The organism is Lacrimispora sphenoides JCM 1415 (assembly GCF_900105615.1).
GTDB lineage: Bacteria > Bacillota > Clostridia > Lachnospirales > Lachnospiraceae > Lacrimispora > Lacrimispora sphenoides.
Map to the genome: position 1 here is coordinate 4,114,558 of NZ_LT630003.1, position 57,671 is coordinate 4,172,228.

Annotated in this window: 47 protein-coding genes, 2 pseudogenes and 1 riboswitch (1 of these 50 running past the window's edge); of the genes and pseudogenes, 11 read left to right on the forward strand and 38 right to left on the reverse strand. The window is 45.5% G+C overall.

Annotated features, from left to right (window positions below; all coding sequences use genetic code 11):
• Positions 1-20 precede the first annotated feature (20 nt).
• From BMX69_RS18675 to pth, 5 genes are all read right to left on the reverse strand, one after another.
• Positions 21-164, reverse strand: coding sequence for a hypothetical protein (locus tag BMX69_RS18675; RefSeq protein WP_054790440.1), 144 nt, complete (start codon positions 162-164; stop codon positions 21-23).
• A 43-nt stretch (positions 165-207) separates the two neighbouring features.
• Positions 208-756, reverse strand: coding sequence for a stage V sporulation protein T (spoVT, locus tag BMX69_RS18680; RefSeq protein ID WP_054790439.1), 549 nt, complete (start codon positions 754-756; stop codon positions 208-210).
• Between the two features lie 190 nt (positions 757-946).
• Complete coding sequence (locus tag BMX69_RS18685) at positions 947-1,132, reverse strand: hypothetical protein (RefSeq protein WP_025230368.1); 186 nt, start codon at positions 1,130-1,132, stop codon at positions 947-949.
• A gap of 131 nt (positions 1,133-1,263) precedes the next feature.
• On the reverse strand, positions 1,264-4,812 hold the full coding sequence (gene mfd, locus BMX69_RS18690) for a transcription-repair coupling factor (RefSeq protein WP_100043194.1): 3,549 nt from the start codon (positions 4,810-4,812) through the stop codon (positions 1,264-1,266).
• A gap of 9 nt (positions 4,813-4,821) precedes the next feature.
• Positions 4,822-5,388 (reverse strand): aminoacyl-tRNA hydrolase, encoded by a 567-nt coding sequence (pth, locus tag BMX69_RS18695; RefSeq protein WP_100043195.1) that lies wholly within the window; start codon positions 5,386-5,388, stop codon positions 4,822-4,824.
• A gap of 219 nt (positions 5,389-5,607) precedes the next feature.
• Between pth and BMX69_RS24955 the strand changes: the two genes are divergently transcribed.
• From BMX69_RS24955 to BMX69_RS18705, 3 genes and pseudogenes are all read left to right on the forward strand, one after another.
• Positions 5,608-5,733 carry a hypothetical protein gene (locus BMX69_RS24955; protein WP_278280693.1) on the forward strand — a complete coding sequence of 42 codons (126 nt, stop codon included), beginning with the start codon at positions 5,608-5,610 and terminating at the stop codon, positions 5,731-5,733.
• Positions 5,709-6,179: pseudogene (locus BMX69_RS18700) on the forward strand (DUF4091 domain-containing protein); the annotation flags it as partial. The gene BMX69_RS24955 and the pseudogene BMX69_RS18700, both read left to right, overlap by 25 nt.
• A gap of 51 nt (positions 6,180-6,230) precedes the next feature.
• A riboswitch (purine riboswitch) is annotated at positions 6,231-6,326 on the forward strand.
• 11 nt (positions 6,327-6,337) lie between these two features.
• On the forward strand, positions 6,338-7,747 hold the full coding sequence (locus BMX69_RS18705) for an NAD(P)/FAD-dependent oxidoreductase (protein ID WP_100043196.1): 1,410 nt from the start codon (positions 6,338-6,340) through the stop codon (positions 7,745-7,747).
• Between the two features lie 87 nt (positions 7,748-7,834).
• On the opposite strand, the gene BMX69_RS18710 is transcribed toward BMX69_RS18705, so the two are convergent.
• The 8 genes from BMX69_RS18710 to BMX69_RS18745 form a co-directional block, all read right to left on the reverse strand.
• Entirely contained in the window at positions 7,835-8,632 is a 798-nt protein-coding gene (locus tag BMX69_RS18710; RefSeq protein ID WP_100043197.1) for a Cof-type HAD-IIB family hydrolase, read from the reverse strand.
• The gene (locus BMX69_RS18715; protein WP_100043198.1) at positions 8,629-9,213 is read right to left on the reverse strand and encodes a xanthine phosphoribosyltransferase; all 585 of its coding nucleotides are present in this window, start codon (positions 9,211-9,213) and stop codon (positions 8,629-8,631) included. Before BMX69_RS18715 ends, BMX69_RS18710 begins: the two co-directional genes overlap by 4 nt.
• Before the next feature lie 28 nt (positions 9,214-9,241).
• On the reverse strand, positions 9,242-10,336 hold the full coding sequence (gene tig / locus BMX69_RS18720) for a trigger factor (RefSeq protein WP_054790437.1): 1,095 nt from the start codon (positions 10,334-10,336) through the stop codon (positions 9,242-9,244).
• A gap of 172 nt (positions 10,337-10,508) precedes the next feature.
• Complete coding sequence (locus tag BMX69_RS18725; RefSeq protein WP_100043199.1) at positions 10,509-11,903, reverse strand: aminopeptidase; 1,395 nt, start codon at positions 11,901-11,903, stop codon at positions 10,509-10,511.
• A 32-nt stretch (positions 11,904-11,935) separates the two neighbouring features.
• Complete coding sequence (gene dtd, locus BMX69_RS18730) at positions 11,936-12,385, reverse strand: D-aminoacyl-tRNA deacylase (RefSeq protein ID WP_025230377.1); 450 nt, start codon at positions 12,383-12,385, stop codon at positions 11,936-11,938.
• A gap of 14 nt (positions 12,386-12,399) precedes the next feature.
• Entirely contained in the window at positions 12,400-14,199 is a 1,800-nt protein-coding gene (locus tag BMX69_RS18735; RefSeq protein ID WP_100043200.1) for a glycerophosphodiester phosphodiesterase, read from the reverse strand.
• A 131-nt stretch (positions 14,200-14,330) separates the two neighbouring features.
• The gene (locus tag BMX69_RS18740; protein ID WP_054790436.1) at positions 14,331-15,014 is read right to left on the reverse strand and encodes a GTP pyrophosphokinase; all 684 of its coding nucleotides are present in this window, start codon (positions 15,012-15,014) and stop codon (positions 14,331-14,333) included.
• A gap of 230 nt (positions 15,015-15,244) precedes the next feature.
• Positions 15,245-16,177, reverse strand: coding sequence for a S1 RNA-binding domain-containing protein (locus BMX69_RS18745; RefSeq protein WP_054790435.1), 933 nt, complete (start codon positions 16,175-16,177; stop codon positions 15,245-15,247).
• Positions 16,178-16,350: 173 nt separating this feature from the next.
• Between BMX69_RS18745 and BMX69_RS18750 the strand changes: the two genes are divergently transcribed.
• The 7 genes from BMX69_RS18750 (at position 16,351) to BMX69_RS18780 (ending at position 22,085) form a co-directional block, all read left to right on the forward strand.
• Positions 16,351-17,076, forward strand: coding sequence for a phosphatase (locus BMX69_RS18750; RefSeq protein ID WP_054790434.1), 726 nt, complete (start codon positions 16,351-16,353; stop codon positions 17,074-17,076).
• A complete protein-coding gene (locus BMX69_RS18755; RefSeq protein ID WP_025230382.1) occupies positions 17,073-18,002 on the forward strand; it encodes a LysR family transcriptional regulator in 930 nt (309 codons plus the stop codon). Before BMX69_RS18750 ends, BMX69_RS18755 begins: the two co-directional genes overlap by 4 nt.
• Before the next feature lie 97 nt (positions 18,003-18,099).
• Positions 18,100-18,495, forward strand: a complete 396-nt coding sequence (locus BMX69_RS18760; RefSeq protein WP_025230383.1) for a Fur family transcriptional regulator — start codon at positions 18,100-18,102, stop codon at positions 18,493-18,495.
• A gap of 111 nt (positions 18,496-18,606) precedes the next feature.
• Positions 18,607-19,149: an NADH peroxidase gene (locus BMX69_RS18765; protein ID WP_025230384.1), complete on the forward strand. Its 543-nt coding sequence runs from the start codon at positions 18,607-18,609 to the stop codon at positions 19,147-19,149.
• A gap of 86 nt (positions 19,150-19,235) precedes the next feature.
• Entirely contained in the window at positions 19,236-19,772 is a 537-nt protein-coding gene (gene rbr, locus BMX69_RS18770; protein ID WP_100043201.1) for a rubrerythrin, read from the forward strand.
• A gap of 269 nt (positions 19,773-20,041) precedes the next feature.
• Positions 20,042-20,749 carry a LytR/AlgR family response regulator transcription factor gene (locus BMX69_RS18775; RefSeq protein ID WP_100043897.1) on the forward strand — a complete coding sequence of 236 codons (708 nt, stop codon included), beginning with the start codon at positions 20,042-20,044 and terminating at the stop codon, positions 20,747-20,749.
• A gap of 4 nt (positions 20,750-20,753) precedes the next feature.
• Positions 20,754-22,085: an ATP-binding protein gene (locus tag BMX69_RS18780; protein ID WP_100043202.1), complete on the forward strand. Its 1,332-nt coding sequence runs from the start codon at positions 20,754-20,756 to the stop codon at positions 22,083-22,085.
• A gap of 151 nt (positions 22,086-22,236) precedes the next feature.
• Here the strand turns inward: BMX69_RS18780 and BMX69_RS18785 are convergent, their stop codons facing one another.
• The 22 genes and pseudogenes from BMX69_RS18785 to BMX69_RS18890 form a co-directional block, all read right to left on the reverse strand.
• On the reverse strand, positions 22,237-22,830 hold the full coding sequence (locus BMX69_RS18785) for a hypothetical protein (RefSeq protein ID WP_100043203.1): 594 nt from the start codon (positions 22,828-22,830) through the stop codon (positions 22,237-22,239).
• A 14-nt stretch (positions 22,831-22,844) separates the two neighbouring features.
• A complete protein-coding gene (locus BMX69_RS18790) occupies positions 22,845-25,268 on the reverse strand; it encodes a glycoside hydrolase family 3 C-terminal domain-containing protein (protein WP_100043204.1) in 2,424 nt (807 codons plus the stop codon).
• A gap of 50 nt (positions 25,269-25,318) precedes the next feature.
• Positions 25,319-28,171, reverse strand: coding sequence for a glycoside hydrolase family 3 N-terminal domain-containing protein (locus tag BMX69_RS18795; RefSeq protein WP_100043205.1), 2,853 nt, complete (start codon positions 28,169-28,171; stop codon positions 25,319-25,321).
• Between the two features lie 297 nt (positions 28,172-28,468).
• Positions 28,469-29,242 carry a DUF2087 domain-containing protein gene (locus BMX69_RS18800; protein ID WP_242941299.1) on the reverse strand — a complete coding sequence of 258 codons (774 nt, stop codon included), beginning with the start codon at positions 29,240-29,242 and terminating at the stop codon, positions 28,469-28,471.
• A 299-nt stretch (positions 29,243-29,541) separates the two neighbouring features.
• Entirely contained in the window at positions 29,542-30,300 is a 759-nt protein-coding gene (locus BMX69_RS18805) for an ABC transporter ATP-binding protein (RefSeq protein ID WP_100043206.1), read from the reverse strand.
• A gap of 3 nt (positions 30,301-30,303) precedes the next feature.
• Entirely contained in the window at positions 30,304-32,625 is a 2,322-nt protein-coding gene (locus BMX69_RS18810; RefSeq protein WP_100043207.1) for an ABC transporter permease, read from the reverse strand.
• The gene (locus BMX69_RS18815; protein WP_100043208.1) at positions 32,610-33,911 is read right to left on the reverse strand and encodes an MFS transporter; all 1,302 of its coding nucleotides are present in this window, start codon (positions 33,909-33,911) and stop codon (positions 32,610-32,612) included. Before BMX69_RS18815 ends, BMX69_RS18810 begins: the two co-directional genes overlap by 16 nt.
• Entirely contained in the window at positions 33,904-34,551 is a 648-nt protein-coding gene (locus BMX69_RS18820; RefSeq protein WP_054790431.1) for a TetR/AcrR family transcriptional regulator, read from the reverse strand. The genes BMX69_RS18815 and BMX69_RS18820 overlap by 8 nt, the downstream gene beginning before the upstream one ends.
• Positions 34,552-34,765: 214 nt before the next feature.
• Positions 34,766-35,665, reverse strand: coding sequence for a fumarylacetoacetate hydrolase family protein (locus BMX69_RS18825; protein ID WP_100043209.1), 900 nt, complete (start codon positions 35,663-35,665; stop codon positions 34,766-34,768).
• Between the two features lie 236 nt (positions 35,666-35,901).
• A complete protein-coding gene (locus BMX69_RS18830; RefSeq protein WP_054790430.1) occupies positions 35,902-36,633 on the reverse strand; it encodes a glycerophosphodiester phosphodiesterase in 732 nt (243 codons plus the stop codon).
• Positions 36,634-36,809: 176 nt separating this feature from the next.
• Positions 36,810-37,172 (reverse strand): DUF1667 domain-containing protein, encoded by a 363-nt coding sequence (locus BMX69_RS18835; RefSeq protein ID WP_100043210.1) that lies wholly within the window; start codon positions 37,170-37,172, stop codon positions 36,810-36,812.
• Between the two features lies 1 nt (position 37,173).
• On the reverse strand, positions 37,174-38,439 hold the full coding sequence (locus tag BMX69_RS18840; RefSeq protein WP_100043211.1) for an NAD(P)/FAD-dependent oxidoreductase: 1,266 nt from the start codon (positions 38,437-38,439) through the stop codon (positions 37,174-37,176).
• 13 nt (positions 38,440-38,452) lie between these two features.
• Entirely contained in the window at positions 38,453-39,889 is a 1,437-nt protein-coding gene (locus BMX69_RS18845; RefSeq protein ID WP_100043212.1) for an NAD(P)/FAD-dependent oxidoreductase, read from the reverse strand.
• A 194-nt stretch (positions 39,890-40,083) separates the two neighbouring features.
• Entirely contained in the window at positions 40,084-40,776 is a 693-nt protein-coding gene (locus BMX69_RS18850; RefSeq protein WP_051515216.1) for an MgtC/SapB family protein, read from the reverse strand.
• Between the two features lie 33 nt (positions 40,777-40,809).
• Positions 40,810-42,309: a glycerol kinase GlpK gene (gene glpK, locus BMX69_RS18855; protein ID WP_054790429.1), complete on the reverse strand. Its 1,500-nt coding sequence runs from the start codon at positions 42,307-42,309 to the stop codon at positions 40,810-40,812.
• 233 nt (positions 42,310-42,542) lie between these two features.
• Positions 42,543-45,227, reverse strand: coding sequence for a calcium-translocating P-type ATPase, PMCA-type (locus tag BMX69_RS18860; RefSeq protein WP_100043213.1), 2,685 nt, complete (start codon positions 45,225-45,227; stop codon positions 42,543-42,545).
• Between the two features lie 417 nt (positions 45,228-45,644).
• Positions 45,645-48,251, reverse strand: a complete 2,607-nt coding sequence (locus BMX69_RS18865; protein ID WP_100043214.1) for a cation-translocating P-type ATPase — start codon at positions 48,249-48,251, stop codon at positions 45,645-45,647.
• 289 nt (positions 48,252-48,540) lie between these two features.
• The gene (locus BMX69_RS18870) at positions 48,541-49,290 is read right to left on the reverse strand and encodes an iron ABC transporter ATP-binding protein (RefSeq protein WP_054790428.1); all 750 of its coding nucleotides are present in this window, start codon (positions 49,288-49,290) and stop codon (positions 48,541-48,543) included.
• A complete protein-coding gene (locus BMX69_RS18875; protein ID WP_054790427.1) occupies positions 49,287-50,327 on the reverse strand; it encodes an iron chelate uptake ABC transporter family permease subunit in 1,041 nt (346 codons plus the stop codon). Before BMX69_RS18875 ends, BMX69_RS18870 begins: the two co-directional genes overlap by 4 nt.
• A complete protein-coding gene (locus tag BMX69_RS18880) occupies positions 50,324-51,334 on the reverse strand; it encodes an ABC transporter permease (RefSeq protein ID WP_242941300.1) in 1,011 nt (336 codons plus the stop codon). Before BMX69_RS18880 ends, BMX69_RS18875 begins: the two co-directional genes overlap by 4 nt.
• Positions 51,335-51,356: 22 nt before the next feature.
• Positions 51,357-52,409, reverse strand: a complete 1,053-nt coding sequence (locus BMX69_RS18885) for a siderophore ABC transporter substrate-binding protein (protein WP_054790426.1) — start codon at positions 52,407-52,409, stop codon at positions 51,357-51,359.
• Between the two features lie 273 nt (positions 52,410-52,682).
• Positions 52,683-53,051: pseudogene (locus tag BMX69_RS18890) on the reverse strand (adenine deaminase C-terminal domain-containing protein); the annotation flags it as partial.
• 209 nt (positions 53,052-53,260) lie between these two features.
• Between BMX69_RS18890 and BMX69_RS18895 the strand changes: the two are divergent.
• Positions 53,261-53,743 carry an S-ribosylhomocysteine lyase gene (locus tag BMX69_RS18895; protein ID WP_092246276.1) on the forward strand — a complete coding sequence of 161 codons (483 nt, stop codon included), beginning with the start codon at positions 53,261-53,263 and terminating at the stop codon, positions 53,741-53,743.
• 90 nt (positions 53,744-53,833) lie between these two features.
• Here the strand turns inward: BMX69_RS18895 and BMX69_RS18900 are convergent, their stop codons facing one another.
• From BMX69_RS18900 to BMX69_RS18910, 3 genes are all read right to left on the reverse strand, one after another.
• Positions 53,834-54,499, reverse strand: coding sequence for a DedA family protein (locus BMX69_RS18900; RefSeq protein WP_100043215.1), 666 nt, complete (start codon positions 54,497-54,499; stop codon positions 53,834-53,836).
• Between the two features lie 105 nt (positions 54,500-54,604).
• Positions 54,605-55,315 (reverse strand): response regulator, encoded by a 711-nt coding sequence (locus BMX69_RS18905; protein ID WP_100043216.1) that lies wholly within the window; start codon positions 55,313-55,315, stop codon positions 54,605-54,607.
• 2 nt (positions 55,316-55,317) lie between these two features.
• A protein-coding gene (locus tag BMX69_RS18910; protein WP_100043217.1) for a sensor histidine kinase crosses the window boundary here: on the reverse strand, positions 55,318-57,671 show its 3' portion. 340 nt of this gene lie beyond the right edge of the window; only the last 2,354 of its 2,694 coding nucleotides appear in the window; the start codon falls outside the window, past its right edge; it ends in the stop codon at positions 55,318-55,320.

The following is a 57,671-nucleotide window of genomic DNA, read 5'->3' on the forward strand; positions in this document are numbered from 1 at the left end:
ATTATGGCATAAGCGCCCGGTTAATTTCCCCCGGGACCATCCCGCCTTGGCCGTTCTGATTCCGGTAATGGTTCAACGTAGGATCCATCTTTATATGGTTCCGTATCAATTTCCGGGATATCGCCATCGTTATAATCATCTTCATCTGGTACAAAAACCTTCATTTCTATTCACCTCCTGATTCATGTATGTTGGTTTGCGGCAAGGTTAGCCTTCCATTTGACGGCCTAAAAATCCGGCGGCCGTTGTAGCCAGCTTTATTTCCATATCTCCAAAACGTGCTCTGGGTTCTCTGCTCAATAAAGCTACTGCTCCAATTGCATCGCCCTCACAGATAATGGGAGCCACCACCTGAGCCGTTATCCCTTCCAGAGTTTCCCCTGACAGAGGAATAAAGCTCTTGTCATCCTTTCCGGACACCACGACCATGCGTTCATTGATAAGGTTCTCCAATTGCTTGCTGATGGTCTTCTGCAGAAGTTCCTTCTTAGATCCTCCTGCCACAGCAATGATCTGATCTCTGTCGCTGATACATACGGTAAGTCCGGTAGTTTGAGCCATGGCTTCTGCATATTGGGAAGCAAAAGCAGTAAGTTCTACCATCGGAGAATATTTCTTTAAAATGATTTCTCCTTCCCTGTCTGTAAATATTTCAAGCGGAGTCCCTTCTCGTAACCGGAGCGTCCTTCTGATTTCTTTTGGTATAACTACACGTCCCAGGTCGTCAATTCGTCTTACAATACCAGTTGCTTTCATAATAAAAATTCCTCCATCTTGTGCGTTTTTATATCACTGATATTATTTTGCTACGAAAGCAACAGATTATACTTAAGTCTGCCATTTTTCCCAAAATTTAAAATCAGGGCCGACTTGTTAAAAAAAAGTCGAACCCTGATTTTTTAATCAAACTTAGTAAATTGCTTGAAGAAGCCGGGGTTTTCCCAGTTTAGAAGTCACCCTGTCTGACACGGCGTATCACTTGCTTTGAGGATGACAGATATCCCTCATGGGCTGCTTTTGCAGCTGCGTTATCTGGAACGGGGGTTACAAAATGGTTTTCAAAAGAACCATATTTTTGAATTGTCAATTCATTTGAAACTCTCTGTAGAAGATACATACCTAAAACGTCCATAGCTACCACCTTTCTCCGGAACATTAATGGGAACAAAGAAAGCATCTGGGACTAAAGCCCTTCTTCTACTATTATTATATCACAAATAAGACAAAAATCAACCAGATGAACGGTATTTTAGAAGTCAATTTTCATATTTTTTCATTCTTTTCTGACAATTCCAACATTTGCTTTAATATCACCTCAGCCTGGCCGATCATGGCATCGGTGGACTGATTTTTCTTTCTGTCAAGATACGTAAGCCTTGGTACTTCTCCCATCTGGAACTTTAAATCCCCACGGTACTGATCAATGATCTTCGGAATTCCCTCTACCTTAAGCCTTGCATTCTTATACATGGTCAGGCGGACCTCCTGGCGGTTAATATTAACCTCTGTCACATAGGCGCTGTGGGCCAGAGCCTTTAAGCCGGCCACCTTAAGCAGGTTATCAACCGGCTTAGGAATGTCACCGAAACGATCCATCAGCTCATCCTGCATATCCATATATTCCTCTTCATTCTCAATGCTGGAGATCCGCTTATAGATATCAAGTTTCTGATATTCATTCTTAATATAGGAAGTGGGGATGTATGCATCAATGTCACAGTCCACCACGGTTTCATAGCTTTCTTCTTCCTTCCTCTGTCCCTTAAGCTCTAAAACCGCCTGATTTAAGAGCTTGCAGTAAAGGTCATACCCTACCGCTTCCATGTGTCCGTGCTGTTCCGCTCCCAGAACATTTCCTGCCCCCCGGATCTCCAGATCCCGCATGGCAATCTTGATCCCGGACCCCAGTTCTGTAAATTCACGGATGGCCTGAAGACGTTTTTCTGCCTCCTCCTTCAGCAGCTTATCCCGCTTATACATTAGAAATGCATAGGAAGTCCGGCTGGAACGGCCTACACGCCCGCGAAGCTGATATAGCTGGGAAAGGCCCATGCGGTCCGCATCCTGGATGATCATGGTGTTGGCATTGGCAATATCAAGTCCGGTTTCAATGATGGTGGTGCATACAAGGACATCGATTTCTCCATTAACAAAATCAAACATGATCCGCTCCAGTTCATGCTCGTGCATCTGCCCATGGGCAAAGGTTACCGCCGCCTCGGGAACCAGACTTGCAATGTGGTTTGCCACCTCGTCGATGTTGCTTACCCGGTTGTATACATAATAAACCTGTCCTCCGCGGGAAAGCTCCCGGTGAATGGCCTCCCGCACCATTTCATCGTTATGCTCCATGACATAGGTCTGAATTGGCATACGGTCTACGGGAGGTTCCTCCAGCACGCTCATGTCACGGATGCCAACCAGACTCATGTGCAGGGTCCTTGGAATGGGAGTGGCCGTTAAGGTCAGCACATCAACATTTTCTTTCAGCTGCTTGATCTTTTCTTTATGGGCCACGCCGAAACGTTGTTCCTCATCAATAATTAGAAGGCCCAGATCCTTAAACTGCACATCCTTTGACAAGACCCTGTGGGTTCCGATCACAATATCCACCAGTCCCCGTTTTAAATCCTCCAGGGTCTTTTTCATCTGCCCCGGAGTCCGGAAACGGGACATTAAATCCACCCGGACAGGGAAATCCTTCATACGCTGGGCAAACGTATTATAATGCTGCTGGGCGAGAATGGTTGTCGGAACCAGGTAGACGACCTGTTTACCGTCCTGTGCCGCCTTGAATGCAGCCCTGAGGGCGATTTCCGTCTTTCCGTATCCAACGTCCCCGCAGATCAGACGATCCATGATCTTCCTGCTTTCCATATCCGCCTTGGTCGCCTCTATGGCATCCCATTGATCCTCGGTTTCCTCATATGGAAACATCTCTTCAAATTCATTCTGCCAGACCGTATCCTCTCCGTACTGAAATCCATGGGTCTCCTGCCTGGTCGCATAGAGCTGCACCAGCTCCCTGGCAATCTCTTTTACCGCGCCTTTTACCCTGGTCTTAGTCTTGTTCCACTGGTCTCCTCCCAGCCGGTTCAGTTTTGGTTTTTTCGCCTCGGCACCGGCATATTTCTGGATTCCGTCAAGCCTTGTCGCAGGAAGATATAAGTTCCCGTTGTCCGCATATTCTACCTTTAAATAATCCTTGATGACTCCATCCTGCTCGATTTTTTCGATTCCCCGGTAAATACCAAGACCATGTTCCTCATGGACTACGTAATCACCGATGGAAAGATCGGAAAAGTTTTGAATCTTGGTTCCTTCATAGGAAGTCTTTTTCCGTTTCCGCTTCTTTTTTTCCACACCAAACATATCGCCTTCCGTTATGACGATAAATTTTATCATGGAATATTCAAAGCCCCGGTGGAGGTTTCCATAGGTGACCAGAATCTCCCCTGGCTTTACCTCCTGACCCTCTCCCCCATCATCAGGGCAGTAGGCCCTTAAATCATACTCTCTTAGATCTCCTGCCAGACGGCTGGCCCTGGTCCTGGAAGCGGATAAAAGGATTACCCGGTATCCTTCCTTTTTCCATCTGGTTAAATCCTTTATTAAAAGCTCAAACCCATTCTGATAGGTATTTACATTCTTCACCTGGAAGCTGTAGCGGTTTTTTACTGTAAAACCGGGAAGCTTCTGCTCTAAGCCGGTCAAATAAACCGTTGTCTTTGTCTGGACCCTGGCCAGCATCTCTTTTGCAGTATAAAGAAGACCGGTCTGTCCCGGAAGGAGGTAACCGTTTTCCAGGCGGTGTATCATACTTTCCCTGAACTCCATTTCAACGGTTTCCCCTTTTTCCTTAAGCCGTTCCGGCTCATCCAGGAAAAGTACCGAATTTTCCCCGCGGAAATACTCCAGAAAAGACACGCTCTCCTGGCAGAAGTAATGGATATAGCCGTCCAGCCCATGCTGCCGGAACCCTTCCTTAAGCCCTTCCAAAAATTCGGATACAATGGAACGGATCCTGGCGGACTCCTGTATTTTTGACTGTGCCCTTAAATCCTTCTCGTATTTTTTTAATTCCTTTTCCAGGACTTCGATTCCCTCCTGGATCTGACTCCCTGTCAGAGCCATCTCCGTGGCAGGATAGATCCGTATGCTCTCTAACTGTTCAATGGATCTCTGGCTCTCAATATCAAAAGTTCTGATGGAGTCAACCTCATCATCCCACAGCTCAATCCGCACCGGAAGCTCTTCGGTTAAAGGGAATACGTCAATGATCCCGCCCCTGATGGAGAACTGCCCCATGCCATCTACCTGGGCCATACGTTCATATCCCAGCTCTGTAAGACGTTTTTTCCATTTTTCCACATCAATGGTCTGACCGCCTTCCACAGACAGCACCTGTTTCTTAAGGTACTCAAGCGGAAGGAGGTGGTCCATAAGCCCGTCAAAGGTCGTGACAACCCAGCCGGAGGATTTCTCCATTAATTGACGGAACACGGTCATACGCTGCTTGGTCAGCAGGTTTCCGTGGATGTCCGCGCTGAAAAACAGAAGATCCCTGGCCGGATACAGCCAAACATCAGGGTCAAAGAAGCGCAGGTCCTCATAGATCTCCCTGGCTCTGGTGTCATCATAAGTGACTACCAGCCTTAAGCCTTCCTGTTTTGCCGATTCATACATCAGATGAACCTTTTGGGAATCCATACAGCCGCTGGCCATGACAGGTCCGGCTCTTTTTAACAGATCACCGGAAAGGTCCTCAAAATCCTTTAATTCCCTCAATGGTTTTTCAAATAGATCACTCATGAAATCTCCTTACTTCTTCCTGTTAAAATGGTTCATTGCCGCTTCCGCTCCCTCTGTAACCACCATAATGGCTGCTTCTGCTGCATCCTTGTACGCCTGGTCCATGATCGCTGCCTGTTCTTTGGGGAAACGGCCTAAAACATAGTCTGCCAGGTCCATTTCCTTTGGCTTTTCACCAACTCCCACCCGGATCCTTAAAAATTCCTGGGTTCCCAGATGGCTTATGATGTTCTTTAAGCCGTTATGGCCTCCGGCGCTTCCCTTTGACCGTATTCTTAACTGGCCTTCCGTTAAGTTGATGTCATCACAGATGATAATGATGTGGTCTGGCTCCACCTTATAAAAATCCGCCATGGCCCGGATACTCTCTCCGCTTAGGTTCATAAAGGTCTGTGGTTTTGATAAAACAACCTTTTCCAATCCGATCCTTCCGGTCCCATAAAATGCTTTGTGCTTTTTTTCCGTTACCCTGGCATCCAGTTTGTCCGCCAGAACGTCCACAGCCTCAAATCCTACATTGTGTCTGGTTTTTTCATATTCCCTGGTGGGGTTTCCTAATCCTGCGATGATATACATGATGATTCTCCTTATTATTGTCTATATTAATTACGGTTCCGATTCATGACTTTTTAGGGGTTTCAAACGCCCGAAAAGCGCTAGATTTCCCAAAACCGGGGGGTCTAACGCTGCTTTTTTTATTTTAACAGTTCATTCTTAAGATGTAAAGGCAAACACCGCCTTTTTATTTTTAAACAGTTGTAAAGAAAAATACATCCAGTTATAATAAGGATAATTTTGCATCAGAAGAATGACCGCTTAAAGCACCAGGAAGGCGCCGCCTTAAGAGGCGTGAAGATTAAAAAACAAAAAGGAGATTCTTATGGAACAGATTCGATTATTCCTTTTATGAATCTGGCATAATAGAACGTCCGGCCTGTGCCAATGACCACATAGAGCCATTCTTAGACCATAAGGTTCCCCATCTATGGAGCTACTACTGCACCGCACAGTGCGTGGACGTCGCCAACCGTTTCATGGCAATGCCCTCTGCAAGGAACCGGGTTTACGGCCTTCAGGTATATAAATATGGGATTGAGGGAATCCTTCACTGGGGATTCAATTTCTATAATTCCGCATTTTCCCTCCGCCACTTAAACTCTTATGAGGTGACAGACTGTGACGGAAGCTTCCCTTCCGGTGATGCCTTCCTGGTTTATCCGGGGCCTGACGGTGTTCCGGAGGAATCCATACGCCTTATGGTTCTTTACGAAGCCATACAGGATCACAGGGCACTAAAGCTTTTAGAGCAGTATATTGTTATGGGGGTGAGAAATAAGATTAACCGGCTTATTAAAAAATACATATAAAAAAGTTCTTCCGAAGAATGGATATCTCTTGTGTTTTCCGTATCCACTATGATAGAATAAAGCTGTTGCGCTTATATAAGTTCATAATCGGTTGATCGTTTCTACCAACTACCATAATAGTTGACTATAAGGGTTAGAAGGAAAAAGGAGTGATGTTCATGAAGGATGTTTCAAAAAATTACGACGTCATCATCGTTGGTGCAGGCCCCTCAGGTATTTTCTGTGCCTATGAGCTGATCGAGAAAAAGCCGGACCTTAAGATTCTTATGATCGAAAAAGGCCGCCGGATCGAAAACCGGACCTGTCCGAAAAGGATAACAAAAACATGCGTAGGCTGCAAGCCATGCTCCATTACCACAGGCTTTGCAGGAGCCGGAGCATTTTCCGATGGAAAATTATCCTTATCACCTGATGTTGGCGGAAACCTCCCTGAAATACTTGGATATGATAAAACAGTGGAGCTGCTTAAGGAATCAGACAACATTTACTTAAAATTCGGTGCAGACACCAATGTTTACGGCGTTGACAAACAAAAAGAGATTCAGGAAATCCGCCGTAAAGCCATAGGCGCCAATTTAAAGCTGATCGAATGTCCCATCCGCCATTTGGGCACGGAAGAAGGCTATAAGATTTACACCCGCCTCCAGGAGCATTTATTGGAGCAGGGGGTTGAAATGGCATTTAACACGATGGTAAAGGATATTATCATCGAAAATAATAAAGCAACAGGAGTTATTACCGATAAGGAAGAGATCTGCTATGCACCGGAGATCGTGTCCGCCATCGGCCGCGAAGGCTCTGACTGGTTCAGCCATATCTGTGAAAACCATGGAATTGAAACCAAGGTGGGAACTGTAGATATCGGAGTCCGGGTAGAGGTCCGGGACGAGGTCATGGAATTCTTAAACAAGAATCTATATGAAGCAAAGCTTGTTTACCATACCCCTACCTTTGACGACAAGGTTCGCACCTTCTGTACCAATCCTTCCGGAGAGGTAGCTACGGAATACTATGAAAACGGGCTGGCGGTTGTCAACGGTCATGCCTACAAATCCCAGGAATACAAGACAAACAACACCAACTTTGCAATCCTGGTATCCAAAAACTTTACAAAACCCTTTAAGACCCCTATTGAATACGGCAAGCAGATCGCCCAGCTGAGCAACATGCTCTGTGACGGCAAGATCCTGGTGCAGACCTTTGGGGATTTCCAAAGAGGCAGACGTACCACAGAGGAGCGCTTATGCCGCAACAATCTGATCCCCACCTTAAAGGATGCGGTTCCAGGCGATTTATCCCTGGTATTTCCTCACCGCATTATGGTTGACATAAAAGAAATGCTTCTTGCCCTGGACAAGGTAACTCCAGGTATTGCCAGCGAAGAAACCCTGTTATACGGTGTAGAAGTAAAATTCTATTCCAATAAGGTTGTGGTCAACACAGACTTTGAAACCAGCGTAGAGGGACTGCGCGCCATCGGCGACGGTGCTTCTGTAACAAGAGGGCTTCAGCAGGCATCTGCCAACGGCTTAAGCGTAGCCAGAAGCATTCTTGCCGCTATGAAATAAGAGTAAAAATAAGAGTTCTACCTAAGTGTATAAAAAACAGATGGAAGCATCGGCTGATGCTCCCATCTGTTTTTTCTCTATATTCGATCAAGCCAGTCCCAGCTTCTTCATCGCATAGGCCACTCCATCGTCTTCCACATTCTTTGTATAAAAGGTTGCATAAGGCTCCAGCTCCACGCTGTGATGCCCCATAAGGATGCAGTTCTTTGCATATTCAAACATAGATAAGTCATTGGTACTGTCACCAAACACGTAGGCATCTTCCAGAGCGATCCCATAGTGCTTTAAAACCAGTTCAATGGCTGTTGCCTTGGAATACTGGGAGGGAACGCATTCATAAAATCCACTGCCCCGGTCAATGATCTCAAAGTCCAGTCCCAGAGCCCGGGAAAAGCACTTTAAATCACTTTTTTCGTCTGCAAAAACACAGAACTTATCAAAGTCGTAACAGTCCTCATCCCAGCCGTAAGGCGATAAGTTCCCTTCCTGCTCTACGATCTGCTTCATTCTCTCCACCTGCGGAAGGCGGGAGGTTCCTTTTTTAAAGTAACAGCTTTCCGTTCCTTCTAAAACTCCATCCAGGTCATATTCCTGTATGATGCGCTTGATCTCAATCCCCCGCTCGTGAGGGATCGCCGCAGAAAAAAGAACCTGGTCTTCTGCTATAATGCGGGTTCCGCAGCCACAGCAGTAGCCATCCACCTGGATCAGCTCTTTGATGGAACCGATCAGGCACTCGGTACGCCCGGAATTGATGAATACCAGATGACCATTCTTTCTAGCCTGTGCAATTGCTGCTTTTGCGCTCTCAGGCACATTCCGGTTTACCTCGGAAAATAGCGTACCGTCAATATCGAAAAACAAGGCCTTTCTTTTCTCGCTCATCGGTCACCCCGAAAGCATATGGTCCCTGTTGTTTCATCCATACTTTCCACAATGGCCAGGGACTCTACCCGGATTCCTTCCGCTCTTAATCGGTCTCCGCCGGGCTGGAAGCCCTTTTCAATCACGATTCCTGCACCAACCAGCTTTGCACCGGAATCCTTTACGATAGCAGCCAGACCTTCCAGGGCTTTTCCGTTGGCTAAAAAATCATCAATCAGCAATACCTTGTCACCGGCTCCCAAAAATTCCTTGGAAACCATGATGTCATAGGTCCTGCCGTGGGTAAAGGATTCCACCTGGGTGGTATATACATCACCTGCGATATTCTTAGTCTTGGATTTCTTTGCAAATACCACCGGTACATCAAAGTACTGGGCCACGATACAGGCTATGCCAATGCCGGAAGCTTCAATGGTCAAAATTTTATTGACTTCATAATCGGCAAAGCGTCTCTTAAATTCCTTTCCAATTTCTACGAACAGCTTGATATCCATCTGATGATTTAAAAAACTGTCTACTTTCAGCACATCACCAGACTTTATCTTTCCATCTTTCCGTATTCTGTCCTTTAAAAGCTGCATAAAGGTTCCCCCAATCGTAAATTATTCATTATTTAATAACTGCGTTCTCTGTAAGGAAATCCATTACTTTATTGTTAATAATATAATCATCTACATCAAACTGGCCTGCGGTCTCGATCATCTTTTCAGCGCTTTCATAACCCATCTGCTCTGCAACTTCCTTACGATCTTCATCTGTAATTGTGATTCCCTCTTTTTCCGCTATGGCGTTTACGATCAGTCTCTGTTCTACAGTCGCCTCTGCCTGAGTCTTTATGATGTTCTTAAAGTCCTCTTCTCCCATTCCTGTAAATGCGCCTACAAAGGTCTTAAAGTCCATACCGTATGCTGCAGCCTGGTTTGAATATCTGGCAATCATGTTATTGAAATTGGCATCAACTGCTTCCTGCTTTGGTTCCACTTTAGAACCATTTAAGATGGCAGTGTAAATATCGCTTTTCATCTTCTGTTCTGCTTCATCATTCTTATTCTGTAAAAGAGTCTGTTTCTTATCTTCCTTGTATTCATCTACTGTCTTAAAGGATGTAGTTTCCTGAACAAAAGCATCGTTTAATTCCGGAACCTGCTTTTCTTTAACGGTATTGACTGTTACATCAAATACCACAGCCTTTCCTGCCAGATCTGCATTCTGATAACCTTCCGGAAATGTAAGGTTTAAGGACACCTTGTCCCCCTTTTTCGCACCTACAAGACCGTCTTCAAAGCCTTCGATAAACTGTCCGGAGCCAATTGTTAAGTCATAGCCCTGAGCTGTACCGCCGTCAAAAGCAACGCCATCCTTGGTTCCTACATAGTCAATATTAACCACATCGTCCTTCTGAATAGCCCGGTCAACCTCAACATCCTTTGCACTAACGGATAAATCGTTCTGAACCGCCTGGTTCACTTCGTCATCAGTCACTTCTACCGGATCCTTGGTCACTTCAATTCCCTTGTAATCTCCCAGAGTAACGGTACCATTATCCACACCGGTTAAATCCTCAACAGCCAAAGTTTCCTGTGCTGAGCTTTCCGTTGCTTCCGTTTCAGTTTCTGCAGGCTTTTCTGCCGGCTTTTTAGAACAGCCGGTAATAAGAGCGGCGGCAACCAAACCGCACATACAAACTTTAAAAATTTTCTTCATAATATGATCCTTTTTCTTTCTATTTTTAATAATTGATTAAAAAAGTGCTTCCAGTCAGTTATACCATATCGGGCAAGGTAAAAAAAGCTTTTTCCCGAAATTAACAAAAATTTCAAAATTCCGTTATATTTAACCGGATCAGGTAAGTCCCCTATTTCAAATGTGAAAAGCATTATTTGTAAAACGCCCGGAAAGCCTTGTATGTATTGTACACATCAAGCTTGGAAGAAAGCTCAAAGGGAGAATGCATGGAAAGAATAGGAACTCCTAAATCCACCACATCCACATTCATATGAGCCACATATTTGGCAATGGTGCCGCCGCCGCCCTGATCCACTGCGCCAAGCTCTCCGATCTGCCAGTAAATACCTTCCTGCTCCATCATGGCGATGATCTTTGCCATAAGCTCCGCACTTGCATCGTTGGAACCTGATTTGCCCCGGACACCGGTGTACTTGGTCAGGACACAGCCTTTGTTTAAAAAGCAGGAATTGCGGTCTTCATATACCTGGCCAAAGGTGGGATCATAGGCTGCATTGACATCGGAGGATAAGCAAATGGAGTTTCTAAGCACCTTTCTTACATCCATCTGAGCCATGGCAGCCAGATCCTGAATGTAGTGAAGAACAAAATCGGAATCTAAGCCGGTATTTCCCTCGGAACCGACTTCCTCTTTATCTGCCAGAACGGTGACCGTCGTATATTCAGGCATGTTGGCATCGATTTCAGCCATCAGAGCCGTATAGGCACATACCCTGTCATCCTGCCCGTAAGCACCGATAAGGCTATGATCAAGTCCTACGTCACAGGCCTTCTGGGCCGGTACCAGCTCAATCTCAGCGCGGAAGAAGTCCGCTTCTGTAATTCCATAGCGGTCGTTAAGCAGCTTTAAGGCCAGAAGCTTCACAGGCTCCTTAAGCTCCGCCTCGTCAATAAAGGGAATGGAACTAATGAGTACATTCAGTTCCTCGCCCTTTAAACCATCTCTTAATTTTCTGTCATTTTGTTCACTTGCCAGATGGGGAAGCAGATCTGTCACGCAGAATACGGGATCGCCTTCCTTTTCACCGATGTTTAGTTCCACAATCTCACCGTTTTTCTTAATGATCACCCCGTGGATGGCTAAGGGAACTGTTCCCCACTGGTATTTCTTGATTCCGCCGTAATAATGGGTCTTAAAATAAGCCAGGTCATTCTTTTCAAAAACAGGATTGGGCTTTAAATCAAGCCTTGGGGAATCGATATGAGCTCCGTTGATGCGAAGCCCCTGTTCCATTCCCGCTTTGCCGAAGGTGGTTGCAATGATGGCCTTGCCGCGGTTCACATAGTACACTTTATCGCCAGTCTTATAGTTTTTTCCGGCGTCAAAGGGACGGTATCCCTGCATCTCAAGCATTGCCACGGCCTCTCTGACGCATTCCCGTTCAGTTTTTCCGTTATCCAGAAATCTCTTATAGCCCTCGCAGAACATTTCCGCCTCTTCACGCTGATATGGCGCTTCCTTTGCGATATGCGGAAATTTAAATGTCAGTTCTTCCTGCAATTGTTGTCCTTTTGTTTTCTCCATTTTGTGATTCCTCCATATTCTTATGATATTAATTAACAGATTTCATCGCTGTCAAGGACCAGAGTAAACGGTCCGTCGTTTAAAAGCTCTACCTTCATGTCGGCTCCAAAGCTTCCATGCTCTACCTGGTTTCCATAGGTCTTTAACCGCTCCACCACGTATTCATAGAGACTGTTTGCAAGCTGCGGTCCTCCTGCCTTTGTAAAGCTTGGGCGGTTGCCTTTCCTGCAGTCTGCATAAAGGGTAAACTGGCTGACCACCAGGATTTCCCCTCCCACATCTGTAAGGGAAAGGTTGGTTTTCCCATTTTCATCGGGAAAAATCCTTAACTTGCATATTTTATCTGCCATTTTATCGGCAATGGCTTCCGTATCCGTATCAGACACTCCCAAAAGAAGCAGAAAGCCTTTCCCAATGGCGCCGATCTGCTGCCCATCCACAGTAACCTTTGCATGGGCAACCCGCTGTAAAACAATCTTCATATCCATTCTCCTGTCTATTTTAATACCAGTCTTAAGTATTCCAAAAGGGTTTCCGTAGCCGCTTCCCGGTATAGAATCTCTCTGGCAAGCACCGGGTAATCCGTGATAATATTATCCACTCCCAGCATCTTCATCCGCTCCATTTCGCTTTTGTTGTTCACCGTCCAGGCATGAACCGCTTTTCCCTTTTTATGAGCGGCTTCCACAAGCCTTTCGCTTACAAAGCTGGAACGGAGGCTGATAAAGTCGATAGAATCGCTGGAATAATAATCTCCATAGGCCGCTGATATAATATAACCGGTGCGGATATCAGGATCCATTTCCTTCATTCTGCTTAAATAGGACAGACGGACAGAGGTCACAACGCACTGTTCCTTCATCTGGTATTTCTCAATCAGTTCCCTGACCTTATCCGGCAGCTCACTGCCGCTTCCTAAATCCTTGATCTCAATATTTATATTGATCCGGCCTTTGCAGAATTCCATGACCTCCTCTAACGATGGGATCCGTTCGCCCTCGTAATCAGCAGAAAACCACTTTCCCACATCCAGCTGCTGCAAATCCTCAAAGGTGTAGGAGCTTATGGCACGGTTTATTCCTGATACTCTTTTTAAGCTGATATCATGCCCCAGCACCACCACGCCATCCTTTGTTTCCTGGACATCGATCTCCACAAAGTCCGCCAGGTCATCAACGGCTCTTGCCATGGCGGCCATGGTATTTTCAGGGGCTGCCCTGGAGCTGCCCCGGTGGGCGGTAATCTGAATCACGCTGAGCAAGTCGGTGGTAATTGCAGAACCATTCCGCACCACTCCAAAAAGGGAAAACAGGCTGAATGCCGCAGCTAAAGCCATGAATAAGGCCGCAAGCCTCCTCTCCCCATACTTGCTGCCGGAATAATCGCTGCTTTTGCTCCTTTTTGCAAAGTTACTGGTAAAACCGAAATACTGGACGCTTAATGCTCCCCAGTTTCCCACAGCCAGAAACATACTTGTTAAAAAGATCAGCACCAGCTCGATCCGGCTGCATGCTGCCGGCAGGATGGCCAAGGCAAGACTGTTGTCCGTAAACAAGGTCACTCCCACAGCCGCAATCAGCACACAAAATGCATAAACAAGCCAAAGTCCCACTATAGCCGCTGCGTAATAAATGGTTAAAAGAATCACAACCTTTAATATCCGGTGTCTTAAAAGCCACAGGCTTCTAAAATACCCATCCCGGAAATTCTTCTGCTCCACCATGCAGGCGTGAAAGGTATAGATTCCAGGAATGACAACTGCCAGGAGCAAAACCACAAAAAGGGCCAAAGAGATCTTTCCTACAGGCTTATTCAAAATCTCGGATATAACAAAATTAAGAGGTTTTACATGGGTCAGCATCTGGTAGATAAGATACAGGTTTACAAGCCCGTAATCCGCCAGAATGAGAAGACCCAGCCGCCAGTTTTTTCTGCGGATCTCATGGGCCAGCTTAAAAAATCCGCCGGTTAATATCTCCCCCATTTTAAGCTTCCGGGAGTAGAAGGCCCCCTCATACAGCGTAATAAGGCAGCCGGTCTCCAGCATAAGAATCAGGATTCCGATAACCACCATCACCGCAATCATAAGGACCGTCCAGGGCTTTGCCAGGAAATAGCCGATGTTTCCGACGGTCAGATAGCTGTACCCCGCCATGCGCAGCGCAAATAAAAGGCCTTTGTTTAAGAGAAGCAGGTACAGGGTCGTGGTAACCAACCGAAACAGCAATTCAAAAACAAAAGCATTCTTTTGATTGAACTTTATGATCTTCCAGGTGTCTTTTGTTAATATACTCATGCCATAACCTTCTTTTTGCGGAAAGAATTAAGAAATACGTTTTGGGAATTTTTCTAAGCTGCTACGGTATTCGCCGAATGAGTATGCGTAAAAAGCAGCCTCAGCGAGCGGAATCGTCAAGGCTGCATCTTTTAAGTCAAATCGTCCTCATCCATCATGTCCTCTCCTGCTGTCTCCCGCTGCTGAGCCTCACTCAGTTCCAGAATCGCCTGGTTTAAGGAAAACATCTTCCCATCCAGCATATTCACCACATCCGCGCAGGCCTTCAGCTCCTGCTGCAAGTACGCAGGTGCATTGCCTTCAAACTTATAATATATCTTATGTTCCAGGCTTGCCCAGAAATCCATGGCAATCGTCCTGATTTGAATTTCCACCTTGGTGTCCACCGGACCATCCGTCAGATAGATGGGAATGGTTATCACCATATGATAGCTTTTATAACCGTTAGGCTTAGGATACTTGATATAGTCTTTCACATAAAGAACCGTGACATCGCTTTGCTTTGTTATCATCTCCGCAATCTGGTAAATATCCGATGTAAAAGAACAGATAATCCGAATCCCTGCAATATCATTTAATTTCTCCACCATGTTGTCGATCGTCACGTCATAGCCATACCGCTTCAGCTTTTTCACAATGCTGTCCGGGGTCTTAAGCCTTGACTTAATGTGTTCAATGGGATTGTAATTATAGATATGCACAAACTCATTATTAAGTATTTCGATTTTTGTACTGATTTCCTTTAATGCCGAGTCATACAAAAACATTACAGATTTCCACTGATCGACCTGATTAAATGATTTGGGAATATTCATTCCAATTCCCCCCTCTCTCTCGCACCCGCATTTCCAACTAAAAAAAACACGCTTTGCGGGTTTTTCTTAGCCTCAGCGGCATTCGCCATATGAATATGCAGGCATATTTCTTCGGCTCATGATTCGCACAAGTCAGCGAGACAGGGGCAGCCCCATCGCCCGGCAGCCCCTGCTCCTCAAGAATAGTATACCATAGAAACCTGATATTTTATATTCTTTTTCCTGATTTTCTAAAATTTCAGTCCCTTTAAGAGCGCCGAAAGCCCTGTAAATGCAGAACCTTCTTCCTTGTAATCAAAGACCTCTTCATTCGATTCCTCTTCCTCCTGGAGGGCCTTCATGCTTAAGCTTATCTTATTATCTGCTATGGATATGATCTTCACCTTTACCGTCTGTCCCTCCTTTAACACGACCCCTGGATGCTTGATCCTCTGAGTGCTGATCTGTGAGATATGAAGAAGGCCGGAAAGCCCGTTTTCCAGGTTAATAAACGCACCGTAATCTTTTATGTTGTCCACCGTTCCCTCCATGATGGACCCTACCTCGCACTTTGCGATCTTTTTGTTGGTTTCTTCCTTCTGTTTCATAAGAGCCGGCTCTTTGCCTGAAAGCACCAGCTTATTATTTTCCTCGTCTGCGGTGATGACTGTGACTTCAATGGTCTTTCCATTATATTCCTCTAAGTCCTCCACATATTCCCCCGCCAGCTTGGAAGCCGGTATAAATCCCCGGATCCCCTCCAGGTAAGCAACAGCTCCGCCTTTTACGATCTCGGTGATTTTTACATTGACAATGGTTCGGTCCTTTAACAAATCACCCAGGGTTTCCCAGGCCATCTGGTCATTAGCCAGTTTTTTGGAAAGGACCACGTTTCCTTCCCTGTCATTGGCATTAATAACCGTTGCCGTAATTTCGTCCCCAGGCTGGATTTCCTTAAGCAGGTTAAATTCCGGATCATTGCTTAGATTCTCCTTATCAATGATCCCCTCCGCAAAATACTTCAGATCCAATGTAACCTTGTCCTCATCTACACTGATAACGGTTCCTGTGAGAACATCTCCTTCTTTTACCCTTTTAAAGGATGCTTCCAGTTCTGCGGCATAATCAGCCATGGTCTCTACTGCTTCTTCCCTAACGTCTGTCTGCTTCATCTCTTCGCTCATCGATATCTCCTCCGTTCATAAATCGCTCAGTACTGCATAAAATCTACCTATATATTTATCACATCCCGCCTGATATTACTATAGTTTTCTCAGTAAAAATATGTTATATTTATATATATGAAATATTTTCCACTGGGGATGCCCCCAGGCCAGATACAGAAAGGACAAGAATCATGAACGACATAATGGACCTGCATACCCACACCGTAGCCAGCGGACATGCGTACAACACTTTATATGAAATGGCTAAATCTGCCTCTGAAAAAGGTCTTGCCCTCATGGGCTCTACGGATCACGCACCTAAAATGCCAGGAACATGCCACGAGTTTTATTTTATAAATTTTAAAGTAATCCCCCGTAAAATCTACGGAGTCAATATACTCATGGGCGTTGAGCTTAATATTATGGATCACACGGGGCGTGTGGATTTGCGAAAAGGTCTTCTGGAAAAAATGGATTACTCCATTGCCAGCCTCCATGAACCCTGCTACAAAAGCGGAACTTCCTCTGAAAATACAAGAGCGTATCTCGGAGCCATTGAAAATCCTATGATCCACATCATCGGCCACCCTGATGACAGCCGTTTTCCGGTGGATTATGACACCCTTGTTTCCGCCGCTGCTGAAAACCATACCCTTTTGGAGCTTAATTCCAGCTCTCTTCATCCCTTAAGCGCAAGAATGAATGCCGCGGAAAATTACCGGATCATGCTGGAGCTTTGCAAGCGTTATAAGGCTTCCATCATCATTGACAGCGACGCTCATACGGAAGCGGATGTGGGAAACCATGTGAGAGCCTTAGAGCTTATTGAAGAATTGAATTTCCCGGAAGAGCTTATTGTAAACACTTCCCTTAACAAGCTCATTCCCTATATTCCGAAGCTGGAGGCTTATCTATGATCAACTTCCTGAACCTGGAATACTTTCTGGCGGTTGCGGAGGAATTAAATATCACCCGTGCTGCCAAGCAGCTGTACATCTCCCAGCAATCCTTAAGCAGCCATATTTCCAATCTGGAAAAGGAGTTTGATGTCCAGCTTTTCAACCGTACCATGCCGCTTACCCTGACCTACGCAGGCCGGGCCTTGAAAGTCCGGGCAAAGCAGATGCTGGACCTAAAGGATGAAACCTACCGGGAACTTGCCGATATCAAGGATTTTACCACGGGGCAGCTTTCCATCGGAATCTCCCATACCAGGGGGCGCTTCCTTCTCCCTGCCATCCTTCCCGCTTATAAAGAAAAGTTTCCAAACATTGAGATCCATCTGGTAGAGGGAAATTCCTCCGAGCTTAGTACCGCCCTGATCCACGGAAACATCGATCTGATGATCGACCTTCTTCCTTTTAAAGCAGATCATGTGGAAACCGTTCCTATTTGCGAAGAGGAAATCCTCCTTGTGGTTCCAGACCAGATTCTGGACCGGTATTTTCCGGGACAGCAGGAGGAGATGATAAAGGTTTTGGAAGAAAATGCGGATGTGCAGCTTTTAAAGGACTGCCCTTACCTTCTCATCAACAAGGGAAACCGGGTGCGTACCATTGCCGATGAAATTTTTGAAGATGCCCAGCTTACACCTTCCATTCTTTTGGAGACAGAGAATATAGAAACTGTGCTTGCCCTTGCAGCTAAGGGAATGGGAATTACCTTTTACCCCAAAATGTTCATGTCCGGAAGCCCTAATGCCGGTATGAAAAAGACAGGACTTCATTTTTTCTCCTTAAATTACAGGCGCAGCCACGGTGTTCTGGCATTCGGCCGCTACAAAGGCAGATATTTATCCCAAGCCACGGAGGAGTTCATACGGATCGCACGGGAGAACATATAGCCTAACTGTAACTGTAGATTGACAAAAGGGCTGAAATCCTTTATTATTAAATAGTAACAATTACTAATATAATTATTATTTTAGAAAAGGAGCGGCCATGAAAACATTAAAGTATAGCCGTCAACGGGAATCCATTAAAGCCTGTCTAATGGCAAGGCACGACCATCCCACTGCCGATGCTCTATACACATTGATCCGTGAGGAATATCCCAACATCAGCCTTGGAACCGTATACCGCAACTTAAACCTTCTGGTTGAGCTGGGTGAAATCCAAAAGCTGACATGCGGAGATGGCGCAGACCGCTTTGATGCGGACACTTCGCCCCACTACCATTTCGTATGTAAACATTGCGGAAAGGTCAGTGACCTGCCACTGGCCCCTATGGATAACATCAACCATATGGCTCAGGAACATGCGGACGGCACGGTGGACAGTCACACGATTTACTTCTATGGGATCTGCAAGGATTGTTTTGAAAATAATTCTCGATAACACTTGACATCAGGATAAAGTTATGGTAAATTAATATCAGTAATCATTACTGTTATCGATTACCATCAATAACAACTATAAATATTAAAAATAAAAAGGAGACATGAGATCATGAAGAAATGGGTTTGTACTGTATGCGGTTACGTTCACGAAGGGGAGACAGCTCCGGAGTTCTGTCCAGTATGCAAGGCTGCTTCTGAAAAGTTTAAGTTGCAGGATGGAGATATGTCCTGGGCTTGCGAGCATGAAATCGGTGTTGCACAGGGTTCTCCGGAAGACATCATGATGGATTTAAGAGCTAACTTTGAAGGCGAATGCTCAGAAGTTGGAATGTATCTTGCAATGTCAAGAGCAGCTCACAGAGAGGGCTATCCTGAAATCGGCTTATACTATGAGAAGGCTGCTTTCGAGGAGGCTGAGCATGCTTCTAAATTTGCAGAATTATTAGGCGAATGCGTAACCTCCAGCACTAAGAAGAACCTTGAATTACGTGTTGCTGCTGAGAATGGCGCAACTGCAGGTAAATTTGACCTTGCAAAACGTGCAAAAGCATTAAACTTAGATGCAATCCATGACACAGTACATGAAATGGCAAAGGATGAGGCTCGTCACGGTAAAGCATTCAAGGGCTTATTAGAGAGATACTTCGGATAATACACCTTTAGGGAGCGGCATAATAAATTACCGCTCCCCAATTGCATGTACGATCATACAAAATTCAAATCAGGAGGGTTTATACGATGTCCAAATATGCGGGAACAAAAACAGAACAGAACTTAAAAGATGCTTTTGCAGGCGAGTCCATGGCAAGAAACAAGTATACATATTATGCATCCGCTGCCAAGAAGGCCGGCTATGAGCAGATGGCTTCCCTGTACTTAGAAACTGCTGATCAGGAAAAAGAGCATGCTAAGATGTGGTTCAAGGAATTGCATGGCATTGGTACCTTGGAAGATAACTTAGCAGATGCGGCTGCAGGTGAAAATTACGAGTGGACCGATATGTATAAGAAAATGGCAGAGGATGCCAGGGCAGAAGGCTTTCATGAACTGGCTCTGAAATTTGAATTCGTAGGAAAAGTAGAAGCTGCTCATGAAAAACGTTACTTAAAGCTGCTTGACAGCTTAAAGAACGACAAAACCTTTAAGGGTGATGCTCCTCTTGGCTGGAAGTGCCGCAACTGCGGTTATATTCATGAAGGACCGGATGCTCCGGAAATCTGTCCAACCTGTGCTCATCCTAAGGCTTATTTTGAAAGAAAAGTAGAAAATTATTAATGCAGTCTGTTATGGCAGCAGCAATATGATTTCAAATAAGTAATTTGATCAAAGAAATCACATGTAAAATAGGGGAATGCACCTTGATGAAGCGGCTTATCAAAGTCAATCAAGGTGCATTTCTTTTTGTCGGGACCATTTAATTCTTACAACCTTTTCACCTGCTTTATTTTCCAAAGACTTGCTCCTGTAAAATACCTTGGATTTTTTTTAATGCTCATGCTATACTTTTATAGTAGGAAATGAATGACCGGTTTGAGGATAAAGATATGATTAAAATCGCTATTGTAGAAGATGAAATGGTATATGTGGAAACGCTGAAAAGCTACCTTGCCCGGTACGAAAAAGACCATTCCGTCAGTTTTCAGGTTCAGGTTTTTACCGACGGCCTTGATATTGTATCAGACTATACTGCCAGCTACGATATCATTTTGCTGGATATTCAGATGAAATATTTAAATGGCATGAAAACAGCACAAAGGATCAGGGAGCTTGATGAGGATGTGATCTTTATTTTCATCACCTCCTCCTCCCAGTTTGCAGTAGAGGGATATACGGTAGACGCCCTGGGTTATATATTAAAACCAGTGCCCTATCTTTCTTTTTCACAAATCTTAAATAAAGCTGTGGGCAGAATCTTAAAACGGCAGGCAATACACTATATCAATATAGACAGGCCCGAAGGTACCATGCGGCTGAGCACGGACTCCGTCTATTACATCGAAAGCCAGCTGCACCATGTCCTCATCCATACAGACAAAGGAAATTTTGTAGCTTCCGGACCTATGAAACGATTGGAAGAGGCTTTAAAAACCTTTGGATTTACCAAGTGCCACAATGCCTATCTGGTTAATTTAAAACACGTGACCGGCTGCCTGCCTAACGAAGTAGTGCTGTTTTCAGGCGAGCGGATTCCCGTTAGCCGGAGCCGGAAAAAATCATTTATGGAATGCCTGGCCGAATATATGGGAGGTTAAACCGATGAACTTTGGCGAACTCATGAATACGCCCCGCCCCTTTACCGCTCTGGCCGAATGGTGCGCCTGCATCAGCTACATCCTCATGCTCCGAAGGAGGCTTAAGGGACTGACGCTGGCCGCTTCCTTTGCGGGCATGCTTGGCTTGTTTTTTCTTCTCCACTTAATCGCCGGCACACTTCCGCTGTACTTATGGTTTCCCGGGATGATCACCGCCATCCTGATGATGTACTTTTCCATCTATGCCTCCTGCAGGATCTCCCCTTATGACGCAGGATTCCTTTGTGTCCGTGCTTTTGTTCTGGCGGAGTTTACTGCTTCTTTCCAGTGGCAGCTATATGTATGGTGGGCCCTTAGCAACGGACGGGTGAGCAAGACCCTTTCCGTTTTAATTATGGTGATTTCCTATGGATGCATTTATACGGGATATTATTTTCTGGAAAAAGAACACATCCCAAGGGATGAGGGAATGGAAGTGGAACGGAAGGAGCTTCTTGGCGCTGTTTTTATTGCATTGGGCGCCTTTCTGATCAGCAATATCAGCTTTGTCATGCCCAATACCCCCTTTTCCAGTGCCACCAGTTCTCTGCTCTATGTAAGGACCCTGGTGGATTTCGGAGGACTTCTGATGCTATTTGCCCAGCAGAACAGGCGAAAAGAACTGCAGGTCCGCAGCGAAAACCATGCAATGAACGGAGTCTTACAGCGTCAGTATGACCAGTACCGCATGGCCATTGACAACATGGAACTGTTAAGACGGGAATTCCATGATCTAAAGCATTACATGATTGCCATCCGAGCGGAAAAGGATCCGGAAAAGCGGGAGCAATACCTATCGGAAATGGAGAAAGCCATTCTCACCCAAGAGGCTATGGCCAATACAGGGAATCAGGTATTAGATGTGGTACTGACCACCAAAAGTACCTACTGTGCCCAGAATAAGATCACCTTAACCTGCATGGCCGATGGAAAACTGATTTCTTTTCTTCATGTAAAAGACATCTGTTCCATCTTTGGAAATGCTCTGGATAATGCCATTGAATGTGTTTCCCAGTATGAAGATCCGGAAAAAAGGCTGATCAATCTCTCCATATTCAAACGAAACCACTTTTTAATGATCCAGTGCGAAAATTATCTGGAAAACCAGCTGGCCATGGTGACCGGTGTTCTTCCTCCCACCACAAAAAGTAATAAACTGTATCATGGGTACGGTTTAAAGAGTATTCAGGCCGCAGTGGAAAAATACGGCGGTTCAATGACCATCTCTTCCAGTGATAACTGGTTCCGCCTTCAGCTTCTCATACCGATCCAGGAAGAGACATTGGCCGTCCATTAATACGCATGGCAGTGCTTTCGGCTTACCATAACTTCCAGCCTGACGGCATAAAACGTGCTTAAGCATAATAAAATCAGGCAGTCCGTATGAACTAAATTCATACGGGCTGCCTGATTTTATTATGCATTTACAACTCTTTTACGGGTTCCGTCTATTTATCATTGTTTTTAAAAATGATTTTAAAGATTGGGAAGAACACCCAGAAGGAAATCGCAGAATTGATCAGCATGGTGATTACATCTGCAATGGTCTCTCCCCCTCCGCCCAGGTTTAAGCCGTTCATGAACAGATGATAGACAGGGGCCTTATAAAGGCCCTGCAGAGCGGCTGCACCAATGGTGATGATGATATAGGCGATCACATACCACATCGCTGCCTTTGCTGCGCTGTTATTGGCTTTAAAGGTAACATTCCTCTGAAGAAAAAAGTTGATGACCTGAGCGATTCCCATGGTAATTTCCACTGCCAGAAAATACGCAAGTCCTCCGCCCCCGCCGGCGGAAAGTGCACCCGCTCCGTAATTAAATATATAATAGGGCGTGCTGTCCAGATTGGAGCCCACATGCCATATCTGGAAATTTGTATCCACCAGGGAAGTCATTCCGAAAATATTTCGGAAAACCGGCATTAAAATCATCTGCAATACCGTAACTCCGTTGGACACGAGAAAAAATATTAAAAATTGTGCTAACGTCGGATGGTTACCCGCAAAGGCCTTCCATCCAGCTTTTATTCGTGACAGCATGTACTCCCTCCCTTCTATTTACCGGAGAGCTTTTTCTCATAAGCTCTGTTTGCTTTTGCATTGGCAAAGTACCCGCCGATGATTCGTCTCATTCCGCGGAAAAAATGGCCGTTCACTGCCAAAACCATCCCCTCCGCCATATCCATGCTGACTGCTCCTCCGGTCATCTTGGCGATCCCGCGGAACGGCATGTTATAAATGAATAAGAGGTTTAAATCCGGCTTTCCCTTTTCTTCGCTCTTGTTTTTCAAGCCTGTCAGAATCCGCCAGACCAGTCTGGCCAAGGGGCTTTTGGCATAATACATCTGGCATAGCGCATCATTTATGCTCAAATCTCCAGACCACTTTCCTTCGGGAACCGGATGCCCTAAAAGAGTTTCAAATTCTTTCTCAGGCACCTGACTGATCCTGCCGGTATAGTAAGATTTAAGGGTTTCCGCCTTATAAGGCCAATCTTCCGTTGTCCCTTCCCGGGTCACTGTCTGAAGCAGCCTGATATCTGCTACATTTGCACCGATGAAGATGGAATAAACGCCGCCCTCCACCTCAAAACGGTTTGTCAGCCTGTTCCAGTACCGGAAGGTCTTATCATCAAAGGGGATGGAGATTACTTTACTTTCCCCCGCCTTTAAGAATACTTTTTTAAAGCCTTTCAACTCTTTTTCAGGCCGGAATATCCTGCCCTTAGGTCCTCCCACATAAAGCTGGACAACTTCCTTACCATCAGCTCTTCCCGTGTTCGTCAGGGTAAAACGGACTTCATTCTCCAATACCTCAAGGTTCTTATAGGAAAATGTGGTATAGGAGAGCCCATAGCCAAAAGGATACTGCACCTTTACCTTTACGGTATCATAATATCGGTAACCCACATAAATGCCCTCCCGGTACTGGGAGCAGCGCTCTGCTCCGGGAAAATACCGGTAAGCCGGAGTGTCCTCATACCGCAGGGGATAAGTCTCACTCAGCCGGCCGGAAGGATTCACTTCTCCGGTTATTACGCGAAGCATGGCGGACGGTCCGGCTTCTCCCCCTAAATAACCGTGGAGGAGGGATTTGCAGCATTCCTGCCACGGCATTTCTATGGCAGAACCTGCACTTAAGATTCCAACTACATTGGGGTTTACCTCTGACAACGCAGTGAGCAGGCTGATCTGGTTCTGGGGGATTCCCATATGGATTCGGTCCATCCCCTCTGATTCACTGATTTCATCAAGTCCAAAGCAGTATAGCACCACATCGGCCTGGGCAGCCAGCTTTAAAGCCTCATCTCTTAGGGTTACATCAGTCTTTCCACCACGGGAATAACCTCTGGCACAGCCGGCCACATGCAAAGGATAAGCCTTTATCATCTCCTCCATATTCTCCACCCTGATAGGGTTTACCAGGGAAGATCCTGCCCCCTGATAACGGGGGGTGAAGGCAAAGTCACCGATTAATGCCACTTTGCAGCGCGGTTTTAACGGAAGAAGTTCATCCTCGTTCTTTAACAGTACAATGCTCTCCTCTTCCGCCTTTTGCGCCAGCTTGTGATGCCCTTCCTTATCATAGGATTTCCCCTTGTTTTCCCGGCTCCCGGTAAGATCAAGCACCGCCTCCAGCAAATCGTCGACGTTAGTCTCCAGCGCTTCCATGGAAAGGCTGCCATTTTCTACTGCTTCGATCAGTTCTCTGGCAGAATGAAGGCCGGGGGAAGGCATTTCCAGGTTAGACCCTGCTGCCACTCCCTTCACATGGTCGTTGGAACCGCCCCAATCAGTGATGACGATGCCGTCAAATCCCCACTCTCCCCGCAGAATATCCTTTAGAAGATGCTCATTTTCATTGGCATAAACACCGTTGACCTCATTGTAGCTGGTCATAATGGATCTTGCCCCGCCCTCTTTCACCGCAATTTCAAAGCCTTCCAGATAAATCTCTCTTAAGGTCCTTTCATCCACCACGGAATTCATGGCCATACGGCGCAGCTCCTGGCTGTTGACTGCAAAATGCTTGGGGCATGCATACACTCCCTGGCTTTGAATGCCCTTTATGTAGGCTGCCGCCAGTTTTCCGGACAAGTATGGATCTTCGGAGAAATATTCAAAATTCCTTCCGCAAAGGGGGCTTCTCTTAATATTAAGGCCGGGCCCCAACAGGACATTCACGTCCAGGGCAGAGGCTTCCTCTCCCAGAGCTTCCCCGATCTCACGGCAAAGGTCCATATCCCAGCTATTGGAAATGGACGCTGCCGTAGGAAAGCAGGTGGATGGAAGGGAAGCATTTAATCCCAGATGATCCCCTTCCCTTGCCTGCTTCCGGATTCCATGCGGGCCATCAGCGCAGAATATGGAAGGGATTCCCAGCCGGTCGATGTTCCGGGACTGCCATACATTCTTGCCGCTTAAAATGGCCGCCTTTTCTTCTATTGTCATCTTTTTAATGATATCAGTATGTTTCATGTCATGTTCCTCCGGACATTAGATGAGTTTTCCCCCTCTGCGGCTGCTTCCTATGATTCCCGCTTCTTTTTATAGACATTGATGATTTTTACCTCCAAAGCTATAAATCCTGCTGCCAGAATCACATCAGCCACGATGGCTGCGATCTGCCATGGAAGCATTCCGCCCTTTGCGTTATTTCCTTCGTAGGCACGGCTGTTTACCACCGTATACATAATGTTTTTACATGCCTTACGCATAGCCTGAAGGCTTGTAGCGCTGGATGTATCCTTTAAATGGTTGGTTTCCGTATCATAGGCTACCAGCATGGCATCGTTGCCGTTCCGGATCTCCTGATCAGCATTCTGATATCCGTATCCGCCGAAATAATCTGTGAGCACGAAGCCGCGGAAGCCCCATTCATCCCGAAGCACCTTGTTAAGCAGTGCATCGGAAGCGCCTGCATATTCGGTTCCAATGTAGTTAAATGAGGACATTACTGCCTTTGCTCCGCCTTCTTTTACCGCAATTTCAAATGGTCTTAAATAAATTTCACGGATTGCCTGTTCGCCGGACCAGGTACAAAGCATGTTGGTCCGGTTGGTTTCCTGGTCATTAAGGGCAAAATGTTTCATATAAGCATATACTCCATGACGTTCTGCACCCCTGATGGCACTGGCCGCCATTTTGCCTGCCAGGATTCCGTCTTCGGAATAATACTCAAAGTTTCTGCCTGCAAAGGCGGAACGGTGAGTATTCATAGCCGGTGCATACCAGCCGGATACCTTCATCTCGTCGGCCATCTTACCGATGCTTTCCCCGAATTCCTCTGCAATATCACGGTTCCAGGTATTTGCAATCAACACTGCGGAAGGAAAGCCGATCGAGCCGGTTCCCGTAAAGTTGTTGTTAATGGAGGCCGGCCCGTCACAATCCACGGTACCCACCTTATCCACGCTCTTAGCTGCTGACGTCTGATAACCTCCGATGGCGACCATGGTATCCATTTCTCCCACGGTCAGCTGGTCAAGAAGCTTCTCCCACTGTGGATCGTCATAATCCAGCCCCCGCATGGCGGCAAGGCTCAGTCCATTCTTTGCGCCGGTTACCGGATTAATATCCTCAGCATTGTTATGGGCTGCCGGATCGTAATTGCTGTTGTTTACAAAGGTAGCCTTATATTTTTCCGGCATGGTTAAGTTTGCAGGCTTTGCCGTAGCCTCTTTATAATTTGCAAATCCGTCTTCGCGGGATAAATAAGCCGGTTCTCCCTTGGCATCCGCAAACCTGTTTTCCGCAGCCGCCTTATCGGTAGAGCGGGGATTGGACTCATCATAAATGGTTTCCGTAGCTGCTGTATAAATCTGTTCTTTGATGACATTATGGGAATCGGTCCGGATCGAGATTTTATAATCCCCTGCTTCCAGGACATAAGCGCCCTTCCCGGCTGCATCGTAGGATGCCATATCTTCCGCCTGGAATGAAACTGCAATGGACTGGGACTGGCCCGGCTCCAGGAGATCTGTCTTATCAAAAACAATCAGGTTTGCAGAAGCCTTTTCAATTCCTCCGTTTGTATAGGGCGGATTGTAATAGACCTCCACTACATCCTTTCCTGCTTTGTCTCCGGTATTGGTAACGGTAACATCAAAAGAAATCGTGCCGTCTGCTTCTGTGAGATTCCCCATTTCCTGAGAAAAAGAGGTATAGGACATGCCGTATCCAAAGGGATAAAGCACTGTCTTACTGTAATCGATCAGCCCTTCCTCTGCGGCAGTTTCATAGAAACGGTAACCAACGTAAATGCCTTCCACGTAATTGATAAAGCTGGGATAGGTTGCCTCTCCCTTAAATGCCTTACCTGCGAATTCATTCATGTTATCGTAGATAAAGCTTCCGAAATTATTATAGTCAGGGGTTGCTGTTAAGTCCACGGCAAAGGTGTCACTTGTTTTTCCTGAAGGGTTGACCGTACCGCTTACGATTTCACCAAGTGCCTCAAAGCCGGACTGGCCGGTTCCAGGACACCAGATGGCACTCTTTATCTGACTGTAATCATTGACAAAGCCAAGCTCCATGGCGTTTGCCCCGTTATAAACTAAAACAACATGATCAAAATTGGAACACACCAGATCTACCATGTCCTTTTCCGTCCTGCTTAATTGCAGATAATGCTCGCCGGCCTCAAAATCCTTATATTCCGCAGAATTATCCGTATAAGTAACAGCGCTCACATCAGTAGGGAGATCGGCTCCCTCCCCTCCTACACGGGTAATCACGATCAGTGCCGTATCAGAAAATGCCTTTGCATCTGCCATCAGCTCACTGGTATAGGATTCCTTCAAAGGCTCCGGAAGCGTCCAGTCCTGTTCCCACATCCCTACATTGGGACGGTCGCCCCGGTATGCAGTATAGAAATCAGTAAGCCCGGTATTCAGTTTAAATCCTGCATCCTCAAGTCCCTGAAGCAGAGACACTGTTTCATATGCGTCAGAGAGGGAGCCTGAACCGGTACCTCCATAGCATGGATTTGTGGAAGCCCAGCCAAAGACGTTTAAATTGGAATCAGCCTTTAAGGGAAGTAAGTTTTCCTCATTTTTCAAAAGAACGATCCCCTCTTCTGCAATTCTGGTACAAAGCTCTGTTGCTTTGTCTGATGTTTCTTTTGAAATCGTCCCGCTGCCGGTTGCAAGGGAAATCAGGCTAGACATTGGGCCCCAGCATATCATATTTACTACGATAACTACGGCTAGCACAATGGCCATGAGCCCCTGGTGCCGGATTAAATACCGGGTTGCAGCTTTCTTGTTCCTGCATACCACCATAACCACCACTGCGGCTGCAACTGCAATGGCCAATCCAATGAGGTACGGCACACAAAGGTTGACGATCTTTAATACATCATCGATGTTGATTTGTAACATTTCTTTCATCCTCCTCCATAAAAAATTACCACAAGCTGCGTGATATGTACTTCACTTTAGCATACTATGGATTCTCAGGGCGGCTTTTTGCATAACCGGTCATATTTTATGCATAATTAGCAATGGGCATGTCCTGTCCGGCCGGGGTTATTCCTCTGGTTTATGAGGAGGGGGTTAAAAGCGAGGAATCTGCAAAAAGAGAACATTCCGAATATAAACAGAATCCGGAAAAAAATCATATGTTCAGATTTTCTTCCGGATTTTTATAATAGAATTATGGTAAGATTACAATTGAGTTTACTCCTTAAGCCAATATTCAGAGCCGGAATCCGTGCGGCAAAAGAAGCCGTATTCGATTAACAGCCGTCTGATATATGGAAAATCATGATATATCTCTTTCAAAGCATTGTTGATTTCAATTTCGCTGTAATGGACTCCTGGTAAAAACTTAGCTGCTATTTCACGGAGAACCACGATTTTAGCCTTTTCCTTTGAAGGAAACTGCTTTACCGCCCCGCTTTTATCAAAATATCTGGACAAAATCTTTGTCTTTTCTTCTATGGTAACATCATATCGGTCATCTACCATTGTTGCAGTTTTATGAGCATCATAAAACTCTGTTACATCATTTTCTGATTTCATAGCTTCCTCCTTTTTATGAAGCAGTTCCATTGTTGCTAAAAACAGCTTTGATTGCTTTTCATGTTCATGAAGCTTAAAGCGGTAATTCCGTACCGTCGAATAAGAAATGCCTTTTTGCGCAGCTATTTCTTTATCGGATAAGCCCTCTGTCATCAATTTTAATATGGAGTGCTGCAGCTTTGATAAGCCTAAAAAAGAAGGATTCATATTCATCAAATAATTCAGCATTGATCCATGCTTTTCTTCGATATGGATGTCAGCCATTTTATATGCATCATAAAAATGACCGTCATAGGAATAAATCTCACCCTTGGTATAATGTTCATTGCAAATTAGACAGTAAACGGAATCATCATCTTCATAATATCCACTCATTAATTCTTCGGGTCCAGCCTGCCACAGAGATTTTCTGTCAAACAACTTTTTCATGATTATATCCATCCCATGCATCGTAACAATGCATATAATTCCTTTTCTTTATTTCCTGCATTCAAATATCAGGATACCCATAATAATGATTATTATATAGTATAATTTAATAAATGTCTATATATGAGCAAACATTTATTAATTTTGTTTACTTTTAAAGTGAATATCATCAGTGAGTCTCCCTTTAAGTACCGTTCAAACATCGCCGGATTTTACCCGAATGCCATAGGTATTTTCTTCCCGTTGGATTTACTTTCATCAGGCAGTTTTACTGTAAATATGTAATAAGCGCCCGTAACCTATATTTCAAAATCCCTCATCCGCAAAATAACCTGATTCATTCGGTTTTCCATGTCACGTCCGTTAAACTTTTTCAAAAAAAGCTCGGATTTAACAGCACCGTCTTTCATAAATAATACGCGGTCAGCCCTGGAGGCAACTTTTGCGTCATGGGTCACAAGAAAAACAGCCGTACCGCTTTTGTTGATATTTGAAAACAGCTCCATAATTTCATCCGATGATTTCGAGTTAAGTGCGCCGGTAGGTTCGTCAGCAAATAAAACCTCCGGCTCGTTCATAAGGGCGCGGCAGATACAGGCGCGTTGGAGCTGCCCGCCGGAAACCTCGGTAATATCTCTTTCTTCCAGCCCGGTTATGCCGGTTTTTTCTAACAATGTCTTCGCTTTTTTGATAATGCCGGCGGCATTTCTTCTGTTTTCCAGTAAGCTGGAAAGAATGATATTATCCAGAATATTCAGATTTTTCAGCATGGTAGGCTGCTGGAATACAAATCCCATCTTTGTTCTGCGAATATCTGCCAGTGCGTTTTCATTTAGCCGGGTCAGGTCCTCACCGTCAAATTGGATAGAACCGCTGTTGATGGTATCTGTACCGCTTAACGCAAAGAGCAGCGTAGACTTTCCGCAGCCGGACGGCCCCATCACTGCAACAAACTCTCCGGTTAATAGTTCTATATTTACTCCATTGAGTACACTCACCGCTTCCCGTCCTATGCCATAAGTTTTTATCATATTTTTTCCGCTTAAAATTTTCTTCATAGGCTACTCCTTTATATATTCCGATATCTTCAGGCCGGAGATATCCGAAATTCCAAACCGTGTTGCCAGATAGACACAAGCCGCCATTAAAGCGGGGGAAAACAGGTAGGCAAACAACGGATTTATATCAAAGCGGAACGTGGATGCACCGAAGGATGAAATCAAACCGATGCCCACCAGTTCTCCCAAAGTGTTTGCCAGGACAGTGCCTGTTAAGACGCCGGCGGCCAGTACGGCGGCCGGTCTCACCATATATTGCCGGCAAATATCTGCTTCTTTAAAGCCGAGGGATTTTAAAACGGCGATAGAATATCTATCCTTTGTCACAAGCATTTTCATAAAGAGAAGAGTGACCAGCACGGTGAGTATGGTGGCAGCGGCAATGGCGGCGTAAGAAGCCTTTTTAACCGCATCGGCAATCCCGCCAAAGGTCTGGCCGATGTATTCATCTATATCTGATACCTTGGCATAGGAAAACTGCTCCTTGTATCGGGTTATCTTTTCATCTGTGGCAGCATCAGCCTGTAATTTTACCGGAATAATACTCCATAGAATACTGTCCTGACTGGTTTTAAAAACGGCCTTTGCCGTCTTGCCGCCATTGGTGATATCAGAATAGATCCCGCTTATGGTAAGCCGCTTCTCCTGACCGTCAATCATGAGCGTGATAATGTCATTTAGCCCTTTTTCGAGATCGCCCGCAACTAATGATGAAATAGCGATTTCCGATTCGCTCTGCGGGGCTCTGCCGGCTGAATACTCAATAGGGAACACTGATTGGTCGCCAAGTTCCACCTTGAGCTTTTCAGTGGTACTGTCCTCCATCTGCATATCAAACATATAACTGGTCAGCACCGTGTATTTTTTAATATCTGTGTCCCGCGCCATCACAGCGGCTATCTCCGCTGTTTTTCCCGCAATATCGTTCGTCTGCTGGATATCAATTCGCATATCACATTCGCCAATGCCCATATAAGTCATAAAGTTTCTCTGGGAGATGGTATTATAAATATTCTGAGGCACAATCATCAGAAACGAGGAAATAACAAGCACCAAAAGCATTGTGCTGTAAAGCTTTTTTCGGGAAAGCACATCCTTTATGCCAAGAAAAATATTTGGTGGGAGTCCCCTGCTGCCGGATAGCCGAAAGCTTTTCGCAGTTTTGGCGCCACTCTGGGGTGCTCCAAACCGTATAGCCTCTGCCGCTGATACTTTTTTGAAGCGGCCCAGAACGCCGTTCACATAAAGCACCACCACGAAAAAGATGACCCCTGCGCCTATTATTCCAAATGCCGTGCCGAGGCCGGAACTGCTGCTCTCGCCCATATACAGGCGAATATTCTCCATCAAAGGCTCTTTTGCGCGCAGAGACAAGATGAATCCAGCTGTGCAAGCAATTCCAGCGAGAGCGCCATACTTCGCCAGATAAAGCTTTTTAATGCTTCCAACCTGCAGGCCGATGGCTTTTAATACGCCAATTTCCCGGTAATCCTCTTCTATCTTGGCAATCAGGGTAAAACGTATGCACAGGAAATTGATCATGATTACAAGGACGCTGATAAGGATAAGCATCGCTATCATCATACCGTCATCAAGGGCATTTACCAGCTTAAACAGGGAATGGGTGATGGCGGGAGGCCCGTTTGCCGGAAGTCCTGCGGCAATATAGCCGGATTCAAAAGCGGAAACAGCGGAACTGTCGCTGAAGCGGAACTCTATCAGATACTCCAGCTTTCCAAATCCCCTGATTTTTTCAAAATCACTTTCATTGATAAGAAACCGCTTGGAGGAAATCATGGAAGCGTTCATTTGAGAATCCCGCAGGAAACCAGCTACCGTAAAGGAAACACCGTGAATGGTTATGCTGTCGCCAATACTTGCCAGCCCCTGCTTCATGTAGTTTATGGGAACATAGATCTCTCCTTTGGCCGGGTAAATAATATTGCCATCCAAATCCAGCAGAAAATCAAAGCGTTTGCTCTGCACCGAAAGGCCGTTATCCTGCACGGAACCTGCAAGGGAGTTTTCGCCAATGACAATCTCTGCGCCCTCAATGTTTAGAAAGGAAAGCACCTGAAAATCTTCTACATTCTTTTCCGTATCTGCAAAGGCAGAAAGCCGTTCCATATCAATATCGCCGGAATGCATCTGCATAAAATGCGGCGTTTGAGCTCTTAACATCATGTTGCTGATCGCAGAGAACAAATTCACCGATAATATCGCGGCAAGGGAGGTAAGCATTGCCGCAAGCAGAATAAATGCGGTGATGGTGATGGTAATCAGTTTACTTTTCCTTACATCGTTTATTATTATTTTTCTGTACACAGTTCACCTCCCCGCTCCAGCCCCCTGACGGACTTAATATTGTATAAAAGAATGGCCGTTACAGATAACAGCAGACCTGCTATTATAATCAATAGTCCAATGCCTCTGCCGCTTCCTACGCCGATTACCTTTCCCATACTATTTGCCAGCGCGCCATCCTCTACCAGCAAAGGGATAAATACATAGTCGGCAAGCGGACCTAAAATGCTGTAAGCAATCACATAGCCTAGCTGGGAGATAATGCCGATCAGTCCCCAGACCCTGCCTTGCACATCGTTGCTGATATTGGTACGGATCAGAAAATCAATGCTTGTGTTTGCAAATGGAAGCATTGAAAAAAAGAGAAAACCAAAAATGCAGATTAAAATAATGTTTTCTCTAAACCCGTAGCCTGCCATAAAGATACCGGCAAAAAAGAGCGAGGCAAAAAGCATTTGTGCAAAGCCCTTTTTTATGGGAACCATGCCAAGAATAAGGCTGCTTACCAGCATACCCATGGCGGAAATCGTAGTGGCAACCCCCAGCACCGAACTGTCGGTAAATCCAAGTATCATTGGGGTATAAAGAGACTGGATGCAGCCTAAAAAGAAAGAAATGCCGATTCCCGATAAAACCAGTGTGAACACGCCCCGGTTCTGGGTGAGCGCAGTAAATCCGGTTCTAAACTCATGGAAGAAAGATTCTTTATATTCGGAAGCTTTGGCAGCAAGCCCCCTTCGTACCACAAACGTCACCATTACGGTCAGAAAGATTGTGCAAATGTCTATCATAAGCAGAAGCTTTATATCTGAAACCTGTAACAGGAACCCCGCGATGAGCGGCGAGATCAAAAACTTTGCGGAACCGGACAATTGTACCAGTCCGCTTGCTTTTGAGTATTCTTCTTCTGTCAGCAGGTCAGTAATTGTCGCTTTGAACGCCGGTTCTATGAGTGAAGAAAACACCGAACTGATGGTAACGCCTATTCCGATCTGCCAAAGCAGCGCTGGGCCATTCATCATACAAATCAGGATATAGATAAGCCCCAAAGCAGAAAGCCCATCGCCGAGTATCATTAAAAGCCTGCGGTCGTATTTATCCGCAAGCACCCCTGCAAACGGAGTGAGCAGGAGTCCCGGTAAAAAAGCCAACAAGATAATCAGTGTACTGGAGGACGCAAGCCCGGTCTGCTCAAATACATATACGCCAAGCCCGAAAGATGTAATGCCGCTGCCTATGGCGGCGACAAAGCTGCCGGAGCACAACATGAGAAATTTTATAAATGGTTTTCCCGTGTTCTTATTCATAGGCGCCTCCTCCATCCATTTGAAATAGTTCTATCACCCTGTCAAATCTTCCCGGTTCTGCGCCGAACAATCTTTCCAGATTAAATATAAACGCCTTAACCCTTCCCAAAAGTTCTTCACCTGTAAGCTTCTCAGCGTAATCATCAAAAACCGCATTGATATAAGCCACAACCATTTCCAAGCTCTCATAGGGATAAGGGGTGTTGAATAAACCCTCACTGATACCATCCTCAATAATTTCCATAAGAATAGGCGGGATGCCTTCCATCATTGCCTGATGTGTTTTCTGATGCATCAAAGCATTCTGCGGCTTGTGCATCTGCCGGGTGAGCTCTGATTTTCCATCTTTATCACCATTCATGGCAATAAAAGTTCTGACCAGCCGTTCCAACACAGGAATACTTTTATCCGCAGCAATCTGCCTGGCCGCAGTCAAAAACTCCGTGTTGCGCCGATTAATAAGTGCATCCAAAATATCTTCCTTTGATTTGAAATGATAGTATATTGTTCCCCGCGCAATTCCGGCTTTCTCTATAATGGCGCTGATGGTCGTTCCATCAAAGCCATCACTGTTAAAAAGGTCTGCGGCAGCATCCAGTATTTCATTCTTACGCACATCAGCGTCTTTTATAATTCGCATAACATTGCTCCTCAATAATCGGTATTAGACTGACGTTCAGTCTAATACCGATTATAGGATGCAACACTGTCAGTGTCAATATAAATTTTTTGTTGCGATACATAGCCGTATGGTATCATATCGATTTGTAAGAAGTTTCTTTCTTACTTTGACATATTTCTTACTTTGATATAAAAAATGCTGCTCAAAAAATGAGCAGCATTCCTATTTTATCTTACACAACCTTATTTTTTATGGTCCCGATCCCCTCGATCAGGCATTCCACTTCATCACCTGCCACTAAAAACTTCGGCGGTTCAAATCCCATTCCAACACCCTTAGGCGTTCCGGTGGAAATGATCGTACCTGCCCTGAGGGTCATCCCCTTAGACAGCTCGCTGACTATATGGTCTATATTAAATATCATGAGCCGGGTATTGCTGTCCTGTCTCAGCTCTCCATTTACCTTGGACTGAATGCCAAGCTCCGGCGGATAGGATATGGATCCTGCAGTCAGAATACAGGGGCCCATGGGGGTAAACCCGTCAAGGCTCTTTCCAAAATACCACTGCTTATGGGCATTCTGCACGTTGCGGGCGCTGACATCATTGATGATGGTATAACCGAAAATATGGTCCTTTACCTGCTCCGGCGCCACATTTTTTGCATCCTTTCCAATGATAACGCCTAATTCTGCCTCATAATCCAGGCTGTCCACCATATCACTGTGGCTTAAAATCTCCCCGTGGGGATCTACCGCCTCATTCACTCTCTTGGAAAAATAAACAGCATTGGGGCGCTTCCCGTCAAAATCCTCTTTTTTAAAGCGGGCAGACTCCTCGGCATGTTCCATGTAATTAAGCCCCAAACAGATGATGTCCTGCTCCGGTGTCCGGATGGGCGCCAGAAGCCTGACCTCTTTCATCATAGCAGCTCCGATGACGTTGCTGTTGTAAGGATCCAGGCCAGAGGCATGTTCCAGCAGGTCAAGCTCAGACTGAGATAGTCCCTTGATAACCTCCAGCATCTCCTTATACTCCATACCAAATGCCCTGAGAGGAAAGATCCACATCTCGTCCTTACTCACTACCCCGATATCTTTTCTCCGGTCAACCTCGTATGTAACTAATTTCATAACATCCTCCTTTTACATGAACCATAGCTCTTCCTTTGTGGTGGAGATTGCATCCGCACCCACAATATATGGATCTCGTTCTACTTTATCAATCCTTTCCCCCACCGTCAAGGCAATTTTTGCCCTTTCTTGATTTTATAAGGAAGAAAAGCATATTTTAACGTTCTTTTTTCCATATAAGATAAAAGGAGCTGCGGTCTCTGGAAACCAGACGCCTCACTCCTGCTATCTTTTATCTATCGTTCTTTGCTTTGGGCCCACCGCTTGCAGATCTCCGGAAAGTTGCTGATGACACTGTCACAGCCCCAATCATAGACCTGCTCCAACGTGGACATATCATTCACCGTCCAAACATTCACCTGTATTCCGTAATTTCTGCAGTTGTCCACAGCCTCTTTTGTCAGACCGTTCACTCCTGGGTGGTAACACTCAAAATGATACCGGTCGCAATAGTATCCTGCATTTCCAAGGCCCGGTTGTTCAAGCAGCGCGCCGCATGGGATCCCGGGAGCCAGCTCCTTTAAGCGGATTATGGACGTATGGTTAAAGGAAGAAAAGATGACCTTTTTTTCGAGCCCGTATTTACGTACAAGTTCCAGGGTCTTCTCTTCCAGGCCTTCATAATAATATACGCCTGTCTTGATTTCGATATTTGTAACAAGTTCCTGATCCTTTGCCCATATGCAGTATTCTTCAAAGGTCGGAACAGGCACAAATCCATGAATCCCTCCGCAGACAGCATCTGCATTGAATTCTTTCAGTTCCCCATAGGTAAGATCCTTCACAAAGCCGGTTCCATCCGTGGTCCGGTCAATGCTTTCGTCGTGGATCACAACCACCGTTCCATCCTTTGTAAGCTGTACATCCAGTTCGATCCCGTCACAGCCAGTCTCTGCCGCCTTCTGAAAGGCCAGCATGGTATTTTCCGGATACCTTCCGCTGTAACCCCTGTGTGCAAATACCTTCATATCAACCCCTCTTTCCTTATAGCCTTTCTCAGAAAACCTCTTTTCAGTATATCATTTCCTGGATAAATTTTCTATAGGTTGTCCCTGTTTTATACAAAATAACCTCGTAAATCCGCAGGCTTCCAATAAGGCTTTAAGCCGCTTACGGCAATTACGAGGTTTTTTATGAAATTATTTTACAACTTTTCAACATTCCTTGTAGCAACGATGGAAACGCCGGTTCCGGCACAGTCAGGAATGATCACATCTCCAATGGAAACAGGTGCGGAAACTTCCATCTTTCGGATTTCCTCCATGCAGGCAAAAATCTTGTCCTTAGGTATGTCCTGCTTTGTTTTAACCGGTACCATTTCTAAGTCACCGCCCAGGACGCGGACCGAGGATGTCACCACTCTGGTAGGGCTTAAAACCTCTTTTTTTCCGTATTCCTCCCCGCGGCCGCAAGAATTTCCAGTTACTCCTACCTGGTCCCCTTCTATGCTCACCGTCAACGGGCAGCCTAAAGGGCATCGGATACAGATCAGTTCTCTTACCTCCATATCATTCCACCTCCGTACAGACAACAATTCTCTTAAGCTCCGGATATTCCTTAAAGCTGTCTTTCTTTAATACAATCTGCTCCATCTCACCGGGAGCCAGGACTTTTTTCTTTTTGTGGGAAATCCTTACATCATCATAATAAACACTGATAAACCGGTCCTTATATACATCGGCCACACGGAAACGGACTGTAACCTTATCTTTCATGTTCTCTACATCAATCTTCTGAGGTACCGTATAGCGGACTCCGTTCTCAGCTTTCAGTTCTACTGCGTGAGCCGTCTCTTTTTCTCCATCCGCTTTTACGTAGGCGGCAGCGCTTGCTCCTGCTAAGGCGGCTTCCTCAGATACATAGTCAACCAGGTCATGAACATGAAGCACATTACCACAGGCAAAGATACCCGGGCTGCTGGTTTCCAGCTGGTCGCCCACCTCGGGACCAAATGTCACCTGGTTCATTTTTACGCCTGCCCCTTTGGAAAGCTCATTTTCCGGAATCAGGCCTACGGAAAGAAGAAGGGTATCACAGCTGTAATATTCTTCTGTACCTGGAATCGGCTTTCTGTTTTCATCGACCTGGGCAAGGGTAATTCCTGTCAACCGTTCCTTTCCCTCAATGTTTATTACCGTGTGGCTGAGCTTTAAGGGAATTCCATAGTCATCCAGGCACTGGACGATATTTCTCTTTAAGCCGCCGGAATAAGGCATAAGCTCTGCCACCACCTTCACCTTAGCTCCTTCCAGGGTCATACGCCTTGCCATGATGAGCCCGATGTCTCCGGAGCCTAAGATCACCACTTCTTTCCCCACGCTGAAGCCTTCGATATTCATTAATCTCTGGGCAGTGCCTGCGGAATAGATTCCTGCCGGACGGTAGCCCGGTATGTTAAGGGCACCTCTGGGGCGCTCCCTGCATCCCATGGCAAGGATAATGGCTTTTGCCTTTATAATTGCCAGGCCATCTTCCCTGTTAATAACCGTCACTTCTTTATTTTCGTTAATATCAAGAACCATGGTATTTAATTTATACGGGATATGTTCCGACTCCGCCATCTCTATGTAACGGGCCGCATATTCCGGGCCTGTTAATTCTTCTTTAAAGGTGTGCAGGCCAAAACCGTTATGGATGCACTGGTTTAAGATGCCGCCAAGGCAAGCTTCCCTTTCCAGGATCAATAGATCCGTAATGCCCGCTTTTTTTGCCGCTACTGCCGCAGCAAGACCAGCCGGACCGCCTCCGATTATCACTATATCATGCTCTGCCATGTTGCTGTCCTCCTTATTTATGACCGGTCACTATATTGGAGCCGGGTCTGTTCTTGCAGATATCTTCCAATTTCCTGTCCGTTTCCCTTGCCAGGATTTCCATGGTCTTAGGGGCACAGAAGCCTGCCTGACACCGTCCCATGCCGGCACGGACGCGGCGTTTGATCCCATCTAAGGAAACCGCTCCAAGAGTCCTGGTGATGGCATCCACGATCTCTCCCTCACTGACCCCTTCGCAGCGGCAGATAATGGTACCGTACTGAGGATTCTTCTTAATAAGCTCTGCCCGTTCCTCAAAAGTCAGCTTCTGAGGATCCAGGATTCCCTTTCGGGTGACCTTATAATTCTCCTTTCGGGAAGCCCTTGCCTTTTCAGCAACCAGACCTGCTATATAAACACCAATGGCAGGAGCGCTTGTAAGACCCGGTGATTCAATGCCTGCCGCATCAAAGAAGCCGGCGGCGTCAGAAATCTCACCCAGGATAAAGTCATCCCCATCCTCATGAGCGCGAAGGCCTGAAAAGGAGGTGATGATCTGGCGGAGCGGAATATTCTTTACTCCCCAGGCAGACTTCTCCATTATATCCGACAGTTCCTTTGCGGTTGTTCCGACGCCTTCCTTATCCTCCACATTGATTGCCGTAGGTCCGATCAGCAGGTTGCCGTGGACCGTAGGGGTCACCAGAACCCCCTTCCCCATCTTGCCTGGAAGCTGGAAGATGGTATGGGACACATGGGTTCCTGCCTCCTTATCCAGCAGGCAGTAATCTCCCTTTCTTGCCGTGATGTGGATCTTCTCTTCGCTTACCATATTATGGAATACGTCGGCATAAACACCGGCTGCGTTGATCACATAGGTTGCATGTATGATCCCCTCCCCGGTTTTTAAGTCATAGCCATTTTCCGCCTTTTCAATTACTATTACCTCAGTGTTAAATAAAAATTCCACACCGTTGTCACAGGCATTCTCCGCCAGTGCAATGGTTAAACCAAAGGGGCATACGATCCCCCCAGTAGGAGCATACAATGCGGCCACTACCGTCTCTGCCACATTGGGTTCCATGGCCCTCACCTCATCTCCGGAAAGAATGGACAAGCCGGGGACTCCGTTTTTTACGCCCTTCTCATAAAGTTCCTTAAGAGCGGGCATATCTTCCTCTGAAAAGCAGAGTACCAAAGAGCCATTTCGAATCACCTGAAAATCAAGTTCCTCTGAAAGCTTTCCCATTAAATGATTGCCTTCCACATTAAATCTCGCCTTTAAGGATCCAGGTACCGCATCATATCCTGCGTGGACAATGGCGCTGTTCGACTTTGACGTACCGGAACAGACATCTTCCTCCCGCTCAATAACACAAATTCTAAGGTCATAGCGGGCCAGTTCTCTTGCAATTGCACAGCCGATTACGCCGCCGCCAATGATCGCTGCATCGTAATTCATTTCCTTCATGTTCTTCTCCTCCATATCCGTAATGGTCACCCTATTTAATGGAATTCATACAAAAAAAGAGTAAGGCAAAATAAACGGATCACTCCGTTCAATTCCCTTACTCTTTCATCTCAAGGTTATATATTTTATTAATTTAATGCTAGCACAATCCAGACCGGATTGTCAAGATTTTTCTGTCAGGGGATTCCCTCCCTCTATTCGCTGACTGCCATGACTGAATTCTCTTCTGCCAGTTTGGAAAGCAGGGCTCCCTTATCAAAACCCGGCGGATAAATGACTTCAAATTCCAGTTTGATCTCATCTTTTTTATTTTTATTAATCTTCACAGAAGCGATCTCAACCTTTTCCTTTTCCAGAAATTCTTCCATGCTTTTAACCGCTCCGGATTTTTGTGCTATGGTCATCTTCAGACAGCCGCAGGAAGCCACCTGAGCAAAATAGCTGATCCGATGGGTCATGGTCTGCATGACGATGATGAGAACCGCAGATAATATGCCCACAATGTACTGGCCCGCCCCAAGAGCCAGCCCGACTCCGGCGGTAGCCCATATCCCGGCTGCCGTCGTCAGTCCGTTTACCAGATTGTTCCGCACAAATATAACCCCTGCACCTAAAAAGCCTATTCCGCTGACCACCTGGGCCGCGATTCTGGCTCCGTCGCTGGTTGGAATGTCCGGAAACCCATATTTTGATACCACCATCATGAGGGCTGAACCGATCGCCACGATTGCATGGGTCCGGATACCAGCCGATTTATTCCGGTTTTTTCTCTCACTGCCGATCAAAAACCCTAATAGCCCAGCCGTTATAATACGCAGCATATATTCCAGCTGGATCATGACGTATGATAAGGTAATTCCCCCAAACAATAAATATGTACCCTCCAAATCTTACCCCTCCAAATATTACTCCTCCAAGTTTTACTCCTCTTCTTCTGACCAGTAGAGTGCGCATTTTACCGCCCTCTTCCAGCCTTTTACCAGCCTCTTCCGGTGTTCCTCCTCCATCTGGCTGTCAAAGGCCCTGGATACCTTCCAGTTTGCCTTGATTTCTTCCCGGCTCTTCCAATAGCCCACCGCAAGTCCGGCCAGGTATGCGGCTCCAAGAGCAGTCGTCTCAATGCACTCCGGCCTTACGATCTCTGTGTTTAACAGATTCGACTGGAACTGCATGAGGAAATTGTTGGCACAGGCGCCCCCGTCCACCTTTAACTCCTTTAAATGAATATCCGAATCCTGTTCCATAGCCTCAATGAGATCGCAGACCTGATAAGCCATGGATTCCACCGTTGCCCGGATAAACTGCTCCTTGCTGGTCCCTCTGGTTACTCCCACAATGGTCCCTCTTGCGTACTGGTCCCAATAAGGTGCCCCAAGTCCTGCAAATGCCGGTACTACATAAACGCCCCCTGTATCCCCCGCAGCTCTGCAGTATTCCTCTGTCTGGGCGGCAGAACGGACCATCCGCATCTCATCCCTTAACCACTGTACGGCTGCTCCTGCCACAAACACGCTTCCTTCCAGGGCATACTGTATGCTTCCCTGGTCACTGGCAGCTATGGTGGTTATAAGTCCATGTTGGGACTTTACCGCCCTTTCTCCTGTGTTCATCAGAAGGAAACAACCGGTTCCATAGGTGTTCTTTACCTCCCCCGCCTCAAAGCAGCACTGGCCGAACAAAGCTGCCTGCTGGTCGCCTGCTGCTCCTGCAATGGGAATCTTTCCTCCCATGACATCCGAAGATGTGTAGCCATAAATACAGCTTGATGGTTTTACCTCGGGCAGCATGCATCTGGGAATGCGGAAATAGTTTAGAATTTCTTCATCCCAGCACTTTCTGTGTATATCAAAAAGCATGGTTCTTGATGCATTGGTATAATCTGTCACATGGATGCAGCCCTTGGTTAAGTTCCAGATCAGCCAGGTATCCACGGTTCCAAACAGAAGTTCCCCACGTTCTGCCCGTTCTCGTGCCCCTTCTACATGATCCAGGATCCATTCGATCTTGCTTCCTGAAAAGTAAGCGTCAGGGATCAGTCCCGTCCTTTCAACAATGAGCCCATCCAGGCCGTCATGCTTTAGTTTCTCGATTCTGTCCGCGGTCCTTCGGCACTGCCACACGATTGCATGATAGACCGGCTCCCCAGTTTCCTTATCCCAGACTACCGTTGTCTCCCTCTGATTCGTGATCCCGATTGCAGCTATATCGCTGTAATGGGCCCCGATCTTTCCCATGGCCTCCATGGTCACGGAAAGCTGTGAGGACCATATCTCCATAGGATCATGCTCCACCCAGCCCGGCTCCGGAAAAATCTGAGTAAACTCCTTTTGTGCTGCACTGCAGATGTTCCCCTGCTCATCGAACAGGATACATCTGGAACTTGTCGTGCCCTGATCCAGGGCAATGACGTATCTTCCCATAGTTCCTTCCCCTTCCAGTAAACGCCCCGGATTTTATTCCTTGTTAAATTTTTCTCAAGGGATAAAGAAAGAGCCTTGGAAATGAACGGTTCCCCGCACTCATCACCTGGCTCTGTCATCTCTTAGGCTAACTATTTATGTATACTTAATAGTACCATGGAGCAAAAATTATGTCAAGATTTCAGCGTTTATTCAATCTTTATCCCTGTCTTGAAAGACACAGCTTCCCGCTGCTATTTCATTCTTTTTGTAATAAGCTTTGCAAGCTCACCGCCCAGAGTAGGAACTACCGCAAAGCCGATTGCTTCGCTTAGCTGTGTGAGAGTAAGAGGCGCCGTACTGAAAATTGTGTTTAAGAACGGCACATAAACCACAACCACTAAAAATGCAAAGGAAGCGATTACGCATTTATTCAAGAAGGAGTTTGATAAAAGCCGGATTCCGAATATAGACCTCTTTTCACTTCTGTTTGAGTAGGCGCGGAAAAGTTCGCCTAAAATAAGGGCTACAAAGCACATGGTACGGGCGATGGTCTCTCCGCCTTCGACGTCTCTGTAGCTGATATGCCCGATATAAAAAGCGGTCAGAGCGCCGATACCAAGGAAAAGACTTTGCATGGCAACAGCTACGCGCATCTTCTTATCAATAATGGATTCATTGGGATCTCTCGGCTTCTGGTCCATGATCCCCGGCTCCCTCTCCTCCATTCCCAGGGCAAAGGCCGGAAATGCATCGGTGATTAAGTTGATGGAAAGGAGGTGAATGGGCATCAACGGCATGGGCAGGTTAAAGAGCATCGCCAAAAATATGAGAAGTATCTCACCGATGTTGCAGGAGAGAAGGTAGCCAACCACCTTTCGGATGTTGTTATAAATGGTTCTTCCTTCCTCTACGGCATGAACAATGCTTACAAAGTTGTCGTCCGTAAGGATCATATCGGCCGCCTCCTTGGAAACATCTGTTCCGGTGATACCCATGGCAACGCCGATATCCGCTCTCTTTAGGCTTGGTGCATCGTTTACGCCGTCTCCTGTCATGGCGACAATCTCTCCGTTTGCCTTGCATGCGGCTACAAGCCGTACCTTGTGCTCTGGTGAAACCCGGGCAAATACGTTGACGGTTTTAACCTTTTCTCTCAGCTCTTCATCGGAAAGAAGCTGTATTTCAGCTCCTTCTAAAGCCTCTTCTCCAGGAGACATGATTCCCAGATCCCCGGCAATAGCGCTGGCCGTGATCTTGTGGTCCCCTGTGATCATCTTCACACGGATTCCGGCTTTTCTGCATTCGTCTACGGCCGGCTTCACTTCCTCTCTGGGCGGATCAATCATGCACATGAGTCCAAGATAGGTAAGAGAGTTTTCCTGGCTGTCAAAGTCATCGAGAGTTTCCACTGCCTTACTTGCAACGCCAAGCACGCGCAATGCGCCTTTTGCAAAGCTAAAATTGGCTTCCAGGATTTTTCTCCGGTCAGCCTCCGTAATTTCTGAAACCGCTCCATCCTTATATATGTGGGTACACCGCTTTAAAATCTCATCGGGAGCACCCTTTGTATAAATGGTCAGTTCTCCGTCTTTTTCATGGAACGTGGACATAAGCTTTCTGTCGGAATCAAAGGGAATTTCCTGAACCCTCCGGTATTCTTCATTCAACCGGTCTTTGCTGAGACCGATTTTTTCTCCTAAAACCAGCATAGCACCTTCCGTAGGATCTCCGATGATTTGGCTTTTCTCTATATCATAGACCGCGTCATTACAAAGTACGGCGCCCTTTATGAGTTCCGTAATATTAGACGATAGCCTGCCGCCTTCTTCTACGGTGACGGAGCCTTCCCTGCTGTAGCCTGTCCCAGTCACATCATAAGCTTTCTCATGGTCAAATACCTTGACCACGGTCATCTTATTCTGAGTGAGAGTTCCCGTCTTATCGGAACAGATAACCGTTGTGCTTCCCAGCGTTTCGACAGCGGAAAGCCTCTTTATGATGGCATGGGACTTCACCATCTGCTGCATGCCCATCGCAAGAATTACGGTAACGACTACCGTAAGCCCTTCCGGTATGGCGGCCACGGCCAGAGAAACGGAAACCATGAAGATTTCCATAAGCTCATCCCCCTTGAGCAGTCCCAGGACAAAAATTATGGCGCATACGGCGATGCAGACAATTCCCAAAACCTTACCCAGGCTGTCAAGCTTCTTTTGAAGTGGGGTTGTCTCCTCTTTGGATTCATTTAACATGGCGGCAATATTGCCCATTTGGGTTTCCATTCCGGTTGCGGATACGATGCCCTTGCCTCTTCCATAGGTGATCACAGTTCCCATAAAGGCGGAATTGACACGGTCGCCCAGAGGCGCATCATCAGAAAGTATGCTTTCGCAGTTCTTTTCCACGGGAACTGATTCGCCGGTAAGCGCCGCCTCATCGATCTTTAAGTTAAAGCTTTCTACAAGCCTTACATCTGCAGGTATGTAATCTCCCGCATCAAGGATTACCACATCGCCTGTTACAAGCTCATCGGAAGGCATCCTTACGATATCTCCGTTTCGGATGACTTTTGCCTGCGGGCTTGACATTTCCTTAAGAGCTTTCAGCGCATTGTTCGCTTTTGTTTCCTGATTTACACCGATAATCGCGTTGACGATGACGATGGCAATGATGACGAGGCTGTCAAAAATCCCTTCTCCCTGCACGATTCCCACAACCATAGAGATGATGGCTGCAACAATCAGAATAATTACAAGAAAATCCTTAAATTGTTCGGCAAACAATTGAAACAGGGTCCGTTCCGCCGCCCCCTGCAGACGGTTGTGACCGTTTTCCTCAAGCCTTTTTTGGGCTTCCTGCCCGGATAATCCTTGAAGGAGGTCGGTTTTTAATTCCCTGACAGACTCCCGGATATCCTTACTGAAATAATCATTCATATAATATCCTCCATTTAATTGTGCTACAGAACTTCATGATCTGGCTGAATGCATGGGAGAAAATGAAACAATAAGTTTATGTTAAATCTTTTTGCTGCTTCTGTCAATAAACGCATTAGGGGATATCGTTCACAAACAGGTAACTATTAATTTTTTCCGCATCAGACATACCAAAAGGGGCCGGAAGTTTATATCTTCCAGCCCCTCTGACTTGTTGTGTAAACATTTCTGATTGTCCATAAAAAGATTTAGCCACCTGAATCTATGCAATCAAATCATTGCATGCTTTGATTGCATAATTGATTGGATTTCTGCGAAAAAGTTATCTTTTATTACACTTCTTTTCCGCAGAAAGTCCTGTTTTTCATGTAAAATCCGTACGTAATATGTTCACCCATCATTGCCGGCTTTATTTTCTTAATGGAGACTCTCTCTTATGGTCTTAAATGCCTGGATTACAAGCGTAGGAATAATTGCAAATATGAAAATGGTGATAAACTGCCTTGCGGTTAAATCTGCCACGTAAAAAAAGGTATGAAGCCTTGGTATGAATAGAACCGCTGCCAAAAGAATGGCCCCAGCCTCAAAGGCCATTATGCTCCATAAATTGCTTTTAAATCCTATCTTTAAAATGGAATGGCCGCTTCTGCAGTTAAAGCCATGAAACAGCCTTGCCAGGGTCAGGGTGGAAAATGCCATGGTGCTGGCAGCGGCCTCGCTTCCGGTCATCATGCCTGTATGGTAAGAGGTCATGGTACAGCCCGCTATGAGGGCACCCTGAAGCAGTACCTGAAGCACAAATCGCTTTGTTAAGATTCCTTCTTTGGGATTCCTGGGCTTTTGGGCCAATAAGTCCGCCTCCGCCTTTTCCATGCCGATTGCTATGGCTGGAAGAGAGTCGGTCAGAAGGTTGATAAACAGTAAGTGAACCGGCGCAAAGGGTGGCGGAAGAGCCAGAAAGGATGTATACAAGACGCATAGTATCCCAGCCATATTTCCTGATAAAAGAAATTTAATGGCATTCCGGATGTTCCGGTAAACATTACGGCCATTGGCAACCGCCTTAATAATGGTTGCAAAGTTATCATCTGTCAGGATCATGGCAGAGGCATCCTTTGACACTTCTGTCCCCATTTTTCCCATGGCAACCCCGATGTCGGCCTGTTTTAAGGCCGGAGCGTCATTGACCCCGTCTCCTGTCATGGCTACGATGTGGCCTTTTTTCTGCCAGGAGCGGACGATCCGTATTTTATGCTCCGGCGAAACTCTGGCATAGACGCTGATATGCTCCAGCTTTCGGCTCAATTCCTCCTCCGGCATATCATCAAGCTCCGGTCCGCTGACTGCCAAATCATCGTCTCCCAGAATGCCTATTTTCTCCGCAATGGCAGATGCAGTGATCTTATGGTCCCCTGTAATCATTACCGGGCGGATGCCTGCTCTTTTGGCATTTAATACGGCATTTTTTGTCTCCGGACGGGGCGGATCCATCATCGCAACCATTCCGAGAAAGGTATAGCCGGCCTCTGATTTTTCCGTCAGCTTTTCATCCTCATTCATTTCCCGGCAGGCAAAAGTCAAAACCCTGAGTCCCTGTTTGGAAAACTCCATGTTCTGCTCCATTAAGTTCTGCCGGTCCCCCTCCCTCATGTGGCGGATTCCTTCCCCTGTCCAAATATGACTGATCCTGGGAAGCAGCACATCCACCGCTCCCTTTGTGAACAGGACCCTTTTTCCTTCGATCCTGTGCATGGTGCTCATAAGCTTTCTCTTGGAATCAAAGGGAATCTCCCCTGCTCTGGGGTAATAGGATTTCATAGCTTCCTCGTTTATTCCCACCCTTTCGGCCATCTGCACCAGTGCGGCTTCCGTCGGGTCCCCCAACAGCTTTCCTTCTATGTAAGCGGAATCATTATTTAAAACAGCATCATACAACAGATATTTATGTACAGGGACCTCTTTGTTTAAAAGCTCAGGAAGATAAAGACGGCTGTTTACGTAGATTTGCTGTACGGTCATGCGGTTTTGTGTCAATGTTCCAGTCTTATCGGAGCAGATGACTGAAACACAGCCAAGGCTTTCCACTGCCTTTAAATCCTTTATGATGGCATTCTCTCCTGCCATTTTCTGTGTGCCCATTGCCTGAACGATGGTTACAATGGAACTTAACGCTTCCGGTATTGCTGCGACCGCCAGGGCTACGGCAAACATCAGGGAATCTAAAACCGGCATCCTCCGGTAGATGCTAAGGCCGAAAACCACCGCACAAATAAACAGGATAGCTGCCGCCAGCCTGCTTCCGAACTGGTCTAAGCTTACTTGAAGAGGTGTCTTTTTTTCCCCGGTGTCATTCATAAGGGAAGCGATCCTGCCGATTTCCGTATCCATTCCGGTGCCTGTGATCAGTACCTTTGCCCTGCCTGCTGCCACCAGGGAACCGGAAAACACCATATTCGTCTGCTCGGCCAATGGTACCTTTTTTTCCCGGATCCTCCCCGTCCGTTTCTCCACATTAATGGATTCTCCGGTCAGGGAGCTTTCATTGACCAAAAGGGAGTAATTTTCCAGGATCCGCCCGTCTGCTGCCACCATGTCCCCTGCTTCCAGGAGCAGTATGTCCCCAGGGACTATCTCCCCCGAAAAGATTTCCTGCTTTTTCCCCTCTCTTATCACCTTTGCTACCGGTGACGACAGGGCCATAAGACTGTCTAAGGACTTCTCTGCCTTCTGGTGCTCCACGGTCCCCAGAATCGCATTCAGCAGAAGCACTGCAAAAATCACTCCTGTGCTCTCCACGTCACCGGATATCATAGAAATCACTGCTGCTATAATCAGGATGATGACCAACAAGTCTTTAAACTGGTCCAAAAACACCTGGAAAGCGCTTTTGCGTTCCGCCTTCTTTAGTGTATTCGGACCATATGTCTGCCTGCGCCTCAGGACCTCCCTGGAATCCAGGCCGTTCCTGCCTGCGCCGAGCTTAGCAAGGGCCTCATCCTCTGATAAACGAAACCATTCTTCCATTCTGACGCTCCTTCCTGTTTCTCATATTATCGGACTGCTTCCGATAATCAGATAGACGGGCTGAAAGGCAGCCCTTTTATCTGAAATCTGAAAAACGATTTCTGATAACCTATATTATGAAAACAAATAGATGTTTTCATAATCGGATGGACGGCAGCAAAGAACGCTGCCTTTTATCTGAAATCTAAAAAATGATTTCTGATAACCTATACTATGGTATGAGACAGGTAGTGAATTTCATGAATGATTTTAGCTTGCTATTGGTATGGACCGGATAGCAGACACTAACTCAATAAATTGCTATAGGCCCATACGGCCCATCGATAATTTCTATTTTCGTTTCAAAAATATTGGTCAAAACCTTTGAATCCATAATCTGATCTACCGTGCCAAAAGCGGCAATTCGTCCGTTTTTCATCGCACAGATCCGATCAGAATATTTAGCCGCAAAATTAATATCATGCATAACAGCCACAATGGTTCTTCCAAATTCATTGGCCGCATGCTTCAAATGTTCCATCATCTGAACAGAACGGGCAACGTCAAGATTGTTCAAAGGTTCGTCAAGAAGTACATATTCCGTCTCCTGGCACAAAACCATTGCCACATATGCCCTTTGTCTTTGGCCGCCGGAAAGCTCATCCAAATATCTGTTTTCCAGATCAGTCAACTCTAAAAAATCAATATATTTAGAAATAATGGCTTCATCCTCTTTTGTTAATCTTCCTTTAGAATAAGGAAAACGGCCAAATCCAGCCAGCTGTCTGACAGTAAGCCTCGTTACAAAATGATTTTCCTGCCGCAAAATAGTCAAAACTTTTGCTAAGTCCTCTGATTTCGATTCAGTAACATCCATATCTGCCACCTTAATATGACCTTCTTCCATATCCAAAAGTCTTCCAATCATCAAAAGTGTTGTAGATTTTCCAGCACCATTGGGTCCGATTAAAGAAGTGAGACCTGCTTTTGGTATTTTAATATCCAAAGGTCCTATTTCTACCTCATCATACGACTTTCTGGCATTGTCTATTATTATCATAAAGTACCTTTCCTTAAAATTACGATTAAAAATGCTATTCCGCCAAACATCTCGATAATAACTGAAACTACTCCTTGAGCCCTGAATATATGGTACATAAAAAAGTAAGCACCTGTTATTATCAAAAATCCAATCGCAAGAGCCATTGGGAAAATATATCTGTGATCATATGTTGGCGCCGCTTGATAAGTTAAAGTTGCAACTAAAAATCCATAAAAAGTAAGCGGCCCAACCAAAGCCGTAGAAATTGACATCAAAACAGATACTAAAATCAGAGCATAAATCACATGAACTTGATGTTTGACGCCCAATGAAGTAGAGCAATCCTTTCCAAGTGACACAACATTTAACTTCTTAGAATAAGAAAGAAGAAGTATTGCTACAATTATTACAACCGGAATTGCAAGAGGAAAATATTTCGAATCCGCATTGTTGACAGAGCCAAACAATCTTGCCTGTAAAATATCAAACTCTGATGGCGCAAGAAGTCTTCTCATAAACGATGATAAAGACTTCAGCCCGGTTCCCATAATAACGCCAACTAAAAGCATGAGCTGTAAATTTCCATACTTTCCGGAAAGCAGCCAGCCATAAAGGATCAGGCACATCAAGACCATAACAACAACTTGAAATACAAAGGATCCAATCCCATTAAAATTAATAAAGGCGCTGGCACCAAAGAAAAATATGGTACTGGTATGAATGGCTGAGTAAAGTGCTTCAAAGCCTAAAAGGGAAGGGGTTATAATCCTGTTGCTCGTAATCGATTGGAAAGTGACTGTCGATAAACTCTGACAAACGGCTGAAATAATCATCGCCGTAAGAGCGAACATCCTTCTTCTTACAACCGGGAGAAAAGAAGGAGAATCAATTGGAACCGGATTATGATAAACCAAAAGTCCATAGGAAGCAAAAATGCCCAAACCAATCAAGGCTATCAACAAAATCCAATATTTTTTTTCTTCTTTCTTAGAACGAAAAGCTCTCGCTGATCTGTGTTCATGATGAAGGCCGGTATTGTATTCTATTCCGTTCATTTTAGCCTCCTTTGCCTTAATAAGATAACAATAAATACAATTGACCCCACTGTTCCAAGAATCAAAGAGACAGGAACTTCAAAGGGCATTATAATAATTCGGGAAATAATGTCACAAAGAGTTATTACACCCATTCCCAGCACACATACCCAAGGCAGATTACCCCTAAGATTATCTCCTCGGTACATGGAAACAATATTGGGTACAATTAAACCTAAGAAAGGTAAATTTCCAATAACAGCCGTAACAATTCCAACCGCAAAAGAAATAAGACCGGTCCCCAAAATAATTATCTTATTATAATTTACTCCAAGACTCGTAGCGACATCTTCCCCCAGACCGGCTAAGGTCAGCTTATCCGCATAAATAAAAATAAAGCCAGTAACTATAATAATCAGCCATAAATATTCGTATCTTCCGATTTGTACGGCTGCAAACGAGCCTACAAACCAGCTTTCAATATTTTGCGTCATTTGGAAGGTAAGTCCTATAAAAGTAGAAAATGCAGAAATAACTGCTCCAAGCATCATCCCAATAATCGGGACAATCAAAGACGAACGGAGTTTCACTCTTCTTAAAAACAGAAAGAAAATCATAGTTCCTATAAAAGAAAACATGATTGCCCCGGTCATTCTTAAAACTAAAGTTGGTGCCGGAAATATTAAATAGACAATGAGAAGTCCCAAACCTGACCATTCAATCGTCCCTGTTGTTGTAGGTTCAACCAAACGATTTTGTGTAATAAGCTGCATGACCAGTCCTGACATTGACATTGCCGCTCCGGTAAGCATGAGTGCAGCTGTTCTAGGTACCCGTGTTATGAAAAACATATCCCTTCCATCCGCTTGCCCCTGTATATCATAAGCTCCGGTAAACAGTGATATAATACCTAAAATAATAACAACGATAATCGCTAATATAAAAGGTTTCGTCCATTTCTTATTGTTATAATAACGTTGGGGCTGAGAATTCCCAGCCCCAATCATTTTTTTCGCTGTATGTTTCAACTCTTTGCTATACTCCTATATACTATTCAGCCAAAGCCTTTGCAAGGTCTCCAAATAACTCCATATATGTTTGTATGGATTCGTTTGTGTAAGTATCAGCTGGTGCATAAACGATATGTCCTTCAGAAACAGCGGTTACGTTTTGAAGAGCAGGTGATTGATCGATAACGTCCTGAGCAGGAACCGCATCAGTTGTAGAAGATACTGCAGCATCACGGTCTAGTACGAAAATCCAATCCGGATTACTTTGTGCTATCGCTTCTACAGAAATATCATCCCCTTGATGATCGGAAGTCGTATTGTCAATATCTAATGCCGGAACCCATCCGAACACTTCATACATCGGCCCCCAAACACGGCCGGAATGAGGAGCTGAAAAGCCGATATTACCACCGGAAACCACAACACTCATAATGGTATCCGTTCCGTTATATGCAGATTTTACAGCTTCGATCGCCTGATTAAAGTCAGCTGTCAATTGTTCAGCTTCTTTGTTTTTATCAAAAATTTTTCCAAGTGCTACGGTGGAATCCTTAAGTCCGTTTACTAAGTTTTCTCCAGGTGTATCCGCTTCCTCAGAAACATCAAAATTTAAATCAATAACAGCTGCATTTGGCACTAATTTTTTTATTTCTTCATAATAGGACGCAAATCTTTGACCGACTATTACAAGGTCAGGGTCTGCAGCTGCTATAATCTCAAGATTCGGTTCGCGGTGATTTCCGATATCCAGAACAGATTCATCGGCTACATATAGGGAATCCGCCGGCATTACACCCTTTGGAGCAGCGACTAATTTAATTCCCCAGTCTGATAGTGTTTCATAAGTTCTATTATCCAAAGAAATTACCTTTTGAGGATTTACAGGAACTGTAACCATGCCATGAATATCTTTAATTTCAACCGTTAATGCTTCTTCGCTCTTAGCAGCTGCAGTGGTTTCAGCGGCCTGAGACGCTTCAGTGGTCTCAATGGTTTCAGTAGTTTTAGAAGTGCTTGGACTTGAGCAGGCTGTCATCATGAAAGCGGCCGCTGCCATAATGGTAGTTAATTTTAATACGTTGATTTTTTTCATTTCATCTCCTCATTTAATAAATATATTAAGTTAGTTGACACTAACTTTTTTTCATTATATTATTATAAATGATTATTGTCAACTGCTTTACTGATTTTTCCGCGACAAACCTATGAATGTGTTCTGGTTCTGGTCAATCCTCATAGGATAACCGTGCTGGATTACAGTGTGCTGGAAACGATTGATTTTCAAGGGAACACACCGGATATTATTCTAACTAAGTAAGGCCCCTGCAAAAATATACAGAGGCCTTAAGGTATTACTAACTCATCTCTATTCTAACTCCAGTTCAATCAGTTTATGTTCAAGCACATCCACCAGTCCCTTATCAGTCAGCCCCAGATCTGGAACCGTCGGAAGGGATATAAAACTTAAGGACATAAACGGGGCTTCCATCTCACAGCCCATTTTTTTTGCATCCGCATTCAGAATATCCAGCTGTGCCATCACTTCTTCCGCTGTTTTTTCACTCATAAGGCCTCCAATCGGCAGCTCCATGCTGTTTAAGATCCCTCCATCACAGGCTACTGCCAGCCCTCCATTCAGTCTGGCAACTTCATTCACTGCCACCGCCATATCTTCATCATTCGTCCCTACTACCACGATATTATGGTGGTCATGGGACATGGAATAGGCTAGTGCCCCTTTCTTGGAATCATATCAATTACATGAATATTCGTCGTTTCTGTCAATATATAACATTTTATTTTCCATCGGCAAATTCAGTCTTTAAGTCGGGCTGTTTATATTTGTTTCCTATTGCAGGGGAACGTTTTTTTTATTATAATTTCATCATGGGATAAGCAACCCGCAAATCGTAAGTAACCATGTTAAGAAAGGACATGATAACCATGGAAAAAATAACAAGCTTTACCATCGACCATTTAAAACTTCTTCCAGGCATCTATGTCTCCCGCAGGGATCAGGCCGGGGACTCTGTCATTACAACCTTTGATATCCGCATGACCCGCCCTAATTTTGAGCCTGTTATGAATACAGCAGAAATCCACACCATTGAACATCTGGGAGCCACCTTCCTGCGCAACCATGAATTCTTCACTTCCCGGATCCTGTACTTTGGCCCTATGGGCTGCCGCACCGGCTTTTACCTTCTGCTGTCCGGTGATTACAAGTCCAGGGACATTGTGCCATTGATCACGGAAATGTATGAGTTCATACGGGATTTTGAAGGCGAGGTACCAGGAGCAGCTGCAAGAGACTGCGGCAATTACCTGGACATGAATCTTGGAATGGCTAAATACCTGGCTGGAAAATTCCTTGATTCTGTGCTGTACGGTATCGATGACGACCAGCTTATTTATCCTGAAGATTAAGGACCGTTTTTACCTGGAGCCACACAATTTATGACAAAGACACCCTGCCTGACAATAATTCATTGTTAGACAGGGTGTCTTTGTCCATAATCATATTCGTTCTTCTCTTCGGTCTTCCCTTTGCTTTATTTTCTCTTTCAGTAATCCCAAAACTGCTGGTATGACGGATATAAATATGATGCCAAAAATAACAAATGTAAAATTATGCTTTACCGCAGGCAGGTTTCCAAAGTAATAGCCGCCCAAAGTAAACAGTATGACCCAGGCCAGTCCACCGACTATATTATATGAGATGAATCTCGTATACTTCATTTCTCCTATTCCGGCTACAAATGGAGCAAAGGTACGGATAATGGGTATGAACCTTGCTATGATAATAGTTGCGGCACCGTGTTTTTCATAGAATTTGTGAGTTTTTATCAGATGCTCTCTTTTTATGAATCTCAAATTTTCTTTTTCATATATCCTGCGGCCAATGGTTCTTCCAAGTGTATAATTTGCGGTATCTCCAAGTACCGCTGCTAAACCATTTATCAGGAGCAATAGCTTGATATCAAGAAAACCCAGGGCAGCAAAAGCACCAGACGCAAATAACAGGGAATCGCCTGGAAGAAACGGAGTCACAACCAGCCCTGTTTCACAAAAAACAATTAAAAATAAAATCAAATAGGTTCCAGCTCCGAAATGTTGGATTATCAAGTTCATATAGCTATCTAAATGAAGAATTACATCAATACCGTATTTTATAATATTCATTATTTTTCCGCCTTAAGTTTCGTATTCTTTTTTAAAAACAAAAGAATTTTATCACAAAATCATTTGCAAATCAAACCATTTAGACTCCGACGATATATCTTTTTTTTACCCTTCTTCAAATTCCTCCACCATCCGGTATCCAACGCCCATTTCCGTAAGAATATACTGGGGCGCTCCAGGATTTTCCTCTATCTTACGCCTTATATTCGCCATGTTGACGCGAAGGGTATGGCTTTCATCGGTATAAACCCCCCATATTTCCCGTATGATGAAATCATGGGTAAGCACCTTGCCTGCATTCTTGGACAGCAAAACCAACAGCTTATATTCAATAGGTGTTAAATGGATTTTTTCTCCATCTTTGTATACGACCCGTTTATTATAATCGATTTCCAGCTTACCAGCGGTAAACGTTTCATCCCCCTGAGCTTCTGCGGCGGCCGATTGAGGGCTGTGCCGCATTGCCGTCCGGATCCGGGCAAGGAGTTCTGAGGTTCCAAATGGCTTTACAATATAATCATCAGCGCCGAAGTCAAGGGCAGCCACCTTCTCACGCTCGTGACCGCGGGCGGAAACCACAATCACAGGAGTCTTTGACCATTGACGTATCGTTTTAAGGATCTCTACACCATCAATATCCGGCAGCCCAAGATCCAGGAGGATGATATCGGGAACACGGGAGGTAAACAGGGAAAGTCCTTCCTTCCCTGTTTTGGCTTTAACCACCTGATAACCATTTGAGGTCAGAATGGCAGATATAAAATTGCAAATCGCATCTTCATCTTCAATGATCAGCACCATTGGTTTTATATCCATATTTATTCACTTCCTTTCAAGGGCAGGGTGAAGCGGAATACCGTTCCACCGTCCTTCCTGTTTTCAGCCTCTAAGTTTCCCTGATGAGCGTTGACAATGGTTTTGCAGATGGACAGACCGATCCCCATTCCTCTTGAGGAATCAGCGCTCCTGTTTTCGTTAGGCTTATAACCTGCAAACAGATGGGGTAGGTCTTCACTTAGAATTCCCCTTCCCCTGTCCAGCACTTCGAATTTTGCCCATGTTCCTTCCCTCTCCAAACGAACCTCAATGGAAGAATCGGCTGGAGAATATTTAATAGCATTCTCAAGAAGGTTTATCAGCACCTGCACAATTAAGGTTCCATCCATTGGGACCTCCAAAAATTCCTCCGGGACATGAACATGAATTTTACTCTGGGGAAATCTTCGTTTGATACGGCTTACGGCCTCTCCTACGACCTCCTCCGCTGCCTCCGGGCTTTTCTTAAGATTGGAAGCATCTTCATTGATCCGTGTCACGGAGAGCAGATTTTCCACCATACGTATGAGCCATTGTGATTCCTCCTGTATGTTTGCAATCAGGCTGTTCTGGGTATTTTCATCAAGCATCTTCCCATTTTCCCGAATCACGGAGCTGGCACCCAAGATGCCTGCAAGAGGCGTGCGCAGATCATGGGATATTGCACGCAAAAGGGTACTGCGCATCTTTTCCTTTTCCGACTCCACTATCATGTTCCGTTGTTCATCGGAAAGGTGCTGCCGCTCCAGGGCCATGGCCACCTGGGAAGCGATCATGCGTAAAAACAGCCGGGTATTATGGTCAAGGTTTCCTTTTCCACAGGAAATTCCCCAGACAGCAAGAACCTTTCCCTGAGAGATCACAGGCATATAAAACGCTGCCGCTCCCATCAGGGTATCGGTTCCTGCTCCAGCGCGCTTCTGGTTTAAGAATACCCAGTGGGCAACGGCCTTTTCATCGGCGGAGTTTAAGACATCGGAACCGATATCATCAGCCGGCTGCTCTACTTCACCATTCGCCCCATGCTCAGGATCCGTGGTAAAAAATATGATAGAACGTTCAAACAGCTTGACCACATAGTCGTTTGTAAGAGCCACGATCCTGTCAAGGCCCCTTGTAGCAAGTAACTTTTTATTGATCTCATACAGGATTTCAGTACGGTGTTCTCTTTTCACGGCCAGCCGGGCTTCCGCTTTCATGCGCACGGTCAAAGCGCTTGTAATTAAAGCGACTAAGAGCATGATGACAAAGGTCAGGGGATAGCCGGATTGGATTGCGTTAAAAGTGTAATAAGGCTCTGTAAAAAAGAAATTAAAGGTCAGTACACTGACCGCAGAAGCAACAACTCCGTACCAATACCCTTCCGTCATTCGGGAAACCAGTAAAACGGAAAAAATATAAACCATAATGATATTCTGGTTCATAATATTAAGCCTGTGAAGCCAAAGGGACAACAGGGTGGCACCACCTAAAATAGAGAGTGCTTTCACAGTGTCCGTCCATGAAAAATGAATACTGTCATGTTTCGCTTTTTTTCTTGGCTCTTTATAGTTGCGTTTGGCAACGCTCCCAGGTATGATGTGGATTTCTATATTAGGCAAAAGAGAGATAAGCTTATCTTCAAAATCCAGGTCGAACAGATTCTTAAGTGTTTTTTTATTTCTGCTTTTGCCCACCACGATGTTTGTGATACCGGATAGCTTGGCATATTCCGATACAGTGGCGGCAATATCATGTCCAGTCAGGTTGACAAGCTCAGCCCCAAGCTTCTCTGCCAGGTCCAGGTTCGCACGGATGGTCTTCTGCTGCTCAGCGGTAAGGTCCTCGCTTTCCGTACTCTCCACGTACAATGCGGCCCAGCTTGCGTGAAATGCTTCCGCCGCCCGCGCTGTCCACCGGATGCATTTTGCCGATGAGGGGGAAGCTCCGATGCAGACAAGCAGCTTGGTGTTAGCCATTTTATCGGATAAGCTCCGCTCACTCTGATTCTCCGAGCTGATCTTATCCGCAGCGCAGCGCAGGGCGATCTCCCGCAAAAGCCGCAGGTTATCCTGTGTGAAAAAATTCTCCATGGCCGTTTCCGCCCGGTCAGTTCGGTAGATCTTACCTCCTTCCAGACGGCGCAGCAGTTCATCCGGTTCAATATCCACCAGTTCGATTTTCTCCGCCCGGTCAAAGATATAATCCGGTACGGTTTCCCGGACCCTGACCTTTGTGATGTTCTCGATCACGTCATTTAAGCTTTCCATATGCTGAACATTCACAGTTGTATAAACATCGATCCCTGCTCCCAAAAGCTCTTCAATGTCCTGATAACGTTTTTTATTCCTTCCGCCCTCTGCATTGGTATGGGCCA

Excerpts from the sequence above, each read along its gene's own strand:
- BMX69_RS18675 (WP_054790440.1), bottom strand. The coding sequence starts at position 164 with ATGAAGGTTTTTGTACCAGATGAAGATGATTATAACGATGGCGATATC.
- spoVT (WP_054790439.1), bottom strand. The coding sequence starts at position 756 with ATGAAAGCAACTGGTATTGTAAGACGAATTGACGACCTGGGACGTGTA.
- BMX69_RS18685 (WP_025230368.1), bottom strand. The coding sequence starts at position 1,132 with ATGGACGTTTTAGGTATGTATCTTCTACAGAGAGTTTCAAATGAATTG.
- mfd (WP_100043194.1), bottom strand. The coding sequence starts at position 4,812 with ATGAGTGATCTATTTGAAAAACCATTGAGGGAATTAAAGGATTTTGAG.
- pth (WP_100043195.1), bottom strand. The coding sequence starts at position 5,388 with ATGTATATCATCGCAGGATTAGGAAACCCCACCAGGGAATATGAAAAA.
- BMX69_RS18705 (WP_100043196.1), top strand. The coding sequence starts at position 6,338 with ATGAAGGATGTTTCAAAAAATTACGACGTCATCATCGTTGGTGCAGGC.
- BMX69_RS18710 (WP_100043197.1), bottom strand. The coding sequence starts at position 8,632 with ATGAGCGAGAAAAGAAAGGCCTTGTTTTTCGATATTGACGGTACGCTA.
- BMX69_RS18715 (WP_100043198.1), bottom strand. The coding sequence starts at position 9,213 with ATGCAGCTTTTAAAGGACAGAATACGGAAAGATGGAAAGATAAAGTCT.
- tig (WP_054790437.1), bottom strand. The coding sequence starts at position 10,336 with ATGAAGAAAATTTTTAAAGTTTGTATGTGCGGTTTGGTTGCCGCCGCT.
- BMX69_RS18725 (WP_100043199.1), bottom strand. The coding sequence starts at position 11,903 with ATGGAGAAAACAAAAGGACAACAATTGCAGGAAGAACTGACATTTAAA.
- dtd (WP_025230377.1), bottom strand. The coding sequence starts at position 12,385 with ATGAAGATTGTTTTACAGCGGGTTGCCCATGCAAAGGTTACTGTGGAT.
- BMX69_RS18735 (WP_100043200.1), bottom strand. The coding sequence starts at position 14,199 with ATGAGTATATTAACAAAAGACACCTGGAAGATCATAAAGTTCAATCAA.
- BMX69_RS18740 (WP_054790436.1), bottom strand. The coding sequence starts at position 15,014 with ATGAATATTCCCAAATCATTTAATCAGGTCGATCAGTGGAAATCTGTA.
- BMX69_RS18745 (WP_054790435.1), bottom strand. The coding sequence starts at position 16,177 with ATGAGCGAAGAGATGAAGCAGACAGACGTTAGGGAAGAAGCAGTAGAG.
- BMX69_RS18750 (WP_054790434.1), top strand. The coding sequence starts at position 16,351 with ATGAACGACATAATGGACCTGCATACCCACACCGTAGCCAGCGGACAT.
- BMX69_RS18755 (WP_025230382.1), top strand. The coding sequence starts at position 17,073 with ATGATCAACTTCCTGAACCTGGAATACTTTCTGGCGGTTGCGGAGGAA.
- BMX69_RS18760 (WP_025230383.1), top strand. The coding sequence starts at position 18,100 with ATGAAAACATTAAAGTATAGCCGTCAACGGGAATCCATTAAAGCCTGT.
- BMX69_RS18765 (WP_025230384.1), top strand. The coding sequence starts at position 18,607 with ATGAAGAAATGGGTTTGTACTGTATGCGGTTACGTTCACGAAGGGGAG.
- rbr (WP_100043201.1), top strand. The coding sequence starts at position 19,236 with ATGTCCAAATATGCGGGAACAAAAACAGAACAGAACTTAAAAGATGCT.
- BMX69_RS18775 (WP_100043897.1), top strand. The coding sequence starts at position 20,042 with ATGATTAAAATCGCTATTGTAGAAGATGAAATGGTATATGTGGAAACG.
- BMX69_RS18780 (WP_100043202.1), top strand. The coding sequence starts at position 20,754 with ATGAACTTTGGCGAACTCATGAATACGCCCCGCCCCTTTACCGCTCTG.
- BMX69_RS18785 (WP_100043203.1), bottom strand. The coding sequence starts at position 22,830 with ATGCTGTCACGAATAAAAGCTGGATGGAAGGCCTTTGCGGGTAACCAT.
- BMX69_RS18790 (WP_100043204.1), bottom strand. The coding sequence starts at position 25,268 with ATGAAACATACTGATATCATTAAAAAGATGACAATAGAAGAAAAGGCG.
- BMX69_RS18795 (WP_100043205.1), bottom strand. The coding sequence starts at position 28,171 with ATGTTACAAATCAACATCGATGATGTATTAAAGATCGTCAACCTTTGT.
- BMX69_RS18800 (WP_242941299.1), bottom strand. The coding sequence starts at position 29,242 with ATGAAAAAGTTGTTTGACAGAAAATCTCTGTGGCAGGCTGGACCCGAA.
- BMX69_RS18805 (WP_100043206.1), bottom strand. The coding sequence starts at position 30,300 with ATGAAGAAAATTTTAAGCGGAAAAAATATGATAAAAACTTATGGCATA.
- BMX69_RS18815 (WP_100043208.1), bottom strand. The coding sequence starts at position 33,911 with ATGAATAAGAACACGGGAAAACCATTTATAAAATTTCTCATGTTGTGC.
- BMX69_RS18820 (WP_054790431.1), bottom strand. The coding sequence starts at position 34,551 with ATGCGAATTATAAAAGACGCTGATGTGCGTAAGAATGAAATACTGGAT.
- BMX69_RS18825 (WP_100043209.1), bottom strand. The coding sequence starts at position 35,665 with ATGAAATTAGTTACATACGAGGTTGACCGGAGAAAAGATATCGGGGTA.
- BMX69_RS18830 (WP_054790430.1), bottom strand. The coding sequence starts at position 36,633 with ATGAAGGTATTTGCACACAGGGGTTACAGCGGAAGGTATCCGGAAAAT.
- BMX69_RS18835 (WP_100043210.1), bottom strand. The coding sequence starts at position 37,172 with ATGGAGGTAAGAGAACTGATCTGTATCCGATGCCCTTTAGGCTGCCCG.
- BMX69_RS18840 (WP_100043211.1), bottom strand. The coding sequence starts at position 38,439 with ATGGCAGAGCATGATATAGTGATAATCGGAGGCGGTCCGGCTGGTCTT.
- BMX69_RS18845 (WP_100043212.1), bottom strand. The coding sequence starts at position 39,889 with ATGAAGGAAATGAATTACGATGCAGCGATCATTGGCGGCGGCGTAATC.
- glpK (WP_054790429.1), bottom strand. The coding sequence starts at position 42,309 with ATGGGAAGATACGTCATTGCCCTGGATCAGGGCACGACAAGTTCCAGA.
- BMX69_RS18860 (WP_100043213.1), bottom strand. The coding sequence starts at position 45,227 with ATGAATGATTATTTCAGTAAGGATATCCGGGAGTCTGTCAGGGAATTA.
- BMX69_RS18865 (WP_100043214.1), bottom strand. The coding sequence starts at position 48,251 with ATGGAAGAATGGTTTCGTTTATCAGAGGATGAGGCCCTTGCTAAGCTC.
- BMX69_RS18870 (WP_054790428.1), bottom strand. The coding sequence starts at position 49,290 with ATGATAATAATAGACAATGCCAGAAAGTCGTATGATGAGGTAGAAATA.
- BMX69_RS18875 (WP_054790427.1), bottom strand. The coding sequence starts at position 50,327 with ATGAACGGAATAGAATACAATACCGGCCTTCATCATGAACACAGATCA.
- BMX69_RS18885 (WP_054790426.1), bottom strand. The coding sequence starts at position 52,409 with ATGAAAAAAATCAACGTATTAAAATTAACTACCATTATGGCAGCGGCC.
- BMX69_RS18895 (WP_092246276.1), top strand. The coding sequence starts at position 53,261 with ATGGAAAAAATAACAAGCTTTACCATCGACCATTTAAAACTTCTTCCA.
- BMX69_RS18900 (WP_100043215.1), bottom strand. The coding sequence starts at position 54,499 with ATGAATATTATAAAATACGGTATTGATGTAATTCTTCATTTAGATAGC.
- BMX69_RS18905 (WP_100043216.1), bottom strand. The coding sequence starts at position 55,315 with ATGGATATAAAACCAATGGTGCTGATCATTGAAGATGAAGATGCGATT.